The organism is Mycolicibacter icosiumassiliensis (assembly GCF_900078685.2).
Taxonomy (GTDB): domain Bacteria; phylum Actinomycetota; class Actinomycetes; order Mycobacteriales; family Mycobacteriaceae; genus Mycobacterium; species Mycobacterium icosiumassiliensis.
Map to the genome: position 1 here is coordinate 1134843 of NZ_LT546166.1, position 55173 is coordinate 1190015.

Annotated in this window: 60 protein-coding genes and 2 pseudogenes (2 of these 62 running past the window's edge); 28 read left to right on the forward strand and 34 right to left on the reverse strand. The window is 65.5% G+C overall.

Annotated features, from left to right (window positions below; all coding sequences use genetic code 11):
* Positions 1-2227, reverse strand: partial view of an isocitrate lyase ICL2 gene (gene aceA, locus BN4346_RS29105; RefSeq protein ID WP_067969480.1) — the 5' portion only. Its footprint begins 74 nt before the window's first position; the window shows 2227 of its 2301 coding nt (coding positions 1-2227); the start codon lies at positions 2225-2227; its stop codon lies beyond the left edge, outside the window.
* A 182-nt stretch (positions 2228-2409) separates the two neighbouring features.
* On the opposite strand from aceA, the gene BN4346_RS29110 reads away from it, so the two are divergent.
* Together BN4346_RS29110 and BN4346_RS29115 are read left to right on the forward strand one after the other, a co-directional pair.
* Entirely contained in the window at positions 2410-2775 is a 366-nt protein-coding gene (locus BN4346_RS29110) for a hypothetical protein (RefSeq protein WP_235653554.1), read from the forward strand.
* Positions 2776-2865: 90 nt separating this feature from the next.
* On the forward strand, positions 2866-4701 hold the full coding sequence (locus tag BN4346_RS29115; RefSeq protein ID WP_067969483.1) for a fatty acyl-AMP ligase: 1836 nt from the start codon (positions 2866-2868) through the stop codon (positions 4699-4701).
* Here BN4346_RS29115 and BN4346_RS29120 read toward each other — a convergent pair.
* Positions 4698-5705, reverse strand: coding sequence for an LLM class flavin-dependent oxidoreductase (locus tag BN4346_RS29120; protein ID WP_067969485.1), 1008 nt, complete (start codon positions 5703-5705; stop codon positions 4698-4700). The two genes, BN4346_RS29115 and BN4346_RS29120, sit on opposite strands and share 4 nt — an antisense overlap.
* A gap of 84 nt (positions 5706-5789) precedes the next feature.
* Positions 5790-6230 carry a nitroreductase family deazaflavin-dependent oxidoreductase gene (locus BN4346_RS29125; protein WP_067969487.1) on the reverse strand — a complete coding sequence of 147 codons (441 nt, stop codon included), beginning with the start codon at positions 6228-6230 and terminating at the stop codon, positions 5790-5792.
* Positions 6231-6425: 195 nt separating this feature from the next.
* Between BN4346_RS29125 and BN4346_RS29130 the strand changes: the two genes are divergently transcribed.
* Together BN4346_RS29130 and BN4346_RS29135 are read left to right on the forward strand one after the other, a co-directional pair.
* Positions 6426-6872, forward strand: coding sequence for a MarR family winged helix-turn-helix transcriptional regulator (locus tag BN4346_RS29130; RefSeq protein WP_235653555.1), 447 nt, complete (start codon positions 6426-6428; stop codon positions 6870-6872).
* A 112-nt stretch (positions 6873-6984) separates the two neighbouring features.
* A pseudogene (locus tag BN4346_RS29135) lies at positions 6985-8054 on the forward strand (PPE family protein).
* Here BN4346_RS29135 and BN4346_RS29140 read toward each other — a convergent pair.
* From BN4346_RS29140 to BN4346_RS29150, 3 genes are all read right to left on the reverse strand, one after another.
* Positions 8020-10893, reverse strand: a complete 2874-nt coding sequence (locus tag BN4346_RS29140; protein WP_067969493.1) for an MMPL/RND family transporter — start codon at positions 10891-10893, stop codon at positions 8020-8022. The pseudogene BN4346_RS29135 and the gene BN4346_RS29140 sit on opposite strands and share 35 nt — an antisense overlap.
* Positions 10890-11321: an MmpS family transport accessory protein gene (locus BN4346_RS29145; RefSeq protein ID WP_067969495.1), complete on the reverse strand. Its 432-nt coding sequence runs from the start codon at positions 11319-11321 to the stop codon at positions 10890-10892. Before BN4346_RS29145 ends, BN4346_RS29140 begins: the two co-directional genes overlap by 4 nt.
* A gap of 104 nt (positions 11322-11425) precedes the next feature.
* Positions 11426-12037, reverse strand: a complete 612-nt coding sequence (locus BN4346_RS29150; RefSeq protein ID WP_067969498.1) for a TetR/AcrR family transcriptional regulator — start codon at positions 12035-12037, stop codon at positions 11426-11428.
* A gap of 81 nt (positions 12038-12118) precedes the next feature.
* Between BN4346_RS29150 and BN4346_RS29155 the strand changes: the two genes are divergently transcribed.
* The 3 genes from BN4346_RS29155 to tpx are packed head-to-tail and all read left to right on the forward strand — an operon-like array spanning position 12119 to position 14661.
* A complete protein-coding gene (locus tag BN4346_RS29155) occupies positions 12119-13045 on the forward strand; it encodes a metal-dependent hydrolase (RefSeq protein ID WP_067969969.1) in 927 nt (308 codons plus the stop codon).
* Complete coding sequence (locus BN4346_RS29160) at positions 13045-14142, forward strand: hypothetical protein (protein WP_067969501.1); 1098 nt, start codon at positions 13045-13047, stop codon at positions 14140-14142. Before BN4346_RS29155 ends, BN4346_RS29160 begins: the two co-directional genes overlap by 1 nt.
* Before the next feature lie 21 nt (positions 14143-14163).
* A complete protein-coding gene (tpx, locus tag BN4346_RS29165) occupies positions 14164-14661 on the forward strand; it encodes a thiol peroxidase (protein WP_067969504.1) in 498 nt (165 codons plus the stop codon).
* Between the two features lie 15 nt (positions 14662-14676).
* Here the strand turns inward: tpx and BN4346_RS29170 are convergent, their stop codons facing one another.
* Entirely contained in the window at positions 14677-15450 is a 774-nt protein-coding gene (locus tag BN4346_RS29170; RefSeq protein ID WP_067969506.1) for an enoyl-CoA hydratase/isomerase family protein, read from the reverse strand.
* A gap of 32 nt (positions 15451-15482) precedes the next feature.
* Between BN4346_RS29170 and BN4346_RS29175 the strand changes: the two genes are divergently transcribed.
* Genes BN4346_RS29175 through BN4346_RS29185 form a run of 3 tightly spaced genes read left to right on the forward strand, consistent with a single transcriptional unit; the run spans position 15483 to position 17565 of the window.
* Entirely contained in the window at positions 15483-15857 is a 375-nt protein-coding gene (locus BN4346_RS29175; protein ID WP_067969508.1) for an NYN domain-containing protein, read from the forward strand.
* On the forward strand, positions 15854-16696 hold the full coding sequence (locus tag BN4346_RS29180) for a helix-turn-helix domain-containing protein (RefSeq protein WP_096867475.1): 843 nt from the start codon (positions 15854-15856) through the stop codon (positions 16694-16696). Before BN4346_RS29175 ends, BN4346_RS29180 begins: the two co-directional genes overlap by 4 nt.
* A 56-nt stretch (positions 16697-16752) precedes the next feature.
* Positions 16753-17565 (forward strand): SAM-dependent methyltransferase, encoded by an 813-nt coding sequence (locus tag BN4346_RS29185; protein ID WP_067969973.1) that lies wholly within the window; start codon positions 16753-16755, stop codon positions 17563-17565.
* On the opposite strand, the gene BN4346_RS29190 is transcribed toward BN4346_RS29185, so the two are convergent.
* A complete protein-coding gene (locus BN4346_RS29190; RefSeq protein ID WP_067969511.1) occupies positions 17562-19148 on the reverse strand; it encodes an FAD-binding protein in 1587 nt (528 codons plus the stop codon). The two genes, BN4346_RS29185 and BN4346_RS29190, sit on opposite strands and share 4 nt — an antisense overlap.
* A 189-nt stretch (positions 19149-19337) precedes the next feature.
* On the opposite strand from BN4346_RS29190, the gene BN4346_RS29195 reads away from it, so the two are divergent.
* The gene (locus BN4346_RS29195; protein WP_067969975.1) at positions 19338-20174 is read left to right on the forward strand and encodes a lytic transglycosylase domain-containing protein; all 837 of its coding nucleotides are present in this window, start codon (positions 19338-19340) and stop codon (positions 20172-20174) included.
* 4 nt (positions 20175-20178) lie between these two features.
* Here BN4346_RS29195 and BN4346_RS29200 read toward each other — a convergent pair whose 3' ends face one another.
* Positions 20179-20544: an RNA-binding S4 domain-containing protein gene (locus tag BN4346_RS29200; protein WP_067969513.1), complete on the reverse strand. Its 366-nt coding sequence runs from the start codon at positions 20542-20544 to the stop codon at positions 20179-20181.
* A 12-nt stretch (positions 20545-20556) separates the two neighbouring features.
* A pseudogene (locus BN4346_RS29205) lies at positions 20557-21128 on the reverse strand (FKBP-type peptidyl-prolyl cis-trans isomerase).
* 95 nt (positions 21129-21223) lie between these two features.
* On the opposite strand from BN4346_RS29205, the gene BN4346_RS29210 reads away from it, so the two are divergent.
* Together BN4346_RS29210 and BN4346_RS29215 are read left to right on the forward strand one after the other, a co-directional pair.
* Positions 21224-21613 (forward strand): TA system antitoxin ParD family protein, encoded by a 390-nt coding sequence (locus BN4346_RS29210; protein WP_067969517.1) that lies wholly within the window; start codon positions 21224-21226, stop codon positions 21611-21613.
* Positions 21610-22188: an AAA family ATPase gene (locus BN4346_RS29215; RefSeq protein WP_067969520.1), complete on the forward strand. Its 579-nt coding sequence runs from the start codon at positions 21610-21612 to the stop codon at positions 22186-22188. The genes BN4346_RS29210 and BN4346_RS29215 overlap by 4 nt, the downstream gene beginning before the upstream one ends.
* Here the strand turns inward: BN4346_RS29215 and BN4346_RS29220 are convergent.
* From BN4346_RS29220 to BN4346_RS29230, 3 genes are all read right to left on the reverse strand, one after another.
* A complete protein-coding gene (locus BN4346_RS29220) occupies positions 22185-23198 on the reverse strand; it encodes an NADP-dependent oxidoreductase (protein WP_067969523.1) in 1014 nt (337 codons plus the stop codon). The two genes, BN4346_RS29215 and BN4346_RS29220, sit on opposite strands and share 4 nt — an antisense overlap.
* A 73-nt stretch (positions 23199-23271) precedes the next feature.
* Positions 23272-23925 (reverse strand): maleylpyruvate isomerase family mycothiol-dependent enzyme, encoded by a 654-nt coding sequence (locus BN4346_RS29225; RefSeq protein WP_067969526.1) that lies wholly within the window; start codon positions 23923-23925, stop codon positions 23272-23274.
* 6 nt (positions 23926-23931) lie between these two features.
* On the reverse strand, positions 23932-24471 hold the full coding sequence (locus BN4346_RS29230) for an FKBP-type peptidyl-prolyl cis-trans isomerase (protein WP_067969977.1): 540 nt from the start codon (positions 24469-24471) through the stop codon (positions 23932-23934).
* Between the two features lie 138 nt (positions 24472-24609).
* Between BN4346_RS29230 and BN4346_RS29235 the strand changes: the two genes are divergently transcribed.
* Positions 24610-25506 carry a hypothetical protein gene (locus BN4346_RS29235; protein ID WP_067969531.1) on the forward strand — a complete coding sequence of 299 codons (897 nt, stop codon included), beginning with the start codon at positions 24610-24612 and terminating at the stop codon, positions 25504-25506.
* A gap of 58 nt (positions 25507-25564) precedes the next feature.
* Here BN4346_RS29235 and BN4346_RS29240 read toward each other — a convergent pair whose 3' ends face one another.
* Positions 25565-26488 carry an NAD(P)H-dependent flavin oxidoreductase gene (locus BN4346_RS29240; protein ID WP_067969533.1) on the reverse strand — a complete coding sequence of 308 codons (924 nt, stop codon included), beginning with the start codon at positions 26486-26488 and terminating at the stop codon, positions 25565-25567.
* 7 nt (positions 26489-26495) lie between these two features.
* On the reverse strand, positions 26496-27110 hold the full coding sequence (locus tag BN4346_RS29245; RefSeq protein WP_078058478.1) for a TetR/AcrR family transcriptional regulator: 615 nt from the start codon (positions 27108-27110) through the stop codon (positions 26496-26498).
* Between the two features lie 60 nt (positions 27111-27170).
* On the opposite strand from BN4346_RS29245, the gene BN4346_RS29250 reads away from it, so the two are divergent.
* Positions 27171-27809 (forward strand): O-methyltransferase, encoded by a 639-nt coding sequence (locus tag BN4346_RS29250; protein ID WP_067969542.1) that lies wholly within the window; start codon positions 27171-27173, stop codon positions 27807-27809.
* Between the two features lie 25 nt (positions 27810-27834).
* On the opposite strand, the gene BN4346_RS29255 is transcribed toward BN4346_RS29250, so the two are convergent.
* A complete protein-coding gene (locus BN4346_RS29255; RefSeq protein WP_067969546.1) occupies positions 27835-28635 on the reverse strand; it encodes an alpha/beta fold hydrolase in 801 nt (266 codons plus the stop codon).
* A 135-nt stretch (positions 28636-28770) separates the two neighbouring features.
* Here BN4346_RS29255 and BN4346_RS29260 point away from each other — a divergent pair, with 135 nt between their 5' ends.
* Positions 28771-29520, forward strand: a complete 750-nt coding sequence (locus BN4346_RS29260) for an MgtC/SapB family protein (protein ID WP_067969549.1) — start codon at positions 28771-28773, stop codon at positions 29518-29520.
* A gap of 91 nt (positions 29521-29611) precedes the next feature.
* Entirely contained in the window at positions 29612-30040 is a 429-nt protein-coding gene (locus tag BN4346_RS29265) for a cellulose-binding domain-containing protein (protein ID WP_067969552.1), read from the forward strand.
* Between the two features lie 29 nt (positions 30041-30069).
* Here BN4346_RS29265 and BN4346_RS29270 read toward each other — a convergent pair whose 3' ends face one another.
* From BN4346_RS29270 to BN4346_RS29290, 5 genes are read right to left on the reverse strand one after another with little or no spacing between them, the layout of a single operon-like run.
* Positions 30070-30675 carry a YbhB/YbcL family Raf kinase inhibitor-like protein gene (locus BN4346_RS29270; protein ID WP_078058479.1) on the reverse strand — a complete coding sequence of 202 codons (606 nt, stop codon included), beginning with the start codon at positions 30673-30675 and terminating at the stop codon, positions 30070-30072.
* Positions 30630-31220 (reverse strand): 3-isopropylmalate dehydratase small subunit, encoded by a 591-nt coding sequence (gene leuD / locus BN4346_RS29275; protein WP_235653556.1) that lies wholly within the window; start codon positions 31218-31220, stop codon positions 30630-30632. Before leuD ends, BN4346_RS29270 begins: the two co-directional genes overlap by 46 nt.
* Before the next feature lie 35 nt (positions 31221-31255).
* Positions 31256-32662, reverse strand: coding sequence for a 3-isopropylmalate dehydratase large subunit (locus BN4346_RS29280; protein ID WP_067969559.1), 1407 nt, complete (start codon positions 32660-32662; stop codon positions 31256-31258).
* Positions 32659-33525 carry an isocitrate lyase/PEP mutase family protein gene (locus tag BN4346_RS29285; RefSeq protein ID WP_067969560.1) on the reverse strand — a complete coding sequence of 289 codons (867 nt, stop codon included), beginning with the start codon at positions 33523-33525 and terminating at the stop codon, positions 32659-32661. The genes BN4346_RS29280 and BN4346_RS29285 overlap by 4 nt, the downstream gene beginning before the upstream one ends.
* A gap of 3 nt (positions 33526-33528) precedes the next feature.
* The gene (locus tag BN4346_RS29290) at positions 33529-34008 is read right to left on the reverse strand and encodes a MarR family winged helix-turn-helix transcriptional regulator (protein ID WP_067969562.1); all 480 of its coding nucleotides are present in this window, start codon (positions 34006-34008) and stop codon (positions 33529-33531) included.
* A gap of 105 nt (positions 34009-34113) precedes the next feature.
* Between BN4346_RS29290 and BN4346_RS29295 the strand changes: the two genes are divergently transcribed.
* Both BN4346_RS29295 and BN4346_RS29300 read left to right on the forward strand, forming a co-directional pair.
* Positions 34114-34347: a hypothetical protein gene (locus BN4346_RS29295; RefSeq protein WP_067969565.1), complete on the forward strand. Its 234-nt coding sequence runs from the start codon at positions 34114-34116 to the stop codon at positions 34345-34347.
* Positions 34329-34679 (forward strand): type II toxin-antitoxin system PemK/MazF family toxin, encoded by a 351-nt coding sequence (locus BN4346_RS29300; protein WP_235653557.1) that lies wholly within the window; start codon positions 34329-34331, stop codon positions 34677-34679. Before BN4346_RS29295 ends, BN4346_RS29300 begins: the two co-directional genes overlap by 19 nt.
* A gap of 148 nt (positions 34680-34827) precedes the next feature.
* Here BN4346_RS29300 and BN4346_RS29305 read toward each other — a convergent pair whose 3' ends face one another.
* On the reverse strand, positions 34828-35379 hold the full coding sequence (locus BN4346_RS29305; RefSeq protein WP_067969980.1) for a YaeQ family protein: 552 nt from the start codon (positions 35377-35379) through the stop codon (positions 34828-34830).
* 82 nt (positions 35380-35461) lie between these two features.
* Positions 35462-35671, reverse strand: coding sequence for a hypothetical protein (locus BN4346_RS29310; RefSeq protein WP_067969574.1), 210 nt, complete (start codon positions 35669-35671; stop codon positions 35462-35464).
* 532 nt (positions 35672-36203) lie between these two features.
* On the opposite strand from BN4346_RS29310, the gene BN4346_RS29315 reads away from it, so the two are divergent.
* The 3 genes from BN4346_RS29315 to BN4346_RS29325 all read left to right on the forward strand — a co-directional run bounded on the left by BN4346_RS29315 (position 36204) and on the right by BN4346_RS29325 (position 37544).
* Positions 36204-36587: a type II toxin-antitoxin system VapC family toxin gene (locus BN4346_RS29315; RefSeq protein WP_235653558.1), complete on the forward strand. Its 384-nt coding sequence runs from the start codon at positions 36204-36206 to the stop codon at positions 36585-36587.
* A 295-nt stretch (positions 36588-36882) separates the two neighbouring features.
* Positions 36883-37122: a type II toxin-antitoxin system Phd/YefM family antitoxin gene (locus BN4346_RS29320; protein ID WP_067969578.1), complete on the forward strand. Its 240-nt coding sequence runs from the start codon at positions 36883-36885 to the stop codon at positions 37120-37122.
* Positions 37119-37544 carry a type II toxin-antitoxin system VapC family toxin gene (locus tag BN4346_RS29325; RefSeq protein WP_235653559.1) on the forward strand — a complete coding sequence of 142 codons (426 nt, stop codon included), beginning with the start codon at positions 37119-37121 and terminating at the stop codon, positions 37542-37544. The genes BN4346_RS29320 and BN4346_RS29325 overlap by 4 nt, the downstream gene beginning before the upstream one ends.
* A 632-nt stretch (positions 37545-38176) precedes the next feature.
* Here the strand turns inward: BN4346_RS29325 and BN4346_RS47560 are convergent.
* The 8 genes from BN4346_RS47560 to BN4346_RS29365 form a co-directional block, all read right to left on the reverse strand.
* Positions 38177-38491 carry a hypothetical protein gene (locus BN4346_RS47560; protein WP_067969581.1) on the reverse strand — a complete coding sequence of 105 codons (315 nt, stop codon included), beginning with the start codon at positions 38489-38491 and terminating at the stop codon, positions 38177-38179.
* A gap of 47 nt (positions 38492-38538) precedes the next feature.
* A complete protein-coding gene (locus BN4346_RS49455) occupies positions 38539-39534 on the reverse strand; it encodes a PGRS repeat-containing protein (protein WP_154677551.1) in 996 nt (331 codons plus the stop codon).
* Positions 39524-40309, reverse strand: coding sequence for a hypothetical protein (locus tag BN4346_RS29340; RefSeq protein ID WP_154677552.1), 786 nt, complete (start codon positions 40307-40309; stop codon positions 39524-39526). The genes BN4346_RS49455 and BN4346_RS29340 overlap by 11 nt, the downstream gene beginning before the upstream one ends.
* Before the next feature lie 100 nt (positions 40310-40409).
* On the reverse strand, positions 40410-41438 hold the full coding sequence (locus BN4346_RS29345; RefSeq protein ID WP_067969589.1) for a TniB family NTP-binding protein: 1029 nt from the start codon (positions 41436-41438) through the stop codon (positions 40410-40412).
* The gene (locus BN4346_RS29350; protein WP_067969983.1) at positions 41426-43387 is read right to left on the reverse strand and encodes a Mu transposase C-terminal domain-containing protein; all 1962 of its coding nucleotides are present in this window, start codon (positions 43385-43387) and stop codon (positions 41426-41428) included. The genes BN4346_RS29345 and BN4346_RS29350 overlap by 13 nt, the downstream gene beginning before the upstream one ends.
* A gap of 126 nt (positions 43388-43513) precedes the next feature.
* Complete coding sequence (locus BN4346_RS29355; protein ID WP_067969595.1) at positions 43514-44254, reverse strand: TnsA-like heteromeric transposase endonuclease subunit; 741 nt, start codon at positions 44252-44254, stop codon at positions 43514-43516.
* Between the two features lie 210 nt (positions 44255-44464).
* Positions 44465-45316 carry an NmrA family NAD(P)-binding protein gene (locus BN4346_RS29360; RefSeq protein ID WP_067969597.1) on the reverse strand — a complete coding sequence of 284 codons (852 nt, stop codon included), beginning with the start codon at positions 45314-45316 and terminating at the stop codon, positions 44465-44467.
* Positions 45313-46119, reverse strand: coding sequence for an SGNH/GDSL hydrolase family protein (locus BN4346_RS29365; RefSeq protein WP_208863216.1), 807 nt, complete (start codon positions 46117-46119; stop codon positions 45313-45315). Before BN4346_RS29365 ends, BN4346_RS29360 begins: the two co-directional genes overlap by 4 nt.
* A 168-nt stretch (positions 46120-46287) precedes the next feature.
* On the opposite strand from BN4346_RS29365, the gene BN4346_RS29370 reads away from it, so the two are divergent.
* A complete protein-coding gene (locus BN4346_RS29370) occupies positions 46288-47127 on the forward strand; it encodes a LysR family transcriptional regulator (protein ID WP_067969987.1) in 840 nt (279 codons plus the stop codon).
* Positions 47128-47331: 204 nt separating this feature from the next.
* On the opposite strand, the gene BN4346_RS29375 is transcribed toward BN4346_RS29370, so the two are convergent.
* On the reverse strand, positions 47332-47676 hold the full coding sequence (locus BN4346_RS29375; RefSeq protein ID WP_067969604.1) for a type II toxin-antitoxin system PemK/MazF family toxin: 345 nt from the start codon (positions 47674-47676) through the stop codon (positions 47332-47334).
* A complete protein-coding gene (locus tag BN4346_RS29380) occupies positions 47670-47918 on the reverse strand; it encodes a ribbon-helix-helix protein, CopG family (RefSeq protein WP_067969606.1) in 249 nt (82 codons plus the stop codon). Before BN4346_RS29380 ends, BN4346_RS29375 begins: the two co-directional genes overlap by 7 nt.
* A 249-nt stretch (positions 47919-48167) precedes the next feature.
* Between BN4346_RS29380 and BN4346_RS29385 the strand changes: the two genes are divergently transcribed.
* From BN4346_RS29385 to BN4346_RS29395, 3 genes are all read left to right on the forward strand, one after another.
* Positions 48168-48788 carry an ATP-binding protein gene (locus BN4346_RS29385; RefSeq protein WP_078058480.1) on the forward strand — a complete coding sequence of 207 codons (621 nt, stop codon included), beginning with the start codon at positions 48168-48170 and terminating at the stop codon, positions 48786-48788.
* 223 nt (positions 48789-49011) lie between these two features.
* A complete protein-coding gene (locus BN4346_RS29390; protein ID WP_067969610.1) occupies positions 49012-49764 on the forward strand; it encodes a class I SAM-dependent methyltransferase in 753 nt (250 codons plus the stop codon).
* A 179-nt stretch (positions 49765-49943) separates the two neighbouring features.
* Positions 49944-50912 carry an acyl-ACP desaturase gene (locus BN4346_RS29395; RefSeq protein WP_067969612.1) on the forward strand — a complete coding sequence of 323 codons (969 nt, stop codon included), beginning with the start codon at positions 49944-49946 and terminating at the stop codon, positions 50910-50912.
* Positions 50913-51126: 214 nt separating this feature from the next.
* Here BN4346_RS29395 and BN4346_RS29405 read toward each other — a convergent pair whose 3' ends face one another.
* Entirely contained in the window at positions 51127-51762 is a 636-nt protein-coding gene (locus BN4346_RS29405; protein ID WP_096867476.1) for a glycoside hydrolase, read from the reverse strand.
* 198 nt (positions 51763-51960) lie between these two features.
* Here BN4346_RS29405 and BN4346_RS29410 point away from each other — a divergent pair, with 198 nt between their 5' ends.
* Positions 51961-52293 (forward strand): DUF732 domain-containing protein, encoded by a 333-nt coding sequence (locus tag BN4346_RS29410; protein ID WP_067969618.1) that lies wholly within the window; start codon positions 51961-51963, stop codon positions 52291-52293.
* 83 nt (positions 52294-52376) lie between these two features.
* Positions 52377-55173, forward strand: partial view of an aconitate hydratase AcnA gene (acnA, locus tag BN4346_RS29415; protein WP_067969621.1) — the 5' portion only. 2 nt of this gene lie beyond the right edge of the window; only the first 2797 of its 2799 coding nucleotides appear in the window; the start codon lies at positions 52377-52379; the stop codon is cut by the window's right edge — 1 of its three bases falls inside, at position 55173.

Sequence of the window (55173 nt, forward strand, 5' to 3'; positions counted from 1 at the left end):
TGACGTCGGCGACGATGATCTCGCCGACCTCCTGGTTGACGCTGCTGTAGATGCCGTGCTCCTTCATCTTCTCGGTCTGGTACAGGTTGTCCTGGGTGGGCGTGACGTAGTGCACCGCCGCAGCTTTGAACCGGTGGATCAGCCACAGGTGCGTCAGGTCCATCAGCCGCTTCTGGCGGAGCTTCTCGGCGAAGGTGTTCTGGTCGCGCACCGTCAAGATGCTGCGACCGTGCCGGTCCTTGATCGGGTCGACGATCACGTTGGCGAGCTTCTCGTCGCCCTCGCCAAAGATCCCCAGTTCCAGCACGTCGGATCCGGGACGGGTCGGCCGCAGTTGCACCCGCAGCTTCTCCCCGAGCTGATAGCGCTCGGCCCACAACGCCAGCCAATCCTCCAGCAGCTTCTTAGGCACCTCGGTCTGGACCAAATGCTGATGCTGGGTGGACCCGGCACCCATCGCCTTGGTGGTGGCGGTGCGGCCCGACGACGCGGCCAGCGCAGCGTCGCTGCGCGGACCGCCGACCAGCGTCTGCGGTGTGCGGTAGGGCGACTCCACCAGCCGCATCTTGCGCTGCAGGCGGGCCAGCGCCAGCATGCCGTCTTGCAACAGGGTGGCCGCGAACTCCTCGGAGGCCACACCGTCGACCTGGTGACCGCCGTAGGTGATGAAGTTGAAGACGAAGCCCATCTTGCCGAGTTCGACGGGGAAGGCCCGCATCTGCTCATCGGTCATGCCGGTGGTGTCCCAGTTGAACGAGGGGGACAGGTTGTAGGCCAGCATCTGGTCGGGGTATTGCGCGTGGATCGCCTCGGCGAACTCGCGGGCGTCGGCGAGGTCGGCGGTCTTGGTCTCCATCCACAACAAGTCGGCGAAGGGGGCGGCGGCCAGTGACTTGGCGATCGCGTAGGGAATGCCGCCGCGCACCTGGAAGTAGCCCTCGGGAGTCTTGGCCCGTTCGCAGTCCCAACCCGGGTCGGCGTTGAGCTCGGTGGCCTTCTCTCGGGCGGTGTAAAGCGGTGCCCGGGCGGCGAATTCGCGCCACTGCGCAGCGCTCATCTCCTTGGGCTCGCCTTCGCGTTCGGCGAATTCGAGCATCTCGGCTACGGCGTCCCCGAAGGTCATCAACCCGGCGTCGTTCTGCCACGCCTCGACGAACGTCGATTCGATGTCGTCGAAGAGACCATCCACCGAGGTGCGCCCGTCGCCGCGCCAGCCTTCGGCGGCCTTGGTGATCAACGCGGTGATGCCGTTGCGCTCCAGCCAGGCGTCGGCGGCGGCGTACTCGCCCTCGGGCAGGGCGTAGAGCAGGTGACCGTTGATCTCGGTGATCCCCGAGTTGTAGAACTGGCGCGTCATCGCCAGGAAACAGGACTTGTAGGACGGGATCTTCAAATTGGTGGTGCCCAGGATGAACGGCTGGTCACGTTCGTCGCCGCGGCTCTCGACCAGGTTGGCCGCCTCGGCATCGGTGCGCGCGACGATGATGCCGGGCACGCCCATCAGGTCGAGCTGGAACCGGGCGGTGTTCAGCCGCTTGATCTGCTCGTCGGAGGGCACCAGCACCTTGCCGCCCTGGTGACCGCACTTCTTGGTGCCCGGGCGTTGATCCTCGATGTGATAGCCGGGGACACCGGCTTCGACGAAGCGCCGGATCAGGTTGCGCACGTGCGGATCACCGCCGTGCCCGGTGTCGGCGTCGGCAATGATGAACGGCCGGTAGTCCACGGCCGGAGTGGCGGCACGCTGCTCCTCGGTCATCTGCAGGCGCAGGTACTGCTGATTGCGGTCGGCGGTGAGCAGGGCACGCACCAGCCCGGCCGCCTCGTCGGGAACCTGACTGAGCGGGTAGCTGGCCAGGTCGGGCCCCGGGTCCTCGGTGATGGACCCCTTCGCCGAGGTGGCCCAGCCGCCGAGGTAGATGCCCTCGATACCGACTCGCTTCATCACCACTGCCTGCCCCGGCGAATACGGGCCGAAGGTCGTGATGCTCTTCTTGGCGGCGAACAGCTCACGCAGTCGCGCGTAGAACGCGCCCGCCGCTTCGCGCGCCACGATGTAGTCGGCGGGGATGGTGCCGCGCTGCTCGACGACTTGGCGAGCGCTGTAGAGACGGGTGACGCCTTCGAAACGGGGGCTGTCGAAGTACTTCTGCACTGCTGCGACGTCGGCGTCGACATCGCGTTCAACCGGTGTGCTCGCCGTCGGGTTCGTCTCGATCGTCGTCATGGAAATTCGCTCCCTTTCACCGGGCAAATTCGGTGGTCCCAGCTTGCTTCCTCCCCGTATTGTGCCGCCGTACGCTGAGCGATAGTTCGGTTTTGCCTACATCTTCAGCACTGCACCGCTGATGCCGGAGAACTCACCCGAAGGCTCGGATTCGGGAGCCGAAGTGGCTAAGCTCAAGGTTTATGACGTACCGGTCGGGCCGGTGGGCAGAACACTGGGAGCAGTCGCCACAGCCCGTGGTGGTCGGCCGCTGGGCGGCCCGTCGGATGAGCCGGCGCTTCGCCGGAGTGGGTGTCCGCATTCCGCCCGCTCGGCTGCGCGAACTGGCGGTCGGTGCGCCGCTGGCATCGGCCGAGTCGGTCGACTATGCGTTCGCGCTTGCCGCTACGGAGATAAAGCATGAGCAGCGACTGGCCCGGGCGCGGCGCAACCGGCGACGCCTGATGAACGCACTGATCGTGGCCGGCCTGATGATCGCTGCCCTCAACCTGCTGATCTGCATGGGCTATCTCTTCATCAGCCTGGCCTTGCGCGAACCTGCTATGTGATGCGTCACTGGACCAACTCCATTGTGGTGGAGGTCCTTTGACATCCGAAGCAGGCGTCGCCGACGGAGCTGGGGACTTAGACTGCGGGGCATGACGCAGTCGCAGCGCTCGACGGCCCTCAAGGGACTGGTGCAGATCGAGGAGTGTCTGGACTCCGACGGCGGCATCGTGCTGCCACCGGATGACAACCTGATCTCGCTGATCGACCGCAACATCGCCAACGTGGGGGATGCGGTGGCGTTCCGTTACCTCGACTACGCGGGTCCGGTGGAGGGCCAGGCGCTGGAGCTGACCTGGACGCAACTCGGCGAGCGACTGCGCGCCATCGGCGCCCGGCTGCAGGGTCTCACCGTCCCCGGCGACCGGGTGGCGATCCTGGCACCACAGGGACTGGACTATGTCACCGGGTTCTATGCGGCGCTCAAGTGCGCAACTGTCGCGGTGCCGCTGTTCGCCCCCGAACTACCCGGCCACGCCGAACGACTCGACACGGCATTGCGCGACTCCACTCCGACGGTGGTCCTGACCACGGCCGCGGTGCGGCAGATCGTCGAGGAGTTCTTGGGCAGGCTGCCGGAGCCGTTGCGGCCCCGCGTGGTGGTGATGGACGAGATCCCGAACTCGGCCGGGGAGTCCTTCGTGCCGGTCGATATCGATATCGACGACGTGTCGCACCTGCAGTACACCTCGGGCACCACCCGGCCGCCGATCGGGGTCCAGGTGACACACCGTTCGGTTGCCACCAACCTGCTGCAGATGATCCTGTCGATCGACATGCTGGACCGAAACACGCACGGGCTCAGTTGGTTACCGCTCTATCACGACATGGGCCTGTCGATGATCGGATTTCCGGCGGTCTACGGGGGACACTCGACGCTGATCTCGCCGACGGCGTTCATCCGGCGGCCGCAGCGCTGGATCCACGCGTTGTCGGACGCCTCGCGACGTGGCCGAGTGGTCACCGCCGCACCGAATTTCGCCTATGAGCTGACGGCGGCGCGGGGCCTGCCCGCGCCGGATGCCGATATCGACCTCTCGAACGTGGTGATGATCATCGGATCCGAGCCGGTGAACATGGCGGCGATCGCCACGTTCAACGAGGCGTTCGCGCCGTACGGGCTGCCGTCCACCGCCATCAAGCCGTCCTACGGGATCGCCGAGGCAACCCTGTTCGTGGCCACCATCGCCCCCGACGCGAAGGCGAGCGTGCTGTACCTGGACCGCGATCAACTCGGTGCCGGCCGCGCGGCGCCGGTGGCCGCCGATGCCCCGGGCGCGGTGGCCCAGGTCTCGTGCGGACAGGTGGCCCGCAGCCTGTCGGCGGTGATCGTCGACGCCGGGGCGGAATTGCCCGACGGCAGGATCGGCGAGATCTGGCTGCACGGCGACAACGTCACCGCCGGGTACTGGGGCCGGCCCGAGGAGACCCGGCAGGCATTCGGCGCCCGCCTGCGGTCTCGGCTGGACCACGGCAGCCATGCCGGTCTGACGCCACCCGACAGCGCTTGGCTGCGCACCGGCGACCTGGGTTTCTATTCCGGCGGTGAGCTGTACGTGACCGGTCGGACCGTGGATCTGATCACCATTGACGGCCGTGGTCACTACCCGCAGGATGTGGAGGCCACGGTGGCGCACGCTTCGCCGATGGTGCGGGGCGGTTACGTGGTGGCGTTCGCGGTCCCAGCCGAGACGGCCGATCGGCTCGTGATCGTCGCGGAACGGGCGACCGGCACCGGCCGCAAGGATCCCGCGCGGGCGGTCGAGGCGATCAGATCAGAGGTTGCGCGGGTCCACGGGTTGGTCGCCACCGACGTCCGATTCGTGCGGGCCGGGTCGATCCCACGCACCACCAGCGGCAAGTTGGCCCGACGCGCCTGCCGTGACCAGTATCTCAGCGGCGCATCGGATTCCAGGACCACGATCTAATCGAGGTTGGGCATCACGTGTTCGGCGAAGAGCTTCATCGACTCGCGAACGTCTTCGGTGCGCATGCCGGCGTGCCGGAAGCTGATCATGAAGCCCGTGGTTCCCGGCATCGCTTGGATAGACTGCCGGAGCATTTCGGTGACCTCGTCAGGCGTACCGACTGCGGGGATGCCCATGGTGCTGGGTTTTCCACTGGCGATGTGTTCGCGGGTGACTTCGGCGGTTTGAGGGTCGGGCACGTTGCCCTTCAGGTCACGGCGGAGCGCATAGAAGTTGATCGCGTAATGCAGCCCGTCCAACGATGCTTCGACGGCTCGGCCGTGGGTGGCGGCGATGCACACGTTCTGCATGTTGATGGCTTTGAATTGCGAGGGATCTCGGCCGCAGGCGGTGAGGGCCTCGTCGTAGGCGGGCTGTCGAGGAGCGAGTAAGAAATAGCCATCGGCGGCGGCGCGGGCGATGCTTTTCGGTCCCATCGCCGACGCGTAGAACGGGATCTCGTGTTGCACGGGCGGGTGAGTGAACGTCACTTCATCGAACTGGTAGTAAGTGCCGTAGTGGCTGAAGGTGTCGGTTTCGGTGAAGCAGCGTCGGATGAAGCTCGCCGCCTCATAGGTCATGGGCAGCCGGTGGGCCGGATCAACGCCGAATGTGCGGAACTCTTCGTACTGAGATCCGACGCCGAAGCCCACGCTGACACGGCCATTGGAGATATTGTCCAGGACCGCGAAGTCTTCGGCTACCCGCAAAGGGTTGTGAAACGGAAGGCATAACACCCCGGTGCCGAGCCGAATGGTCGACGTGCGCGCGGCGATCGCGGCGAGGGTAACCAACGGCGATGGGGTCCACTGATCCTCGGTCATTCGATGTTCGCCTACCCATACGTGATCGAATCCGAGTTCCTCGGCGTAAACCGCGTCATCGAGGTAGTCGCGGTAGACCGCGGGAAGGGGTTCGGGCCGGCCGGGGTGGTTGCGGACGGCCATGCCCAGTCCAATATCCATTCTTCGGCGCCTCCTTTGGCAGGGCAATTCTCGCGACTCGTCGTCGCGAAGGGTGGCGTTGGTGCCGAGCCGGTCGGCGAGCGTTCAGTTTTCGGCTCGTCGTAATTCGAACAGGGGGATCGGCCGCGCTGTCTTCGACTGGTACTCGGCGTACACCGGCTCCATGGCCATGACCGTGGGAAACATGGCATCTCGTTCGGCGGGCGAGAGTTCGCGAGCGAAAACATCGTCGGCCTGCGTGCCGAGATCGATGTGCGCTCGCGGAGTGGCTCGTAGGTTGTGCACCCACGCTGGATCGCGATCGGCGCCGGCTAGGGAGCCGACCAGAATCATCTTCCCGTCGATGAGCAGATAGGACAGCGGGACCACTCGGGGCTGCCCCGTCTTGGCGCCGGTCGTGGTGAGCAAGAGCAGGTCCTGGCCTTCAAATGGACCCCCGACTTTGCCGTTGTTGGAGCGGAATTCGTCGATGACGGTCTTGTTGAAGGCCTGCATGGTTGCGGCATCAGGGATTTGGTCGGTCATGAAACTCCTTGCGCGTTCGTGGGTAATCCTCCCGAGACACCTTTATAATCGAGTAACTTTTGCATGAAGGTAGGCCCGCGGGGTTAGGTTGTCAAGAACGTGCGGCGCCGGCCGCGCCGTCAACGAGAAGGTAGGTCACCGATAGCCATGGAAGGTCGGGCTACCTCGGACATCGGCGAACAACACGCTCGCCTGATGGAAGAACTCAGAATCTACGGTTCCGTCTTCAACCAGTTCAGTCGATTGTTCGGGAGTTGGCTCGGGCTGTATTCCACTGACGCCGAGGCACTGTTGGAGATCGTCTACGAAGAAGAGCGCGGCGTTCCGCTCTCACCCGCGCGTCTGGCGAGCCGCATAGGGCTGTCGTCGGGGGCGACGACAGCCCTGCTCAATCGGCTCGAGGAAGCCGGACACATTGTGCGCAGCCGAGAAAGCGCTGATCGACGGGTGGTGACACTGCGCAGCAGTCCGCAGGTGCACGCGCGTGCCGACGAATTCTTTGCCACGCTGGCTCTCCAGCTCGACGGGGTGATGTCGCAGTACCGGCCCGAGGTACTGGGCGGCTTCGAGGGCCTGCTGGTGGACCTGCGCACCGCCATGAGCGCTCACCTGGCGGAGCGCCGATCTCCACAGCGCCCGTAGCCCGGCGCACAGCTGGCGCACAGCGCAGACCTGCCGGGCGCCAAAGATAGCTAGCTAGCCTTCCTAATGTATCTTGCCGGACCGATTGCCGGCGAAGAGATAAGGGGAGGCAATGGACTACGGAGCCCTGCCGCCGGAGATCAACTCGGCGCGCATGTACGCCGGTCCCGGCCCCGCTTCGTTACTGGCCTCTGCGACATCCTGGCAGGACTTGGCCGCCGAATTGAACTCCGCCGCCGCGTCCTATGGTTCGGTGGTTACGGGTCTGACCAGCGGTTCCTGGCAGGGCGCCTCCGCGGTGACAATGGCGGCCGCCGCCAGCCCCTACGTCACCTGGCTCAGCGCCACCGGGGCACAGGCCGAGCAGGCCGCCGCCCAACTGACCGCCGCCGTCACGGCCTACGAATCCGCCTACGCGGCTACCGTTCCGCCGCCGCTGATCGCCACCAACCGCACCCTGCAGGCGAGCCTGATCGCCACCAATATCCTCGGGCAGAACTCCGCGGCGATCGCCGCCACCGAGGCGCAATACCTGGAGATGTGGGCGCAGGACGCCGCAGCCATGTACGGCTACGCCGGGGCATCGGCGGTGGCCACCCAGGTCACGCCGTTCTCCTCGCCGCCGCAGACCACCGATCCGTCCGGCCAGGCCTTCTCGGTCGCGCAGTCGGCCGCCGCGACCACCGGTACCGACACCGAGGCGTTGATGTCGCAAGGGCCGCAACTGCTCTCGACGACTCCGACGGCCCTCCAGGCGCTGGCCGCGCCCACCGAGGAGGCGTCGACGGGCGGGTCGATGTCGTCGTCGATGTCGAGCCTGAATTCGCTGATGATGCCGATGCGGATGGCGATGATGCCGATGAGCATGCTGATGCGGATGCTGATGGGCGGCACCAACGGGGCCAAGGGTGCCGCGGCGGGTGCGGCGGCTGGGCCGCCTCGATCGGCGCGTTGTCGGTGCCGCCGGCCTGGACCGGTCTGGGCGTGGCCAGCGCTCCGGGGGCCGCGGCGCTGCCGTCGGTCGGTGGGGCAGCGGCCCCGGCAGCGGGGATGGGCAACGCGGCCGCGGTGCCGCCGATGGTGCCGTTCGGCAGCCTGGCCGCACGCGGTGGCGTAGGCGGCTCGCCCACCCACTACGACTTTCGGCCTACGGTGGTCCCGCGGTCACCGGCAGCGGGGTAGCGGCCGCGTCGGCTTTGACGGGGGCCGGACGGGTCGGCGCCGCCCGGACGCGCCGGATGTTTTGCGGCCACCAGAACCATCGGCCCAGCAGCGCCGCGATCGAGGGCGTCAAGAACGAGCGCACGATCAGGGTGTCGAACAGCAGGCCGAGCCCGATGGTGCTGCCGGCCTGACCGATCGAATACAGATCGCTGGCGGCCATCGACATCATCGTGAACGCGAACACCAGTCCCGCGGCGGTGACCACCGAGCCGGTGCCGCCGATCGAGCGGATGATCCCGGTCTTGATCCCGGCGCCGATCTCCTCCTGGAACCGGGAGACCAGCAACAAGTTGTAGTCCGAACCAACCGCCAGCAGGATGATCACCCCGAACACCGGTGCGATCCAGTTCAATTGGAGGCCGAGGATGTGCTGCCACACCACCACGGTCAGACCGAATGCCGCACTCAGCGATAGCAGCACCGTCCCCACGATCACCGCGGAAGCGACCAGTGCCCGGGTGATCAGCAGCATCACGATGAAGATCAGCGTCACCGCCGCCGTCCCGACGATCAGGATGTCGTAGGTCGAGCCCACTTGGATGTCCTTGTACACCGCCGCAGTTCCGGTGAGGTAGAACTTGGCACCGGTCAGCGGCGTTCCCTTCACCGCGTCGTGAGCGGCGGCCAGCATCGGTTCGACGAATGCTATGCCCTTCGGGGTCGCGGGATCGGCGTCGTAGGTGACGATGAACCGCGCCGCTTTGCCGTCCGGGGACAAGAACAGCTTGAGGCCCTTCTGGAAATCGGCATTGTCGAAGGCCTCTGGGGGAAGATAGAAGTAGTCGTCGGACTTGGAGGCGTCGAAGGCCCGGCCCATCTCGGTGGCGGTATCGGTCATCCTCGACATCTGGGTCACCAGGCCGGAGAAGCTCGAATGCATCGTGAGCAGGCTGCCCTGCATGGATTTCGCCACCGCGATCATCGGGTCGAACTGCCCGACCAGTTGCGGCATCAGCGTGTTGACCTCTGCCATGTCGGCCAGCAGTGGCCGCATGTCCTCGCTGAACTTGTCCATACCGTCGTAGGCGTCGAAGACCGAGCGGATCGCGTCGCATGCCGGGATGTTGAGGCAATGCTGCTCCCAGTAGAAGTAATTGCGAATCGGGCGCACGACATCGTCGAAATCTGCGATGTGGTCGCGGATCTCGTCGACGGTCGCGGTCACCGTGGCCATGTCGACGCTCATCTTGCCGGTGGTGCTGTTCATCTGGGTGACGAGGTCGCGCAGTCGCACCATGGCCTCGACGGTGGCGCCCAAGTCGTTGCTCATCTTGACCATGTCGGCCAGTCGGTCGGTCATGAACTGCAGGTTCTCCTGGATCGGAACGGCCTGCATGCTGACCTGGAACGGAATCGAGGTGTGGTCGATGGGGCTGCCCAATGGCCGGGTGATGCTCTGCACGCGTTCGACCCCGCGGCTGCGGAACATGTTCTTGGCGATCCGGTCCAAGATGATCATGTCGGCGGGATTGCGAAGATCATGGTCGCTTTCGACCATCAGGACATCCGGGTTCATCCGGGCGGCGCTGAAATGACGTTCGGCCGCGTCGTAGCCGACGTTCGCGGGCAGGCTCGCGGGGATGTAATAGCGGTCGTTGAAACTGATCTTCATGCTGGGCACCGCCAACATGCCCGCGAGGGTGACCAGCAGTGCCGCCACGAAAACCGCACCGGGCCAGCGGACATTGGCGGTTCCGATACGCCGCCAGCCGCGACCCTCAACCCGCTTGGGCTCCAGCAGGCCGTGTCGGGTGGCGATCGCGACGATGGCCGGCGCCACGGTGAGCGCACCGGCGATGACCACCAGCAGACCCAGCGCCGACGGGATTCCCAGGGCTTTGAAGTAGGACAGCCGGGCGAAATGCAGGCACAGTGACGCGCCCGCGATCGTCAGTCCCGAGCCCAAGATGACATGCCAGGTGCCGCGAAACATCGAGTACCAGGCGGTCTCGGGGTCTTCGCCGGCATTGCGCGCCTCGTGGTAGCGCCCGATCAAGAAGATCGCGTAGTCGGTCCCGGCTGCGATCGCCAGGGACGACAGCATCGCGACCACGAAGGTCGAAAAGCCCAGTAGGCCATGGTGTCCCAGTAGTGCGACGAGACCGCGTGCGCTGCCCATTTCGAAGCCCACCATCACCAGCGCGAGTGCCACGGTGGCCGCGGAGCGGTAGACGATGGCCAGCATGATGATGATGACCACACCGGTCACGGCCATCATCTTGAGCATGCTTTTGTCGGCGGCTTCGGTCATATCGGTGGTCAGGGCCGCCTGGCCGGTGACGTAGGCCCTGACGCCGGGTGGTGCGGGCACCGAGGCAACGATCGTGCGGACCGCGTCGACCGATTCGTTGCCCAGGGTGCTGCCCTGATCGCCCGCGGTGTTGATCTGCGCGTAGGCGGCTTTGCCATCGGTGCTTTGCACTCCGGCGGCGGTGATCGGGTCGCCCCACAGGTCCGCGATGTGCTGGACGTGCTCGTGATCGGCCGCCAGTTTGGCGATCACGGTGTCGTAGTAGCGGTGCGCTTCGGGGCCCAGTTCGGTCTCGCCTTCGAGCACCAGCATCACCATGGCGTCGGAGTCGAATTCGTCGAAGGTGGCACCGATGTGCTTGGCCGCGATCATCGACGGCGCATCGTGCGGCGACATCGTCACCGCGTTCTCGCGTGCCACCGACTCGATCGGGGGAACCAGCACATTGAGCCCGACGGTCAGCAGCAGCCAGAAGATCACCAGCGGCCAGGCCAGCCGGCGAACCGCCCGCATATACCCCGGGCGAGGGGTGCCGTGGCCGCTCATGCGCCTTTGACCAGACAGAACACTTGGGCGTGGTGCCCGGTGGCCAGCTGCTCGTCCTTGACGGCGCCGTTGACGGTGATGCGGCAGCCGATCTGGTCGCCGTCACCTTGGGCGACGATATTGCCGATGACGGAAGGACTCGTGGTGGTCATGGTGTGGCTCCAGGGCAGGCCGGTGAACGTCGCCTGCGCGGGCTGCGCCTCCCGGTTCAGATAGCTCACCGAGCCGGCGGCCGATCCGGACCCGAAAACCTCGTAGCGGATCTGCTTTTCGTTGATCGAGTTGATCACCTGCGAACCGCTGCCGTCCCAGTGAAAGATCTCGTCGGCGCCGAACGCGCCGCGCAAGTTCACGACTGCCAAGGTTCCGACGACTGCCGCCAACGCGACCACCACGGGCACCCAGGCTCGGCTCACGATCGCGCGCATACCCATCGCCTCTCGATTCCCTCCACTCGGACTCTGCGTGAATACTATACCCCGTAGGGTATACAAATATTCCGGAAGAACCCTCGGGGGTATGGGGAGGCGGGTCAGTCGGCGGAATGCCGCGACTGGGCGGTGACGGCTTCGCCGAGCCAGCGACGCAGGAACCGGCGCAGCTCATCGGGGGAGCGACCTGGATCGTTGGGCGCCACCACGAACGAGAGCATGATCCGTAGGGTGAACTCCACGAGTTCGCGCAGGGCTGCTTCGTCGTAGCCGTGCCGCGTCCAGTTGACGTCGAACCGCTCGATCATGCGCATCCCGAAGGCGCGGGCCTCTTCGGAGGCCATCTCGCGATTGTGTGCTGACGAGGACGACAGCATGGCGCCCAGGTGCGGGGAGCGGGCCACCGCATCCAGGGTGTAGACCGCACCTTCGGCGAGCGCGTCGGCGGGATCGTGGATGCCGTGTACGTGCTCGGTCAGCCGGTCGAGGAAGTCGTCGACCGAGGCGATGGCCACGGCGCGCATCAGCGCATCGGCGGTGGGGAAGTAGCGGTACACCGTCTGCCGGATCACCCCGAGTGACGTGGCGACGTCGGCCAGCGACACCGCCGAACCGGTCTCGGCGACCAGCTCGACGGCCGCGGCGATGATCCGCCGGCCGGCTTCCGCGTCGGTGTGCGGGGGGTTACCTCCCCAGCCGCGTCGACGGGCCATCAGTGACCTGCTTGACAAGCTTGGCGCATCGAACAATCATACGCGATGACGTCCAGTTGTATGTTCCGAGTTGAGGTAGCGATGACTGACCTGATCGTGCGCAAACTGCGGTTTGCGTTCGCCGAGTACCCCGTGCCGTTTTTGTGGAATGAAGCGAACCCAGCGTTCTCGTCGATGGCCAACGCAGTCTCGCTGCTGGCGATCGGCTTCGAGAAGATGATCGGCGGCATGATCGCCGAGGCAATGCCGCTGATCACCGACCCGGTGGTCGCCGAGGAGGCCGACGCCTTCGTGCGTCAGGAGGGCCAGCACTCGATGGCCCACCGCGGTCATGCGAAGGCGCTGGTCCGGGCCTACCCGGGGCTCAAGGAAACGGTCGACGCATGCAACGCCATGTTCGACAAGATGGCCGCGGAAAAGTCGCTGGACTACCGGCTGGCTTACACCGCCGACCTCGAGGCGACCTTCACCCCGGTCTTCAAGCTGATGCTCGACCACGACAACACCCTGTTCGCACCGGGCGACGACCGGGTGGCGTCACTGTTCTTGTGGCACTTCGTCGAGGAAGTCGAGCACCGCAGCTCGGCGCTGATCATCTACGACCACGTCATCAACGACCCGTGGTATCGGATGCGGATGGCGCCGTCGATCTTCAAACACGTGATGAGCGTGATCAAGGTGGCGTGCGAAGGCTTCAATCGGCACGTCCCCGTGGCGGACCGCAAGGTTGACGCGCTGTCACTGTTCAGTACCTACCGCGCCAAGCAGGCATGGCGGCGGCGGGTTCCCTTCGGCTGGCCTGCGGACGAGGGCCCGGTCTCCGATGCCTTCAAACATCTGCCAAAGCGCGAAATGGCCACCGCGGTAGCCGGTATCGTCCGCAGCCAGTTGCCCAATCACAAACCGGCTCACGAAAAGATCCCGGTCCTGGCCAACGAGTGGTTCGCCCGTTACGACGACGGCTACGACGTGACCAAGTGGTACACCGCGGAAGAGAAGAGCGCCTGATGTCCGACTTGTGTGCCCCGACATTCGAGCGCCTGGCCGAGTCGCTGGGCTTCTCCTGCAGCGAGGCCGGGGGACTACTGGAATTCCGCAACCCCTTGCAGCTGGAGAATTGGACGCTGCCGGTCCTGGAGATCACCGTGATCACCGGGGCCGTGCTGGCACTGATCTACGCGATCATCCGGTACCGCCGCGGCGATGCCACCAACTTGGCACTGTGGTTCGGGGCGATCGCCTATCTGCTGATCATCGAGCCGCCGCTGTACTTCCCGGGCGCGTTCGGCATCGCCGATCACGTCGACACGATGTTCGCGCACAACGTGTTCACCGTCGACTTCCTGTGGGGGCGGCTCCCGCTGTACATCGTCGCGATCTATCCGATGATGGCCACCATCTCCTTCGAGATCGTTCGGATCCTGGGCGTGTTCCGCCGCTACGGTGCGATCGTCGGGGCCATCTGCGTGGGGTTTGTCCACCACGCGTTCTACGAGATCTTCGATCACCTGGGCCCACAGCTGCGCTGGTGGGAATGGTCGGTGGACAACCCGCTGAACCAACCCATGTTCACCTCGGTGCCGATGGGCAGTGTCGTGGTGTTCGCGGCGCTGTGGCCGGCCTCGCTGGCGCTCTGCGTTCAACTGTTGGTCGGTCGTCAGGTGGATCACGGCCGGAGATTCGGCGGGCTGCAGGTGTTGTGGCGCACGATCGTGATCGGCGTCTTGGCCTCGCTCGGCACCGACGGCAAGCTACTCGGGATCGCCTATGCCGTAGAACTTCTCATCATCGCCGCGGTGGCCATACCGGTCCTGATCATCCAATGGCGGCGTCTGCGGCTCAATCTTTTTGCCGCCGGCCGCTACGACAACCCGCTGATGGTCCGCTACGCCGCGGGGTATCTGTCGGTCATGACCGTGCTGTGGCTGACGGCCTTGCCGGCCTACCTGGACGCGTCCGGTGGGCTGACCGCCAACGGTGACCCGGTGGGATGCCTGTGGTACGTGGTGCTGTGTTTCGTGGTGGCTTACTTAAGTGTGGTGGCCGCGGCAACGGTCCCACCGATCCTCCCGGCACAACGGCGGCCCGCCGTGGACGTTGGTTGACGCGCTTGGCAGACTGTTGCCATGGCGCAGATCACGTTAAAGGGAAACCAGATCAACACCGTAGGCGAGTTGCCGGCTGTCGGTTCGGCAGCACCGGCGTTCAGCTTGACCGGAACCGACCTGAGTGTGGTGGACAGCGGGCAGTTCGCCGGTAAACCGGTCCTGCTGAACATCTTCCCGTCGGTCGACACCCCCGTCTGTGCGACCAGCGTGCGGACCTTCAACGAGCGGGCGGCCGCCGGTGGGGCGGTGCTGTGCGTCTCCAACGACCTGCCGTTCGCCCAGAAGCGGTTCTGCGGTGCCGAAGGCATCGAGAACGTCACCAGTGCCTCGGCTTTCCGGGACAGCTTCGGTGCCGACTACGGGATCACCATCGCCGATGGTCCGCTGGCCGGGCTGCTGGGCCGGGCGATCGTGGTGATCGGCGCGGACGGCAACGTCGCCTACACCGAGCTGGTGCCGGAGATCGGCCAGGAGCCGAACTACGACGCGGCCCTGGCGGCGCTGACCGGGGCCTAGGCCCCGCCAGGGAGGTCAGCGGCCCCGCCACTGCGGTGGCCGCTGCTCCCGCCAGGCTTGTAGTCCCTCGGCCACGTCCTCGGTCGCCGCGGCGACCTTGCGCATCGTTTCGCCGAACCGGACGGCATCGATCCAACCCATGTCGGCGCTGCGCCACGCCACTTCTTTGGTGGCCCGCTGGGCCAGGGGAGCGGCCTCGGCGAGGGTGCGTGCCCAAGCCTGGGCCGTGTCCTGCAGGGCGTCGGGCTCGACGAGTTTCCACACCAGGCCGATGTCCTTGGCGCGTTGCGCGCTCATCGGCTCGCCGGTCAACAGCAGCTCCATCGCGTTGGCCCAGCCCACCCGCTGCGGCAGCCGGATCGCGCCGACGATGGTGGGCACCCCGAGGGTTACCTCCGGAAAGCGGAACGTCGCATCGGTGCTGGCGATGATGAAGTCGCAGAACAACAATCCGGTGAGGCCGTAGCCCACGCACGGGCCGTGTACCGCGGCAATAGTCGGCTTGAAAAGCTCCATGCCGCTCTCGAACGAGTTGATCGTGGGCTTCTCCCAGAACGTGCCGGGAAACGTGCCGACCGCCCCCTCCGAGTCCTTGAGGTCGGCACCGGCGCAGAACACGTCGCCTTCGGCCGTGAGAATCCCGACCCAGGCGTCCTCCTCGGCGCGGAACCGGTCCCAAGCGGCGTTGAGGTCCTGGCGCATCGCCCCATTGATGGCGTTGCGGGCCTCGGGCCGGTTCAGCGTGATGGTCGCGACGTGGTCGTGGCACGCATAGGTGACCAGGTTCATGGCGCTCATTTCTGCACCGTACCGTCGGAATCATGCGGTGGATCGTGGACGCCATGAACGTGATCGGTGCGCGTCCGGACGGCTGGTGGAAGGACCGCCACGCCGCGATGGTCCGGCTGACCCGACAGCTCGAAGCCTGGGCAGCGGCGCATGACGGGCACGTCACCGTGGTCTTCGAAAAGCCGCCGTCGCCGCCCATCGAATCCGAGGTCGTCACGATCGCGGCGGCGCCGCGGCCCGGCACCAACTCCGCCGACGACGAGATCGTGCGCCTGGTTAGGGCCGACGACCAACCGCGGGGCATCACCGTGGTGACCTCTGATCTTGCCCTGTTGGAGCGGGTCAGCTCCGCGGGCGCAGCCACCTACCCGGCGGCACGGTTCCGCAGGCTCATCGAGGAGGGGTGATGGAGCCGCAACTGTTTCGGCCCCGCCCGCCGTTGTCGGAACGCATCGCTTACTTCGGGTACTGGGACCGTCGCGCGGGAGGGCCACACCGCAGTAGAGCCCTGCCGCGCGGAGCGGCGACCATCGTCATCGATATCGGCGACCGGCCGGAAGTGGATTTCTTCGGCGCCGATGCGCACACCCGGCTGACGGTGCCACCCGCGTTCTTCATCGGTGCCGGCACCGCGTCCTACCTAACGCAGATCGATACGGCGCAGACCGTCATCACGGTCCACTTTCGCCCGGGCGGGGCATGGGCGTTCCTGGGCATCGCGCAGGGGGAGTTGACGGATGCCTGCGTCGGTTTGGGCGAGTTATGGGGGCGTGCGGCGGTGACGCTGCGCCAGCGACTGGCGGAGGGCTCGTCGGCTGCCGCCCGGGTAAGGCTGCTTGAAGAATTCCTGCTGAACCGCTTGCAGCCCAAGCAATTCACGCCACACCCCGACGTGACCACGGTGCTGGAGGGCGCCGAACGCAATCCGTCGATGCGCGTCGCTGATGCGGTTGCGCTCACCGGCTCATCGCCGCGACGGCTGATCAACATGTTTCGCGGGCAGGTCGGTCTAACGCCCAAGGCGTATTTGCGGGTCCGGCGACTGCAGGCCGCCCTCACGCGCCTCGACGAAGGAACGTCGGGAGGTGCCGCCATTGCCGCTGAGCTTGGGTACTTCGATCAAGCACACTTCGTGCGGGAGTTTCGATCCTTCACCGAGATCACCCCCACCCAGTACCTGCGGCGCCGTTCGTGGTTGGCGGGGCACGTTGATCTCATCGAGGATTCGTCGATGCCGCTGAGGTGAGCGGATGGCAAAAATATCCAAGCCAACCACCGACGGCATCGCCGATGATGGGCGTCATGTACCGCACCCGAGAAGCCGTGGCCAGCACCGGAATCCTCGTCGCCGCGATCCGCGCCAAGGAATCCGCCCGCGAGGACGCCCTGTTCTGCGATCCGTTCGCGGACAAGCTGGCGGGGGAGGACGGCCGACGGATGCTGGCCGCGGCTATCGCGCACTCCGGTGAGCAGTCGACCTGGCAGATCGTCGTCCGTACCCGATTCTGGGATGAGGCCCTGCTGCGGGCCGAACTCACCCAGGTGGTCATTCTGGCGGCCGGCATGGACGCCCGCGCATATCGGCTGCCCTGGCCGGAACGCACCACCGTCTACGAAATCGATCAACCCGCGGTCATCGCAGCCAAGGCCGAGCTGCTCGCCGACGATGCACCGCGATGCCAGCTGGTACCGCTCGGGATCGATCTCGCCGAGGACTGGCCGGCCGCCTTGGAGGCCGTGGGTTTTGACGCGAACGTTCCCAGCGTCTGGCTCATCGAAGGGCTGCTGCAGTACCTCGATGAGCCCGCGGTACGCGCCCTGTTCGCCCGTGTCGATGCGTTGTCGGCGCCCGGTTCGGTGCTGCTGTACGACGTGGTCGGCAAGACGCTGCTGGAAGCGCCGTCGATGGCGCCGTTGCTGCAGTCCATGGCGCAGCAGGGCTCACCGTGGCTGTTCGGCACGGACGAACCCGGAGAGCTCGCTGAACGCCTCGGTTGGTCGGCTGTGGTGACTGATGTGGCCGAGCCGGGAAACCGGTGGAACCGCTGGTTCGCACCAGTGGCCGCGGCTGGACCGGACGTGCCGCGTGGCTACTTCGTCGAAGCGCGGCGTTAGACGGCCGCGCTGGCACCCGCGCGGCGTCCGGCGAACACGCAGTCGGCGATCGACAACCCGCTGACGTAAGACTGCGAGGCAATACCGATGGCGGTGCGCCCGGCGCTGTAGAGCCCCGGAATCGGATTACCGTCCACGTCGACCACCGCGCCGGTGTCCTCGCAGACCCGGACCCCACCCAGGGTCAGCATCGGGGTGGGGCGTAAGACGTTGGGCTGCACCGAGATATCCATCAGAGTGAAAGGCCCCTGATCGATTCGCCGGCAGAAGTCGGCGGGCTTACCGGCCGGGTCGACGGTCCCGGAATCGATGGCGTCGTTGTGCGCGGTGACGGTAGCTTCTAGGCCTTCGGCATCGATGCCGGCGGCCCGCGCCGCCTCGGCCAGCGTGGCACCGCGCACCGCACCGCCGAAGATCAGCGCGGCGCCCTGGGCGCGCTGGAACCACAGCGTCTGGGTGAGCAGTTGGCGCCGGGCCTCTGACATGAGGCGCGCGTCGGCCAGGATCCAGCCCCGGCTGCCGTGGTTCTTCACCATGGCCTGTCCGACCGCGGCGCCGTAGCGGGACTCGTCGATCACCCGTCGGCCGTCGGCGTCGACGATGATCGCGGAGATGAATGCGCTTGGGGGCGTGATGAACTTCCACACCGAGACGTTGTCCATGCGATCGGGTACCGCGCCGACGCTCTGGGCCAGCGCGATGCCGCTGCCGTCGTCGCCGCTGGTGCCCAGGGGCAGACCGCCGTTGAATTCCGGTGCGTAGCGCTTGCGCCACTGCGTGTTGGCGATGAAACCGCCGGCGCTGATGATCACCCCGCGCCGCGCGATGATTTCGATCGTCTGGCCGTAGCGCTGTTGCAGCTTCGCCAATCGCCGGTCCATCGCGGCGCGCAGCGGCGGGTAGTAAACACCGGGTTTCGATGAGAGCGCGGCCAGGCGGGCGTAGCGGCGCTGGATACGCCGCGGCGCTTGGCCCATGGTCGTGGCCCGCACCCCGGTCACCCGGCCCGACGGGTCCTGCAGCAGTTCGGTGACGGTGGTGTGCGGGCGGAAGTCCACGCCGAGTTTGCGGGCCGATTCGGCCAGCGGTGCATAGATCTGCTTGCCGGACGTGCCCTTGCCGTAGGCGCGGTGGCCGCGCTGCACCGGCGGGGTGTGGGCGCGGAACGCTCCGGCGTTCTCACTGCCCGAGTGGTACAGGTAGTAGCGGTTGTTGGGAAAGGACGTCTTGTAGGGGCACAGGCCGGAGTTGAATGGCACCCCACGGGCCTGCAGCCAGTCGATCATTTCCGGGCTGCCGTCGACGAACCGCTGCAGTGTTTCGGGCCGGACCGCGTCGCCGACCTCCAGGCGCAAGTAGTCCAGCATCTGCTCGGCGGTGTCGTGCACGCCGGCGTCCTTTTGAACCGAGGTGCCGCCGCCGGCGTAGATGATCCCCCCGGAGATGGCGGTGGCACCGCCGCCGTTGGCCCGGTCCACCGCGATGACCTCGGCGCCCAGTTCGCGGGCGGTGATCGCCGCAGAGGTACCGGCCGCGCCGTACCCGACGATGACGACGTCGGTCGTCAGGCTGGTGGTGGTCATGCGTTCTCCCTTGACGACGTGAGCTGAACGGCCCTCAAATGTAACAGCCGATAGTTCGGTGCTTGTAGAGGTGACCAGTGATGATGTGCCAGCGATGGCATAAAGCGAAACATGTTCTAGCGGACCGGGGACGCTCCGAACCGGCCGCCCTGCGCGGTTCGCGACGGCGCACAGGCGAAGATGAACGGCATGGCTGCTCGGTTACTGCGCATTGTCGCCACCCTGATCTTCGCCCTGGCCGCCGCGGTGACGCCCGCCGGTGCTGCACCGGGCGTGGATCCCGCGGCGCTGGCTGCCGACCTGGTCGCGGCCGATCAGGCGTTGCGCAATACATCGTCGCCCGACCAGGTGCTGGCCGCCGCGGCCCGCCGCCAACAGGTCGCCTACCGCACCCTCGGCGCGCACCCCGAGTGGGATGCGATCGCCCGCCCGCAGATCCCGGCGGCGCTGCTCGCGGTCTACGACCGCAACATCGACGCCCGCCGGCAACTCATGGCGCTCACCGACCCCAAGGACACCATGCCGCCCTGGCGGGTGGTGCCGCCGGTACCGGCCAACGAGCTGATGGCCAGCTACCGGGCGGCCGAGGCCGCGTCCGGAGTGCCGTGGAACTACCTGGCGGCGATCAACTTCGTCGAGACCGGCTTCGGCCGCATCAATGGCGTCAGCGACGACGCCGCTCAGGGGCCCATGCAGTTCCTGCCGTCGACGTTCGCGGCCTACGGCAACGGCGGAGACATCCATTCGCCACGCGATGCCATCATGGCGGCCGGTCGGCTGTTGGCCGCCAACGGTTTTGCCACCAATCGCGACAAGGCGATCTGGGGATACAACCATTCCGACTACTACGTGCGGGCGGTCAATGACTACGCCGCGGTCATGGGCGGCGACCCGGCCGGGTTCTCCAGCTACTACCGCTGGGACACCTATTACCGGACCACCGCCGGCGATCTGCTGTTGCCGATCGGCTATGTCTCGTCGTCGCGGATCCCGGTGGGGGAATATCTGGCCACGCACCCGCAGTGACCCCTCAGCGCTGTTGGGCCCGCCACTTGTCCAGCACCCGTCGATCCCGCTTGGTCGGCCGTCCGGCGCCGCGGTCACGAGCGGCGATCGCCGTGGCGGATGCCGTTGGGGGCGGCGGGGTTCGATCCAGGTAGCAGGTCACCGCGTCAGCCGCACCGACCCGCTTCTGAATCACCCGCAGCACCTCGACGATTCGGGTGCGATCACCCACCAGAGCACTGACCGTGTCACCGGGTGAAACCGTTGTCGCCGGCTTGGCCGGGCGGTTGTTGACCCGCACATGTCCACCGCGACATGCGGCGGCGGCGTCCGGCCGGGTTTTGGTGATCCGCACCGCCCACAACCACCGATCCACCCGGCTCGATTCCATGGCGGCCCGGGCTCAGCGTGAGGCGTTGAGGATCTTGATTGCGAACACCAGCGTGTCACCCGGCAGGATGCCGGCGGCCGGCTGACCCTGCGGATAGCCGTCGGCGGGGACCATCGCGACCGCCACCGTCGACCCGATTTTCTGGCCCGCAATGGCCTTCTGGAATCCGGGGACGACGCGGTCCAGTCCGAAGTCGACCGGTGTGCCGCGTTGGTAGCTGCTGTCGAACACCGATCCGTCACGTCCGTTGACACCCATGTAGCAGACCGAGACGGTTGCGTGGTCCCCGACGACGCGCCCGTCGCCGGCGTGCAACGTTTGTACCTCGGTCTGGGTCACCTTGAACGGCTTGGTGACGACGACGCTCGGCGCGGCCGAACTCGTGGAGCCGGTCACTGCGACGCTGCCGGTGGCACCCTTTAATGTCCAGTCGGCCGCAACACCTTCCGCCGGTGGCGTGGCGGGGCAGGCGGGGCGGTGACCGACGACGTCTTCGACGACGAGGTGTTGTCCGAACCGCCACAACCGGCGAGCACCGCCGCCAGCGAGGTGACAGCGGCGGCGAGAGCAACGAACCGAGGCATACGCGAATTCACCTTGGTCACGCTACAGCCCCACTTAGCGCGTAGCATTCTGCTATACGTCGTAACATGATGCTACAAGGCTTGGAGGTTCGCGCATGGCTGACGTCGGCGATCGGGTCACCAGGTTCGCCGCGGACCTGGTGGACAGCGCCGCCGCCGAAGGCGCGCGCCAGAGCAGATCGGCCAAGCAGCAGCTCGACCACTGGGTGCGGGTCGGCCGCGCGGTGTCGGCGCAGCAGAGCGCGGCGCGGCAACGGGTCGAGGCGGCCCTGGCCGGTCACCTCGACACCGGTGCGTTGACCGCCGAAGAGGGCGTGGTCTTCAACGCCGAGATCTCCGCAGCGATCGAGGAGAACCTGGCGCACACCCACTACGGTGACATCCTCGCCGAGCACGGCATCACCACGGTCGCCCTCGATGACGACGGTCGCATCGTTGAGTACCGGCCCGACGGCACCTCGGTGATCGCGGAGACCTCCCGCTGAGGCGGCTTGACCTCGTCGTCGGCCCGAACGGGGCAGGGAAGTCGACGTTCGTCGCCCTCACGTTGGCCCCGCTGCTACCGGGAGCACCGTTCGTCAACGCCGACGAGATCGCAAAGAACCGCTGGCCCGATGATGCAGCTGCGCGCGCATACGACGCAGCGCGGGTGGCCGCGCAGACCCGGACGAAACTCGTCGAGCAGGGACGTTCGTTCATCGCCGAGACAGTGTTCTCGCACGAGTCGAAGCTCGACGTCATCCGCCATGCACACACCCACGGCTACACGGTGGTGCTGCATGCGGTGCTTATCCCCGAGGCGTTGGCGGTGCAGCGGGTGCAGTATCGCGTGGCCGCCGGCGGGCATTCGGTTCCCGAAGAGAAGATTCGAGATCGGTATCACCGGCTGTGGCCGCTGGTCGCTGCAGCGATCGGAATGGCCGATATCGCAACGGCTTACGACAACTCGAGTGCGACCGGGCCGAAGATTGTGGCGCAGTTCGCCGGCGGCGCGCCGATCGGTGACCTGAGCTGGCCGGCCTGGGCGCCTGACGCGCTGGTGACGCGCTGGCGCGCTTAAGCGGAGATCTTCACCACGAGCTTGCCGACGTTCTTGCCGTCGAACAGCATGTTGATCGCGGTCGGCAGCTGCTCGAAGCCCTCGACGACGGTCTCGAGCGGGGTGAGCTTGCCGGCGGCAATCAGCTCGGAGATCTCGCTGTTGGCCTCCGGTGCTCGAAGGAAGTGGTCGAGGATGATGAAGCCCTTCAGGGTGGCGCGCTGGATCAACAGGTTGCCGAACGCGCGCGGCCCGGGCGGGGGGTTGGTGTCGTTGTAACCCGAGATCAGTCCGCAGAGCGCGATCCGCGCGCCGACGTTCACGCGGGCAAAGATCGCGTCCATGATGTCGCCGCCGACGTTCTCGAAGTCGACGTCGATGCCGTTGGGGGTTGCGGCGGCAAGCTGGCGGGCCCAGTCGTCGGCGCGGTAGTCCACTGCCGCGTCGAAACCGAGTTGATCGGTCAGCAGGGCACATTTCTCCGGTCCGCCGGCGATCCCGACGACCCGTGCGCCGCTGGCCTTGGCGAGCTGGCCGGCGACCGAACCGACCGCTCCGGCCGCCGCCGAGACGACGACGGTCTCGCCCGGCTGCGGCTTGCCGATGTCGCGGATCCCGATCCACGCGGTGAGCCCGGTCATGCCGAGCGCGCCCAGGTAGGTGCTGGGCGAGACGCCATCCGCGACGTCCACCGGGAACAGCGGCATGGCGTCGGAGACGACCACGTAGTCCTGCCAGCCGGTCAGGCCCTGCACAGTCTGGCCGACGGCGTAGTTCGGGTTGTTCGACGCGACCACCACGCCAAGACCGGCCGCGCGCATGACCTCGCCGATGCCGACCGGGGGCAGGTACGACGGCGTCTCGTTGATCCACATTCGGTTGGTCGGGTCCAGGGAGATCCAGTCGACCCGCACCAGCGCCTCGCCGTCGCCGATCTGCGGCACCGCCTGCTCGCTGAGTTCGAACGTGTCCGGGCCAATGCGGCCAGCTGGGCGTTCGCGGAGAAGGAAGCGGCGATTGCGATCGGTCATGAGCGCACGCTACCGGATGCGGCTGACCATGGCAATGGTCGTTAAATCAGTTGTGGGACAACGCAACAGAGCATTATATGTGGCCGTCGAACGCGCGCAGCGCCTGTACGTCGATTGCGGGGCCGGTCAGCTCGACGTCGGCACGCGTGTGGCGCCCGGCCAACCAGCGAACCAGGTTTGCCGGCGACGCTTGCACCAGCACCGCAGGTCCCGCTTGCGGGCCCTCGGACGCCAGGACGCGGCCGTCTTCGGCGCTGATGATGGTTAGCGCAGTACCGGCGGGCAACTTCGCGCGTTGATAACGCAGCAATGGAGGAATGGCCGCTACGAGTGATGGTGGTGCGGCATGGGCAGCCGAGTTGGCGGCGACGAGGTCGTCGTGATGGGTCCAATACTCGAACAGAGTGAGTGGTGCTACTCGCGACCGGATGAGCAGTTGCGGTACCGGACGCCGCAGCCGGTCGACCAACTCGGTGAAGCTACGGCGGTGCTCACGTCGAATCGCGAACTCCACCAACCTCGGTGGAGCCGGCACAGCGACACCGCGCGCCACTAGTGATCGTGCGATGAAGGTCGAGATGCCCCCAAAGCGCTCCTCGGCCGCCAGGTGGGCCGCGAGATCGCGCGCGGTCCACGAACCACAGCCGGCGTGTGCCGAGGCGCCGGCGGCGCTCAACGAGTTCGCGAGGGCCGCCCGCTCGGCCGCGATGTCCTCGGTGAGCGCCACCGCGGATCAGCCTGAGGCGCCCAGGATCTTGATCGCGAAGATGAGGGTGTCGCCCTGCCGGATGCCGGCGCTGGGCTGGCCGTCGGGGTAGCCGTCGGCGGAGGTCATGGCCACCGCGACCGTGGATCCGACCGTTTGGCCGGCGATCGCCTTCTGGAATCCGGGGATGACGCCGTCCAGCGGGAAGTCCACCGGGGCGCCGCGCTTGTAACTGCTGTCGAACACCGACCCGTCGCGTCCGTTGACGCCCATGTAGCAGACGGACACCTTCGCCGTGCCCGGAACCACCGGGCCACTGCCGGCCTGCAACGTGTGTACCTGGGTCGACGTCACGCTGAACGGCGTCGAAACCTCCACCCGGGGCGCGGCCGTTTCGGTCGATCCGGTGACCGCGACGCTGCCGGTGGCCCCGGTCAGCGTCCACTCCGGCGTGCCGCCGGCCGGTGCGACGGTGGGGCAGGTGTCGGCGGCCACGGCCGTACCTGCCGCCGCAAAGGGCAGAACGATTGCCGCGAGACTGGCAGTGACAGCAACGAATGAATGCATCCGAGTGGGTTTCACGTCCGCCACGTTACAGGCGGCGTCGGGGATGATTTGCGGCCCATGACAGACGCAAAGTAACCCCGTCAGCGGGGACTCGGCCCGTAGTCTCACCCAGGTGCATATTGACGTTCTGGCCGTGACGTGTTGATCGGTGTGGCCGCAGCGCTACTGGCCTGTTTCGGCTACGGGGTGGCCTCGGTCCTGCAGGCCTACGGTGCACGTAGTTCTGCAGCCGCGGACCAGGGGCAGGAAGCGCTGATCACCGCGGACGGCGGCCCGACCCTGCGCTCGACCGCCAACGCGGTGCTCACCTCAGCGTTCATTGCCGGAATGGCCCTCGACGTCATCGGTTTCGCCGGAAGCGTCGTCGCGGCACGGCTGATCCCGCTGTTTCTGTCGCAGACCATCATCAGCGCCAATCTCGTTGTCACCGCGGTGCTCGGCATCGCTGTGCTCGGGATTCGTTTACGCCGCCGCGATTGGGCGGCGATCGGGACGGTGCTTGTGTCCCTGTGCGTGTTGGGGTTCAGCGCTGGACGGGCCGGTACGGACACGTCGGGATCGGGGCTGCACTGGGCGCTGATGGTGGTGGCGATGCTGATTGCGGCGCTCGGAGTTGGCCTCATTCGCCTTCTGGGAGCCCGGGCCGCCGTCGCCGCCGGATTGGTCTCCGGTGTCCTCTACGGAGTGATGGCGATCGCGGTACGGGTGGTCGACGGCATCGATCCGTTGCAGCTGGCGGTTCTGCTGAAGGATCCGGCGTTCTGGGCGATCACCATTGCCGGAGCCGGCGGCTTCTACCTGTTTACGGTTGCGTTGCAGCTGGGTTCGGTGAACGGCGCCGTCGCTGCCTTGGTCGTCGGCGAGACGGTGGTGCCCGGCGTCGTCGGCGTAACGCTGCTCGGAGACACCGCGCAACCCGGGCTGAGCTGGCTGGTGGCATTGGGATTCTGCAGCGCGGTCGGGGGTGCGGTGGCCGTTGCCATGTTCGGTGCGGCCGACCATGCGGATGCGGCGACGCCGGCCGCACCCCACTAAGGCGTGGCGGCCTTCCAGGGCTGGTTATGGACGTTCAAAGTTCACCTCAGGGCGAGGTTCACAAGGTTTCGGATCGCGATCGTGCGCCGTCCAACACCGCTTCGATCTCGCCCCACGTGCGACGAATGATCTCGGCCACCGGCAGAAGATCAACGATCCGGGACGACACTTGGCCGGTGTTGGCGACGCTGGCTTCCATATCGCCGTCGAAGTACAGCTCGGTGATCTTTCCCAGCAGCCGCGAATCCGGGTCATGTGCAGCGATCCGGGCGGCCAACCCGGTCCGCAGGACTCGCATGGTCGGGTTGCCGGGAACGTCGAGAAGCACTGTGCCGGAATCGTTTGCGGCCACGATCGCATCCTTGAAGTTCGCGTGCACTGCGGATTCGTGGCTGGCCAGCATCCGGGTGCCCATCTGCACGCCCTCGGCGCCCAAGACCAGCGACGCCGCCGCCGACCGCGCATCGCAGATGCCACCGGCGGCGATGATCGGCAGGTCCACATTTTCGGCGACCAGGGGCAGCAGCACCATGGTGGAGGCGCCCAGCAGCGACTTGAACCCGCCGCCTTCCACGCCCTCGACCACCAGCGCATCGACACCGGCGTCGGCGGCTTTGAGCGCGCCTTTGAGTGAGCCGACAACGTGGACCACGATCATGCCGGCGTCGTGCAGCAGTTTGGTGAACAAGGCGGGGTCACCGGCGGAGGTGAAGACATGGCGCACACCGGCTTCGGCCAGTGTCTCGACGATCGACGGATCGTTCTTCCAGCCCTGGATCATCAGGTTGGCCGCCACCGGTTTGTCGGTGAGCTCGCGCACTCGCTGCAGGTCGGCACGCCCTTCGGGGGTGAGGGTCTCGATCACGCCGAGCCCGCCTGCCTCGGACACCGCGGCAGCGAGTTCGGCGCGCGCGATGTAGGTCATCGGGGCCTGGATGACGGGGTAGGGAACTCCGAGCAGGGATTGGATGCGGTTGGCCACGGCTTATTCAAGCATTCGGCTGGGTTGACCAGCGACGACACAGGGACAGCGTGCCGTCGACGACCGCGTCGATGAAGCTGTCATCGACGGATTCACCGGTTGCAATGACGCGGTAGTGCATTCGGCCGACGAGCCACTCGGCCAGCGCGGCCACGTCGGCATCGGCCGTCAGCTCGCCTCGGGCGATCGCCCGGACAAACGGCTTCTGGTCGCGTACCTGCTGAGCGTGCAGGTAGCGGGCCCGAAATGTCTGGGCGAGCTGCGGATCGTGCTGCGCCTGTCCCACGAGTGCGCGGTAGACCGCACCTGCATCGTCGGCCGTGAGGAAGTGGGCCGTGGTGCGCAGATGAGCGCGCAGGTCCGACTCCAGGGCACCGGTGTCGGGGGGTTCGAGTTCAGCGGCCGCGTCTTCGAGGAAGGCGTCCATCAGGACATCCGTTTTGGAACTCCACCAGCGGTAGACCGTCTGCTTTGCCACGCCCGCCGCCTTAGCGATTCCTTCGACGGTGACGCCGGCGAAACCCTTTTCGACAAGTAGATCGTCGGCCGCATGCAGGATGGCCTCGCGAGCCGCCTCGCTGCGTCCGTGCCGATTGCCGCGATGCGGCTGTGCCTCTGCCACAGCTCGATCTAACACCACTCCATTCTAGACAAGACGCAACGGCTCGTCTAGGGTAGAGACATGACTGCAACTCTGAACCGACCGGAATACGCCTCGATCATCGATCGACTCTTCACCGACGCGCAGCAGGATGCTGGACGTCGTCAAGGGATCTCGCCACGCGACTACGCCGTTGAGGAACGCGCGGATGTGTTTGCGAACGTTTACCTCTCCGTGGCGCCCGAGTCAGGCCGGCTGCTGTACAACCTGGTTCGTGCGATCAAGCCGACGACCATCGTGGAATACGGCATGTCCTATGGAATCTCGACCTTGCACCTGGCCGCGGCCGTGCGCGACAACGGCACCGGGCACATCATCACCACGGAGATGAGCGCCCAGAAGCTGGCCACCGCCCGAGCGACGTTCGCCGAGGCGGGGGTCAGTGACTTGATCACGATCCTCGAAGGCGATGCCCGCACCACGCTCAAGGCAATCAATGAACCCGTGCAATTCGTGCTTCTCGATGGCTGGCCCGACCTCGATCTGACGGTGATCAAGATCCTTGAGCCGGTGTTGGCAAGTGGCGCAATCATTGTCGGCGACAACGTGAACCTGGACCCGGCTCACGCCTACCTCGACTATGTGCGCGCACCGGAGAACGGCTACGTCAGCTGCCCGCTGGCACTGGACAAGGGATTGGAACTAGCTGTCCGCGTGTAGCTTTGGCGACTGGGTGCGGTGCTTGCTACGAGGCCTCGGCCTGCGTGTGCGGCGCGCTGCCCTCCAGTAGGACTCGTGCGACAAGCTCGGGATCGTCGGCCATGGGGACGTGGCCGCACCCGGGCAGTCGGATGTGACGGGCCTGGGGGAGTCGCTGTTCGGCAATCGCCGCCTGGTAGGGCCGCAGGATCCGATCATGTGCGGCCCAGGCGATGGTCACCGGGATGTCGGCCGGGATCTCGCGGGCGAACACTTCGGCGGCCGGGAAGATCTTCTTCATCGCGGGAATGGCGCGCCGCATGCCGTTGAGGTCGGCCACGAACTCCTTGACCGGAATCCGTTCGGGGTGAGCCGAGACCACCGAGCCCATCATCCGCCGTGCGCGAGGAGAACGAGCAAGCCTGGGCACCACCGGCGCCATCAGTTGGGCGCCGGTGGTGAGCAACCGGAAGATCAGCCGAACGTAGGCGAAATCCAGAGAGTTGTGCCAGTACGCGGCGGGGGATAGCACGGTTGCGCTCGCAACTAGGTTGTCGGCGGCGGCCTCCATCGCGACCCGGCCGCCCAGCGAGTTTCCACCGATGTGGGGACGTTCAAGTCCGAGCTGATCCAAGAGCCCCACCAGCTCGTCACGCAGGGTGCCCTGTACGTCGCCGTCGCGGACCACGAAGTCATGGGACTCGCCGTGCCCGGGCAGATCGAACAGAACCACGGTGCGGTGATCGGTCAGGTGCTCAAGGACCGGGTACCAGGCCTGCCGGCGGTGAGTGATCCCGTGGACAAGCACCAAGGGCTCGCCAGTTCCATGGATCTCGTACTTCAGCATGTCGGTGCTCCTTGTCGCGGAGGACGATCTCGCCCTAGGGCAACGGTAGCTCTGCTGGTGATTCTGTGAGGGTCGCGGGGTGGACTGAATGGCCACTTAGGTGTAGCCCTTCTCGATTAGTGGTAACCCACCGCGATGACTACATGGCTGGCGCAGGAATTTTTCAGCGGCACGGGCCAGGGGACGCGCGAGGTCGCCGAGCTGGTGGCGGCGTTCGGGTTAACCGCGCTGATCGGTCTGGAACGCGAAATCCGGGGCAAGAGCGCCGGGCTCTGTACCCAGACGATCGTCGGCACATCGGCGGGTTTGATTCTGCTGGTCAGCAAGTACGGGTTCGGCGACGTGATCGCCGCGGGCACGGTGATCCTGGACCCGTCCCGGGTTGCGGCCCAGATTGTTTCCGGCATCGGCTTTCTCGGCGCGGGCCTGATCATCACGCGCCGCGGCGCGGTGATCGGGCTGACTACCGCGGCCGCGATCTGGGAATCTGCGGCGATTGGGATGGCCGCCGCCGCGGGGCTGCTGCTGCTAGCCGTCGTGGTGACCATGCTGCACTTTGTGATCGTGATCGGTATCGCACCATCGGTGCGGCGAATGGCGACCCGATTGCCGGGCTCGGTACGCGTGCATGTCATCTACCAGGACGGCCGGGGGATCTTGCGGAAGTTGTTGGAGTCCTGCGATCTGCACGGCTGGCATCTGACCTCGCTGGTCACCGATTCACCGGCAACGGTGGCATTGCCACTCGGACAGCACACCCAGACCGTCGATCACGTCGGTGTCACCATGACCTTGTCGGGCCCGCGCGTTGTCGAGGCCACCCGGCTCCTCGCCGATATCGAGGGTGTCAGCCGGATCGATCAGCTCCACGACGACGCCGATTGACGTCACGTGACGGTTTCAGTTGGGCAAAGGTCCTGCAGCCTACCCGTGGTCGCAGGGCCGATATCGCCAATCGGCTTTAGTGTTGGCTGCCATGGGGGCCATTCACAGTCGCATGAAACGCTGGTGCACAGCGCTTCACGTTGCCGTGGCGGCAGCGATGGTCGTTATTCTCGGATTCGCTTCCACCGCGGTCGCCCATGCGGCCGCGGCCACCGCGACGTTGTCGGTGACCTCGACATGGCAGACCGGCTTCATCGCCCGCTTCGTCATCACCAACCGGAGCGCGGTGCCGATGACCGATTGGCGCCTTGAATTCGACCTACCGGTGAATGAATCCATTTCGCACGCGTGGAACAGCAGCGTTGGCCGATCGGGCACGCACTATGTTCTTGCCCCGGCGAACTGGAATCGCATCATCGCGCCGGGCGGTACGGCCACGGGTGGTTTCCGCGGCGTGCTGTCCGGGACGTACACGCCGCCGGTGAATTGCATGCTCAACAGGCAGGTTCGCTGCAGCTGACGGTCGGGCGCCATCTCAGAGCTGCGGGTTCAGCGTTCGTAGGTGCCGGTGAGTCTGCCGCGCGCGATGACATGTCCGTGGATTGCGGCGAGTGTGGTTTTGATGGTCGCGGTGGTGTCGAGTCCACTGGGCTGGTTGAGTGCGAAGAGTTGAAAGATGTAGCGGTGCGGGCCGTGCCCGGGGATCGGTCGGGGGCCGGCATAGCCATGTCGTTTGAATGAGCCGCGTCCGATGCATATCCGTGCGCTGCCGGTATCGGGGTTCAGTTCGGACTCAGTCAGTGATCGCGCTGAGGGCGTGATGGCGGTGGCGAGGGCATGGACGATGGGTCGGGGTAATGGAGCGTCGGGGTCCTCGACGATGAGGACGAGTTCTGCTGCGTTGGCTGGCACACCGCTCCATGAGAGTGGCGGGGAGATATTGTCGCCCAGCCCGTTACCCGCATGGCGCAGCGGTATTTGGTGGCCGTCGCCGAATGCGGCGCTGGTCACGGTGATGATGTCAGGGACGTTGGAGGTGGCAGGATGATGCCACGCGGTCTTGCTGTCGTGTCCGCTGAATGGTTGGAGAAGGCGGCCTAGAACGGCAATCACGGTGTTTCCGATCCGGTAGTTATCGGGCAGTGGTAAATCCATGGCCGCTGCTGCTGATCACGGCGGCGGAAATCGTCAATGCGGTTGCGCAGCAGCAGGGTCTGACCGATGGCATCAAGGCCGCTGATGAGCTGGTTTCGAGATCGCTCGTCGATGGCGAAGGGATGGCGTGGTCCGTCGACGGCGCCGACCTCGCCGGCCACTAGGTCGATGCGGATGCGGGGTTCGTGTCTGGTGTCGAAGGTTTCGGCCGCGAGTTGTTGATGGATCTCGGGTGGCAGCACGAGGGGGAGTAGGCCGTTGCGGATGCAGTTCGTTTCGAAGATCGAGGCGAATCCCGGTGCGATGACGGCGCGAAAGCCTGCATCGCGTAGGGCCCAGACGGCGGTCTCGCGGGAGCTGCCGCACCCGAAGTTCGGGCCGACGACCAGGATACTGGCCTGGTCGTAGGGTGCTTTGTTGAGCACGAATTCGGGGTTGCGGCGCCAATCCATAAAGAGCGCGTCCTTGAATCCGTGCTTGGAGAGCTCCGTGGGTTGGAAGTGGCTGGGGCTGAGCGCGTCGGTATCGATGTTGGCGCGCTGCAAGGGTGCGGCGATAGCGGTGAATTGGGTAAACGGTTTCATGATTGGGCCTTGCGAGGATCGGTGATGTGGCCGGCGATGGCTGACGCGGCCACGGTTGCCGGACTGGCGAGGTGGGTGCGCACTCCGGGGCCCTGCCGATTTTCGAAGTTGCGGTTGGTGGAGGAGATGACCCGCGCCCCCGGCGCGAAGGTGTCGCCGCCCGCGTAGAAGCAGAGGCCGCAACCGGATTCTCGCCACTGGAAGCCTGCATTACGGAACACGCGGTCGATGCCTTCGGCCTCGGCGGCCAGGCGCACCGGGGTGGAACCGGGCACACAGATTGCGGTCAGGCCATCGGCGACGGTGTGCCCGTCGAGGATTTCTGCGGCGGCGCGTAGGTCAGTGAGTCGGGCGTTGGTGCACGAGCCGATGAAGGCCGCGTCGATCGGCAGCCCTCGCAGTGCGGTGCCGGGAGCAAGCCCCATGTAGTCCAGTGCGTGTTGCACGGTGCCGGGGTCGTCGCTGTTGACGGGGTCGGGTACCGTGCCGTCGATCCCGGTGGCGTGCTGGGGACTGGTGCCCCAAGTCACCTGCGGGGCCAGGGTTTCGGTGTCGATGTCGACGACCCGGTCGTAGGCGGCGCCGGGATCGGTTCGCAGCTGATCCCAGGCTTGCACGGCGAGGTCCCAATCTTCGCCGACCGGGGCGTAGGGCCGCCCGTTGAGGTAATCGAAGATCGTGGCGTCGGGAGCGACAATGCCGGTTCGGGCGCCAGCTTCAAAGGCCATGTTGCACAGAGTGAATCGCCCTTCGAAACTCATTTCGTCGATCGCGGAGCCGCTGAATTCGATGGCGTATCCCGCCGCGCCGCCAGCGCCGATCGCCGCGATGAGGGCCAACACCATGTCCTTGGCGTAGATGCCACGACCCGGTGTGCCGTGCAATCGGACGTTCATCGTTTTAGGGCGCCGCACGGCCAGGGTCTGGGTGGCCAGCGCGTGTTCGCATTCGGTGATGCCCACACCCCAGGCCAGCGCGCCCACAGCTCCCAGGGTGGGGGTGTGGGAGTCGGCGCAGATCATGGTGGCCCCGGGCAGCGCGACTCCTTGTTCGGGGAACACGACGTGCGAGATGCCTTGGCGGTCATCGCCGATATCGAACAGGGTGATGTGTTCACGGCGGGCTTCGTCTCGGAACGCGTCGATGAACATCGACCCCATCGGGATCGGCGTGGAGGAGTTGCGGCCGGGCCGGGTATCGACGACGTGGTCCATGGTGCCGAACACCAGAGACCGGTCGAATACTTCGTGGCCCTCATCGCGCAGCGACCTTAGCGACAGTCCGCCGCTGCGGTCGTGCAACAGGATACGGTCGATGTGCAGCAGTGAGGTGCCGTCGGGTAGTTCGTCGACAACGTGCAGGTCCCAGATTTTGTCGATGATGGTGCGTCGTTGAGAGGTCATGCGAGGTAGGTTCTTTCGAGTTCTTCGACTTCACGCATGCCGATAAGGTCGTGCGCCTCGCGGAACGGTACGAACAGGTCGAGCAGATTGGCGGTGCCGTCGTCGGTGCGGATGCGCTGCAACGCGGCGCGCATGCCGCCCAGCGAGGCCATCGCCAGAGCTCCGGGCAGGCTGACGCGGGCTACACCGAGGTTCTGCAGTTCGGTGAATGTCAGGTTTTTCGGGGACTTTCCACCTTCGATGACATTGACGGCTACCGGGCCGTTGATCGCCTGGGTGGCTTGGCGGATCTCCTCGCGTGAGGTCACGCCTTCGACGAAGACCATGGTGGCACCGGCCTGCAAATAGGCGTTACCCCGGCGGATCACGCCCTCGATGCCTTCGATAGCCAGGGCGTCGGTGCGGGCGTTGATGACGAAATCGGGATCCGTACGGGCGTCCGCAGCGGCGCGGATCTTCGTCGCCGCCTCGTGTAGGTCCACGATGCGTTTCCCGTCGAGATGTCCACAGCGCTTCGGGGTCTCCTGGTCCTCGATGTTGATGCCCGCCGCGCCGGCCTCTTCGAAGGCCTTCACGGTGTAGTAGGCATTGACCGCGTTGCCGAATCCGTTGTCCCCGTCGGCCATGACGGGCACCTGCACCGATCGGGCGATCTTGGCGGTCACCGCGGCCATGTCTTCCATCGAGATCAGCGAGTAATCTGGGCGCCCGTAATGCACCCCCGAGATGCTCGCGCCGCTGCATTGCAGAGCGGCAAATCCGGCTTGCTCAGCTAAACGGGCGCTCAGCGGGTCGAAGACGCCTGGCATGACCAAGATCTCCGGTGCGTGAATCAACGCGTTCAGAGTCGTTGCGCGGTTCATACTCTATTCCTTTACAAGAGAGGCGCTTCCAGTGATTTCGGGCATCCGAGCTAGCAGGGTCAGCGCTTCGTCGATGACACCAAGCTCGCGTTGGGAGAAGTTGCGCTGCAAGGCATCGGCCAGCCAGGAATCGCGCAGCTGACGACTGCCTTCCAACTCCTCGACGGTCGCAGCGGTCAGCACGATCAGCTGCCGTCGCCCGTCGTGCGGATCAGGCTCACGACGCACCAGTCCGCGTTCTTCGAGAACGGACACCACCACCGCCATGGACTGCCGTCGCACCTGCTCGGCGACCGCGAGATCACTCGTCGTCGCCGGGCCCTCATGCGAGAGCCGGCTGATCACCGAGATCTGTGACGGCGTCAGGTCGTGACTCTCGTAGGTCTCCTTCAGCCGGCGTCGTAACCGACTGACCAGAAGCCGCAACTGATACGCCGACCGGCTCGCGATGATCGACGGTTGTTCCACATCCACCGTTGCCATATCGACAGGCTAAACTGCGCAGTTTATTCTGTCAATACTGTCGTCCCGCTGAGCGCCTGGAACGATCCGCCATGCCAATGTCTACAATTCGTCTACACTGGCTCTATGGCAGCAGAAACCACAACGGTTCGAGTCCGCCGCCCCGATTCTGAGCGGCTGCAATCTCTGGCCAAGGCTCGTCAATCCGCCGTCATCGACGTCGTGCACGCAGCGATCGACGCCTTGGAACGGCAGGAATTCCTGCGTGGGCTCAACGGGGATTATCAGCGCTTGCGTAACGCCCCAGAACTGTGGGAGCGCTACCTGGCCGAGCGTCGCGAATGGGACGCGTTGGCGTGATTTGGCGAGGGGAGGTCTACTACGTCGACCTCGGCCAACCGGTAGGACGCGAGCCGGCCTTCCGCCGCCCGGCGGTGGTGGTGTCGGTCGATATTCTCAACAACGGACCGGGTGGTCTGGTAGTCGTCGTCCCGATCACGACCGCTGGTTACGGCCTGCGAAGCCATATCGAACTGGATCCTGAGGCCAGCGGGCTGGACCACACCTCATACGCGCGCTGCGACCAACTGCGAGTCGTCTCGGTCGAACGGCTGTCGTCTCGCCAGGGAATGATCGGCCCAGATCAAATGCCGGCCATTGACCAGGCTCTACGCTTTGTCCTCGATTTGTGATGCTCAGCTATGGGTATCGCATCATCGGACGATGTGGCAGGGGAGAGGCGCTGACTGCTGGCTAGATCGCCACCGGCGGCCGGACCAGATCATGTATCGATCTGCCGTCAGCGTCCATGGCGCTAACGCCATCGACTAGCTCAGACGTTCACGCCAATGGCTCGGGCGTGAAGGTGACGTCGACACTGCCCACGGTCATCGTCACCTGCCCTTCCATCACCATCACCTGCGCCGAGACCCGTCGATCGACAGTCTGGGCCAGTTGCTGCACCGGTGCGTGCGGTATCTGCACCACCGACAGGTTCGGCAGCCCAGCCACTTTGGGGCCGACGGTGCGCCACCAGGTGGCCACGCCGGCGGCGAACGGGAACAGCAGCACCTGGTCAGCCTGGCTGGCCGCCTTGCCCAGGGCGCGTTCGTCGGGCTGGCCGACGTTGATCCACTCCAGGATGCGGCCGGTGTAGTCGGCGAGCCGCAAGTCCGGTGCGCCAGGGGTGGACAGGCCCGCCCCGAACGCCAACTCACCGTCAACGTCGCTGAGTCGGTATGCGCGTAGACCAAATGCCAACAACCGCACCACCATCCGCTCATCGGTCTCACTGGGATGACGGGCCACGGTCAGCGTGTGATCGGCGTAATAACCGTGATCGACATCTGAGACGCCGAGTTCGACTTTGAATACTGTTGCAGAAAGGGCCACGCCATAGTGTCCACCCAGGTGGCTGTCCATCGAGCAGCGAGGCCGCATCGAGTGGTCAGGCCGTCGCGCTAGCCGTCGGAGTTCACGCAATGCTGCTGAAAACTGCCGCAACTAGCCCACCCAGGGTCAGCACGCCAACCATGACCGCGGCGTAGATCGCGCGGCGGCGTCGGTGTCGGCGCGCGCTGTCGATCGCCACAGCGATGATGACGAGGATCAACGCTGGATAGACCGACAGTCCGACTGTCAGCATCGCCGCTTCACCGGTGCTGGCCAGAGTCACTTCGTGCATGCGGTGAGCCTACGGGTGGAACGGAAACATCTCGCCGTTGCTCGGAGCGGAAGGATCACCGCCCGGGCGCCGGAAGGCCAGAGTCATGATCTGCGCCGAACGCAGCTATTACTCATACGGCCCGCGCACGGAAAGGGCTGGCTGACTCCGGGACAGGATGGTCGGAGGTCAGCCCGGCGTCGGGGTTGCGGAGCGCTCTCGGGTGCGCTGCATCGCGGATAGTATGACGACGCGTAGGTGTACCACCGTATTGCAAGTGGTACACTTTTGCCATGCCAACAATCCGTCACCGTTTTCAAGTGACAGAGACCCCTCAGGTCGCCCGAGCGTTGGACCGGGCCGCTCAGCGCTGGCCGGGAGAGTCTCGCTCTAAGCTGCTGGTTCGCCTAGTGGAGGTCGGGGGCGCCATCCTTGAGCGCGAAACACATTCGGAAGATCTGGCTCACCGGGAAGCTGTGCTGGCTAGCGCTGGCCGCTACGCCGAGGCGTTCGGACCTGATTATTTGGCAGACCTGCGAGCGGATTGGCCCGCGTGATCGCGGTGGACGCGAGCGTCCTCATTGCCCATTTGAATCCGGCCGACGCACACCATCATGCGGCTACCGAAATTCTGCTGGCCGGTACCCCCGGGGACATGCTTGTACACACGCTCACGCTCGCTGAAGTCCTGGTCGGCGGCGTCCGTATCGGTCGCGGAACCTCGATGCGAAACGATCTGCAGGCGGCCGGCATCACGGTCGCGTCGCACGATGATGACGAGCCGCTCCGCCTTGCCGAACTTCGAGCGACTACCGGGCTGAAGTTGCCTGACTGCTGCGTTCTCGATGTCGCAATTCACCACCGGGCAAGCCTTGCAACCTTCGACCGCGCCCTTGCCGACGTGGCTAGAAAACGTGGCGTTCCGGTCGCAGTGTGATCCGACCGACGGGCAGCGGCAGTGCCTGGGCGGCGACGGCGGCAGAGGAGTGCAGCCTAAAGCCGTTGAGGCGCAGCAGAAAACGGCGAGGTTTACCGGTAGCCCGCCGTATTCGATTCCGCCGTATTCCCGACGTGTTCGACAAGGCCAGCGCTGCCCCGGGGCGGCACGCGAACCGGTGGTTGCTGCGGTCTATGCGGTATCTGGCCGATGGATGCATGCCCGGCGACGACGCCTCGGAGGGGGTTCGCTGCTGATCCGCCGCGAAATGTCTCACCGGTGATACGATGAACTCATGGCCGAGGTGGTGACTGTTCGCGACCTGCGCAACCACGGTGGGGAAGTGCTGCGCAGGGTGGAGCGGGGTGAGCGGATCGTGGTGACGCGCGATGGCGCAGCGGTGGCCGAACTGAACCCGCTGCCGCGTCGTAGCGCCGGTCCGGCTGAGCTGATTCGTCGTCGCCGGAACCTGCCGCATGTGGACGTAGACGTGCTGCGATCGGATGTGGACAGCGTGATGGATTCATCGCTGTGACGGGATCGGTCGATCAGTCAAGAGGGATGCTCGATACGTCAACGGTGATGATGCTTGGCCGGCTGACGGATCCGAGCGAGCTGCCAAATGAGTCCGTGATCAGTGCGATAACCCTCGCTGAGCTGTCCGTGGGGCCGCATGTCGCCCAGACCGACGCCGAACGTAGCGCGCGTCAACAACACCTGCAGCAAGCAGAGGCGGATTTCGAAATCCTTCCGTTCGACGCCGAGAGCGCCCGGGCGTTTGGGGGCGTCGCTGCTGCGCTGCGCACATCGGGTCGCAAGTCGGCAGCGCGAGCCTACGATGCGCTCATCGCCGCTAGTGCTGTCGCGCACGATGTGCCCTTGTACACGTGCAACCCTGGTGATTTTTCTGGGATACCCCAGCTGGACCTGCGTGTGGTCACGCACCCGGATCACTGATCAGTGCGCCATCTCGGAGTTGGCGCACCGTCGATCGTCTTACGAAAATCTGCTGAAAGCTGTTGGGCGGCAGCATAAAACGTCGTACTTGAATTGACATAATGTACGTTATCGGTAAAAAATCGGGCCTGGTGGGTCTGGGTGTTCCGGTGCACTGCCGCAATCTTCGCTCTGCGCCCGAATCGCCGCCAGCAGCATCCGACGGCCGTTCATCGCACCCGTCGCGTTCGTGGCGCGGTCGTGGCGCCGGCTGAGCGGTGAATACGCTGGCCGGCGCCATCCGGCACCGGTTCGGTTGTCCATTCTCATTGAATCTGGGGCACAATATGACCGTTGACCTGCGGTGCCCCGGATACAACGAGAATTCTGGGCGGGGTATTTCTCATTGAAACCGGGGCAAGTGCATCTCCGTCTCGGTTGTCTGGGGTCCGTCTTATGTTCCGGGCTTGAGTTGACTCGACGGTGAGCTGAGCGACAATCGTGGAGCTGCGCGGTTTGTTTTGAAGCCGGCTGTTATGCGCCTTTGCCGCTGACCCCGCCGATGCCATTGCCCATTGCCACCAGAGGGCGCACAGCGCGGTTAGCGCGGGCTCCGGAGCCGTGGCGGCGGAGGGCCCGTTAGCGGCGGGTGTTTACGGGCTGGCAGGGTTAGTCGGGGCGGCTGGTATGGGGAGTGTCAGCTGTGTTCCTGGGGTTCCGGGGGTTCCGGGCGTGCCGTCAGCGGCACCGTCGCCACCCGTGCCGCCGATTCCTTGTGTGTCGAAGCCGGTGCCGCCGTTGCCCCCGGTACCACCGGCACCGTCGCCGTTCGGGCCGACCTGACCGCCGTCACCACCGTTGCCGCCCGAGCCGCCGATGCCGCCGTTCCCGCCGTTTCCACCGACCCCGCCGGTGCCGCCGTCAGCGGCCCCGCCGGTGCCGCCGTCACCACCGGCACCGCTCTGCAAGGTGCCGGGAGGAGGCGGGGTGGGCAGGTTGCCATTGCCGCTGCCGGTTACAGACGTGGTGGGCAGTGTGGTGTTTCCGAAACCGGTGCCACCGGTGCCCCCGTTACCGCCGGCTCCTCCGGTGCCGCCGTCACCAGCACCGCCGCCACCGCCGCCCCGCCCGCGGCAGCACCGCCAGTGGCATCGACACCTGTGCCCCCATTGCCGCCGGCGCCGCCGATGCCGAACAATCTGCCACCGTGACCACCGGCGCCGCCGTCTCCACCAGTTCCACCGTGCGTTCCGGCGACACCAGCACCACCGACACCGCCAGCGCCACCGTCACCGAAGGTATCGGCATCGCCGCCGGCGCCGCCGTCGGCACCAGCCCCGCCGACCCCGCCAGCACCACCATTGCCGAACAATCCGGCCGCGCCACCGTCACCGCCAGCGACACCGGCCTGCGTTGAGGCCCACCCGCTGCCGCCGTCGCCGAACAACCATCCACCAGCCCCGCCAGTGGGATCAGCCGCGGTGCCGTCAGTGCCGTTGCCGATCATCATGCCCAGCCCCAGCGACTCGCTGAACTTGTTCAACGAGTCGTCAACACTCAGGCCGGTGGGACTGGCCATCCACCCCTCAAGCGATTGGTGCAACGGCAGGTACACGTCGTGTTGGAGCGCCTCGGCGGTCGGCACCGCCGTCACCGAATCACCCAGCCCGCCCGAGGAGTCCTCGGCGGCCAGTGCTGCCGCCGGATCAGCGGTGCTGCTGGCCGCAAGCGCGCCGGCTATCGTGTCGTCGTTGCCGGTCGGGTCGAAGCTCAGCCCGTCCCAGTTGCTCGGATCGAAGGCCGTGCCCCAGTCAGCGGGATTGAACAGGTCAACAAGCAGGTCATCGAAGTCCGCGCGTGCCACCGGTGCACCAGCCAACGGGGACACGCCGAACGCCAAAAACGCCCCCACCGCCGTAGCGGCACCAACCACCCGTGGGCGATACTGGCGGCGCTCCCCGGCGCGGTAGTACCCGAATCGATTACCGGTGTACCCAGCATCACGTGACATAACCAGACCTCCCGGAGGCAAGCGGCGAACATCCCGTCAACGACAGCGCACCACGAACGTTTGGCATAGTATCAGCGTTGACCGATAGCGAAACCGCCGTAAACGGGTGCACCCACTGTTCGACAGGGGTGCTGTCGGTGTGTTGGGTGGCGGTGCGTTCGTTGATCCGATTGATCAATAAAGCCACGGTTTCCGATCGCATTGGGCTGCGGGGTTCAAGCTGGGCACCAACGGTTAGCAATGTGGCAGCGATCGCGACCACCTCGGGGTAGGTCGACACGTGTGCGCGTATCCCATCCTGAAGAATCGCGGCTGCCGTGCGGTGCTCGGCATGCGCCCAGTAGGCCAGCATGTGTCGTGCGGCTCCGAACGCGGCGTGCAGGTCGGCGGCGGCGTGGCGATGTGCTAGACGGTGATGCGTGCGGGCCGCGCGAAGTACCGACGGCCGGTCCTGCAGGTCGACGTGATCGTCAACAGCGTGCGCGGGTGGCCCGATCCAGCGTTGATGTCGGTGGCAGACGGTGACGTGTGCCGGCAGGTAGCAGTAGACGACGTCACGTATTCCTTTGCGTGCCATGCATCGTTGGCATAGCGGTCGGTGCAGATTCTGTTTGAGTGCGGCAGGGTCTCCAGCGAGGCCGCGTATACGGGCTTGGATCACCTGCTCAGCCTGGCCGCTGACGGTGGCCAACCAGTCGGAACGCGGCCGCTCACCGCATGATTCAGCAACATGGCCCCGAAGCGTGTGCAGGCCGATGTGGTTGGCGCGGGCCAACCTGGCGGTGTAGGACGACGCGGCTTCCCACGCGAAGGGCGCAATCGTGCGCGGCAGTCGCTGGTGTGGTGCACGTGGCCAGGCTGAGGTAGCTGGCATGTCAGCTGGCGGTGCGGGCCGCGGCGGTGTGCGCGGCGTAGTCGATCAACACCTCGTCCATCCCGTCGCGGGTGATGTGTTCGGTGCCGTCGAGCATGGCCTGAATCGCTGATGCCCGGATCAGATGAGCCAGACTGCCAATCATCCCTCCGGTGCGTCGGTGCAGGTAACGGGCCTGACCGATGAGGGTTCCCGGCTCGTGACGGTGCAGTCGCAGGGTTCCTTCCATCGCGGCGATGAGCTGCCGCCACTCCGTAGCGTCGGGAAACGCGTTGGTGTGGATCACCCCACAGCGCCCGGCCAGCTGCCGGCCCCGGGTGCCAGTGAACAACCCGGAGCGTTCCACGTCGATTCCGGCGTAGACGAACGTCGCCGGCAGGTGTTCGGTGAAGTACTTCAGATGATCGGATAGTTCTTCGCCGGCGCGGGTATCCAGATTCAGGTTGTGGATCTCGTCGACCACCACGATGTCGGTGCGAGCGTCGATGAGCACCTGGCAGACCGCGTCGGAAATGTCGGTCACGTTCATCCGCTGGTTGGGCAAGGGAAGCCCGAGGAACCGGGCGAATTCCATCGCGAGCTTCCGCGGTGACCCTTTCGGCGGGGCCGTCACATACACCACCGGAATGCGACTCTCGTCGCCGGGAAACCGTGTGTGGGTGCGTAGTTCGTGAAACCGGCCCAGTTGCTTGATGGCCGTGGTCTTTCCGGTCGCCGCGCCGCCGGAAATGATCAAGCCGCGCCGCGCCCCGATCTCACGCTGGTTGAGCAGCGTCAGCAACCGGCCCTGGTGGGTGATCGCCTCGATCGCCGAGGTAGTGACCACCACCAGCTCAGAATGATGCGCCACACGGGCCTCGTTGTAGGCCGTGCGCTCATCATCGCCGAGGCTGGCCCATGCGTCTTCGTCGAGCAAAGCGAATTCCGGTGGGTCCGCATCAACAAAACGCCGCCAGCCTTCCAGCGTCGTGGTCGGCTGGCGGCGATCTTCGAGCTGACCGACCAGGGCAACCTCGGTCACAGCCGCCACGTCTGGGCCTCCTTACGCGCATCGAACACCGGCAGGGGTATGACCTCAGCTATCTCATCGTCATCGTCGGCAGGCTCGGGGCGTGCGGCATGTTGCGCTGGCAACGGTGCGGCGCAGCCCGGTGACTGCGGTGGGATCAGCCAGTTGCGGCCGGCGCTTGCGGCGCTGGTCCGCCCAGTCACTCGCCGGTCGGCTTTCGATTGATCTGCAGGCCCGGCCGCGGCCCGATCCAGCAAGTCCTCAGCTATTGCTGCGATCTCGGCTTCCTGAGCTTTCTGGGTGCCTCTACGGTCGGCCACCGTGCAGGCATGGCGCCACAGCGTTTCACCGAACGGCACCGGGGCGCTGCGCAGGTGCGCCCACGTCGCCGCCAGCCAGCCGTCCTCATGGTGATTACGCACCCAGATCCGTGATACATCGTAGGGGTCGTAGTGCACCTCCCACTTCCCGTTGTGGGCATCGACACCGGAATGCTGGCGCCGGTAGGGGTTGAGCGCCTTGGCGTCATAAGTGCGGTGGTTGATCCGGATCCCGTAGCTATTGACCGTGCGCCACTGCACCGGAAGCAACTCGATGTAATCGTCGGCGTCCAGGGGCACCGGCACATAGCCGGCCACCTCGACCAGCGCGGCGTACTTCTCATTGGGGGTCAACGCCTTACCCGGCGTCACCGGGTCCCGCAGCCCGTCATGGGGACGGTTCTGCCACACCGCGATGATCCATTCGTCCAACAGCGCCTGCAGCTCGACCATCGACCACACCGCGTCCTGCTCCGCGTTCTTGCCGCGACGCTCCACCGACGACCCCACATACCCGGCGACGTACTGCGCAAACAAGGTGCCCACCGACTGCAATGTCCGTTCGATCTTCGGCTTATCGGTCGGGCAGTCCGGGTGAGCCGGCTGCAGATTGATGCCCAGCGTGCAGCACGCCTGGCGAAACGTCTGGGACAGATACGCTTTGCCATGATCGCAGACGATCGTCTCCGGGGCGATCACAGGCCGCGCCGCAGCACCGGCCAAACGTTGATCAACATCAGTCATGCTGTGGTGCGGCAGCACCGACCGTGACATCCGCAGCGCGTCAGCCCAGCCCGGACGCATCGGCTCGGGCGTCAGCGCCCGCGCCAGGAGCAAAGATGCATCGACCGCCTTGGTCGTTGGCCGCAACACCGCCGCCGGGATCGAGCGCGTCGCATTGTCGACCAGCCCGGTCAACTCGACCCGATCGACCAGGCCGTCATCGAGGACCACCCGAATATCCAACGGGGTGGAATCAATCTCCACCATCTCACCTGGGCGCACCACGGTGATCGAACCGAACGGGCCGTCGGGCTGCTTGGACAGCGACCGGCGCGTGCGTGCCGACCCGAAGGTGTGCCGCCCCTCGGCGAGCCGCTTGACCAGCCGATAAAACGTCGGCCGCGACGGCATCGCGGGCGCATCATCGGCGCCATAGGTGACCACCAGCGCCTTAGCGACCTGTCGCTGCAAACGCTGCACCGTTCCCGTCGACAAGTCGGTCTCGCTGTCGATGGCGTCCCGCACCGCCGCAACGACGCGCTCGTCGACCCGGCCGAACACCGGCTGGCGTCGATTGTGCCGCCCGTCCACCACTCCCAGAAGTCCGTCGCGTTCGTAGGCAAACCTACGCCGTTGCAACGCATTCCGACTCACCTTGTGCCCGGTGGCACGTAACTCTTCGAGCTTGGCCAGCTCCCGTTGGCGCAGTGAACGCTTCGCTGTGTTGAACTGCGGGCGCGGCCGCGTGCCAGGGGCCGCCCCGGGCTGGCGACCAGTCAGAACTTCCACGATGTGGCGCTCCCACCAGCGAGCCCGCTCGACAGCCGCCTCCGGGATACCGGCGAGCATTTCCTCCGAACACAACGGCGGCCGCGAGCCCGACACCAACTCCAGGGTCGGATCAGTCAACAGTTGCGATAGCGGCATCACCATCCGTTGGCCGACTGCATCGACCAGCCGAGCCGAGCCAGACGACAACGTGACGACAGTGAAAACGTCAGCAGCCAAACGGATCTCGTCTCCCACGCGGACGACACCCGTTCTCACGTCAGATCACCAGCCTGTCCCGAGGACTATCAGCGTGTCATCAGCCAGCGTCGCACCACGCAAGTCGGCAACCAAACGGCCATGCCAGAGCAGATGGTAAAGGACGGGCAGCACCACCAGGGGAGTCCCTACTGCCAGCACGCCCGCCATCAACGGACCCGACCGGGCGAAGACCTCGGCCAGGCGGTCAGCCAGACGCACTCGCAATACCCGTGGATGCCGATAACCCGACAGCCAACGCAAGTTCGCCCTCAACACCGGGTCAAGGGCGCCGACACGGCGATAATTCCAGCCCACGGTTCCACACGTCGCCGCTGATCGATCAAACACCTCACGATCGGCGTCAGAGATCCGATCCTCCTCCCGAACGTCGACCACGACAACAGATCCGTCACGTCGACGCACGAAGTAGTCAGGAGCATGCCGAGTGCCGTCCGGCCAATGAATCCAAAACGGTTGAGACAGAACACCAATCACGTCCGGATCAGCGTCGAGTGCCATCAATTGGTCACGTTCAACCCACGATTCATGACCAACATGAATCCCCGTAGTGGCGAACCACCACAGCCCGGGAAAGTTGCGCTGACCACGAAACGACGGGAAGTTGCGTACCGGCGAGCAATCCAGCTCGAACTGCGATGCGGCACACCGGTCGAGTCGTTCACGCACGAAGCCTTCGCGGGTGTTGAACTCCAAGTCCACAACACTCGCCACGATCTGCCCAGCCGACACCGCCGCCGTCAGCACACGTAGACACTAAGCCCGGTGCCCCAGATTCAATGAGAAAGACACGCACTTACCACAGATTCGATGAGAATGCCCCAACTGCCGTGAGAACGGACAACGGTTAGTCCTCGCAGTGGGCCTCGGAACGTCTGTCACCCCCGACTTCCCTTCCGTCCCGCCCGGCTACATTACGTCACAGTGACGGATTGGCGGGCGGCAGCCCCCGCGGTACTACTGGAATGACGCGGCGTTCTCAGTAGCCCACTGAGCGAACGTGATTGGTTCTCGCCCGATTGTTTGTCGGACCCCGTCGGTCACCGTCTCGAGCCGGCCTTGGCGCACGGCCCGCCAGATGTCCACGAGGGCATCGACATATGGTCCTTCCCCGGCCCAGTCGACGGCATCTGCATGCGCCTGTTCGTCGGATATGTGATCAAAGCCGACGGGCTTGCCGATGACTGTGCCGATCCTTGCCGCCATCGCTCCGTATGACAGCGCCTCGGGGCCGGTGATCACCAGCGCGTGGCCGTCGTAGTTGCCGGTGGTGAGAGCGGTCGTGGCGACGGCGGCGATGTCGTCTGGATGAATGAATGCGATCTTGCCCTCGCCGGCGGAAGACCGCAGCGTGCCCTTGTTGCGGATGGAGTGCGACCAGCCCAGTGCGTTGGACATGAATCCGGCCGCTCGGATGAACGTGAACGCAACCCCGCTTCCACGCACAGCGTCCTCGCCGCGTGCATGCCACGGGCCGGTGCCGATCCCGGTGAGCACGTCCAACGTCGACAATTTGACGATGTGCCGCACACCGGCGCGTAGCGCAGCGGCCGAGATCGCCTGATCTTGCTTGTCGAGATCGGGGCCATCGGTCAGAAGAAATGCTCCGTCCACGCCCTCCAGCGCGGTCACGAGCGAAGAGTCCGGCCTTTCCAGATCCCCAGCATGGACATCGGCCTGGTTGCCGAACAGGGCTCTGGCCTTCTTCGCATCGCGCACGAACACCGACGGCCGCGCCCCGGCCTCGATGAGACGCTGAGTGACCCGGGAGCCGACGTTTCCGGTCGCGCCGAAGACAAGGTATTTCACGCGAGGTTGCTCCAGCCGCGGATCACCTGCAGCGCGATGCTCTTCTGACCCGTCACGGTGAAATGGAGCCCATCACTCATGAGCAGGTCAGGAGCGGGTGGAGTTCCCAGTGCGGAGAACGCGTCAATGATCGGTCCGTCGCTCCCGCGGATGATCGTCGCGACTCGCTCCAGATCCCGATTGCGGAACCGGACTCCGAACCTTGCCAAGCCCCAGTGGGCGGCGACCATCGTCTCATCGACGGCGGGCGGGGTGATCCAGATGGAGGTCGCCGCCGTCTCCTTCGAGACACGCTGACGCAGCTCTGCGATGTTGCGTTGGGTCTCCTCATGGTGGACGAGCGTCTTCGTCGGGTGTGGTCCCTGGGTGCGAGCATCGTTGGTGCCGAACAAGAAGATGACCCAGTCCGGTTGGGAGTCGATGGTGTCGGCGATCCGCGCGAGGCCCTGAGTGGTCGCCTCGCCGGCGACGGCGTCAATGGTCAATGAAATCTGGTCGCCGCCGCGCCGCCTGGCCAGCATCTCCCCCAGGATCACCGCCCACGACTGGGGGTCGGAGGTCAGGCTGTCCCCGAACACCACCACCTTGGCCCCTTCCCGGAGGGGAAGGCGATCGATCATCGACGCCACCGATTGGTCCGCGAGCAGGTCGTTGGCCGCCTCCGAGGCCTCCTGCTGCATGCGATCAAGTTCGGTCGAGTAGACATCGTCCGGGATGCCGAGGAGGTCGGCGTGAACGCTCGGGCCGAGGCTGGAGCCTCCCGGCAGGGAGGCGAGGGTCCGCTCGGGTTGGATGACCTTCATGAGCCAGCACACTTGGTCATTCGACATGGATGATCGACGTCCTCACTCTTCTCGAATACTTTTCCCTTGATCCTGAGGCTGGTCCGTGCCAGCCGTCCAAGACCGATCGGGTTGGCAGCGATACTGAACAGGTATTGGTCCAGGTCAAGCGGCAGATATCATGTGCTGGTGGAGACACGGGAGTTGCGATACTTCGTCGCCGTCGCAGAAGAGTTGCACTTCGGGCGGGCGGCGAAGCGGCTCGCGATGGCACAGCCACCGCTATCGCGGGCGATCCAGCAATTCGAACGGCGGCTCGGTGTCGTCCTGCTGCACCGTACCGCTCGGGCCGTGACGTTAACCGAGGCCGGGACGGTGTTGCTGCGAGAGGCCCGCCTCGTTCTGGAAGCGGTCGAAGCCGCCGAACACCGCACGCTGCGCGTCGCCGCCAACGGACCCACGTTGGTCCTCGCTGCCAAAGCCGGCGCATCGAGCCAACTGCTGTCGAAGCTCCTCGACGCCTACGCTGTCGAACCGGGCGCAGTCACCGTCGAAGTGATCCTTAGTGGACCAGGACAGCCGGAGAATCTGCTGCGCACCGGGCGTGCCGACGTCGCCCTGCTGCACCGGCCCTACGACGAGACCAGCGGATTCGACACCGAGGATCTGCGCACCGAACCACAGGTCGTGGTCCTGCCGCGATCGCACCTCCTCGCCAGCCGATCCCACCTCTCCATGGCCGAAGTCGAGGCCCTGGCCAGTCTGCCGCTGCCGCGGTGGCCGCAGCCTGACGGCAGCTACCCAGACGGCCCCGGCCCGCAGATCCGCGACCATACGCAACTGCTCCAACTGATCGCCCTGGGACTGGCCTGTGCCGTTGTCCCCGAATCGCTGCAGACCCAACTCCGCGACGATCACGCCGCGGTCCCTGTACCAGACGCACCAGCCGTCACGACCGTCATCGCCTGGCCACCGCACAGCAAATCCAAGGCCGTCGCCCACCTTGTCCGTGCTGCCACACGCCTCTAACCGCCTCTAACCGGCATCCACCTTCCAAGGGGACTTCGTATTTTTCGCTCAAACTGTCACACGGCACGCCAACACCACACCCGTGCGTCAGATCAGATGAAAACTGTCAGGTGGACCCGGCCGGCCGGAAATCGTTGTGCGACGCGGAGTTTCTGGCTGTCTGGTCTCGATTCCTTGGTGCGAGTTCGATTTTGGCAACAGCGATCAAACGCCCAACACGCGCCGGAGTCCCCGGTCGACCTCATGCATGATGTTCGACGACACCTCGCCAATCCGATCCCAGAGGTCCGTTTTGTCAAGCGTGACGAGTGCAGTGATATTGACGACGGAATCGCGTGGAAGTCCAGTCGCCACGGCGGGAAGGAACACATTGCCGGGCATCGCCGCCATTGCAGTGCTGGAGGTGATCACCGCGACGAGCACTGTCGCAAGACGACTGGCGTTGTATGGATCGGACTGGATAATCAGTACCGGCCGGCGTTTCGCAGGTCGACTGCCGGACGGTGCGCCCAGGTCGGCCCAGTAGAGCCCGGCTCGGCTGATCACCACTCGTCGTCCACCGCGTCCAACACACGGCGTCCGGCGGCAACCGCGGCGCCCTCTGCCTGGTCGGTGCGATCAAGGTGCTCCATGGCGCTGTTGATCTGACCGGTCAGCGATTGGGCATCCAACTCGTCCAAGTAGCGCTGCGCAGCCCGGGCGAAGAATTCAGATCGGCTCATGCCCAGTTCAGACGCGGTTCGGGAAACGCGATCGAACGTCTCGTCGGAAACGGATATGGCGGTCTTCATAACGAAAGTATAACCCGGTATAACCAATGAGGTGGTCCGGCGTCGTGCTGGGCCCTAACAACTTGTCCCGCACCAACGTGCATGATCGGCTCCCCTGGCAACAGAGCTACCAGCCAGTCTCGGCGTGTGATCGTCACCGGGTGCGCCAGTCTCAGCAACCTCAGCCAGGAGCACGTCGAACGGCGACGAGCGTTAAATTGCAGGTTAAATGGCACACCCGCCAAAAGATGCGACTTAGCATGATCAACCGTGGAGCGATGGCCGTTGACAGGCCGGGCAGAGGAACTCGACGTTCTTCGAACGGTGCTCGGCGGGAGTGACGACGCGGCCGCCGGAGTCGTGATCGCGGGACGTCCAGGTGTCGGTAAGACCCGATTGGCGCGCGAAGCGGTAGCCGAGGCCTCGAGCCGCGGCTGGGCCGTCCGTTGGGTGGTGGGGACGGCAGCGGCCCAAGCACTTCCGCTGAGGCCGTTTGGGCAGTGGACCAGCGAGCTTGACGCGAATCCAGTCAGACTCGTCAGCGACGTCATTGCCGCGATAACGGCATCAGCGCAGGGCGAACCAGTACTGATCGCAGTGGATGACGCACATCTGCTTGATGATCTATCGGCGTTCGCGCTTTACCAGCTCATCTTTCGCCGAGCAGCCACCGTGATCGCGACGCTGCGCAGTGGTGAGCGGGCATCGGACGCGGTCACCGCGCTATGGAAGGACGCCGACCTCCGCCAGCTGGATCTTCAGCCGCTATCACGCCAACAATCCGAAACACTGCTCGAAAGTGTTCTTGGTGGCCCGCTCGACACCCGGTCGGCGGATCGGATGTGGCGTCTGACATCGGGGAATGTGTTGTTCCTGCAGCGACTGTGGTGACCCAGGAGCTTGACGCTCGGCGATTGTCCCCCAGATGGTGATACGTGTCGCGGCCGCCACCCTACGTCGCCGCATGGGCAGCACGGGTGGCAGCGACAGTCGGTCGAGCCCACCTGACCGGCACGAGCTCTCGAGAAGGCGTCTGAGTTCGTACTGAGCCTGGCGTAGGCTTGGCTCCGAGTGAATGGCCTAACGCAGTCCGACTGGCCGAGTTGGCTTCCCCATGAGCAGTTACGACCAAACTGGCGCTACCTATTCCGTAACCCGCCGGCCCGATCCGCGCGTCGCTGCGGTCATCAACCGAGCCCTCAAGGGCATGGCATTGGTAGCCAACATCGGTGCCGGCACCGGTTCCTATGAGAACGCGCATACCGTAGTCGCCGTCGAACCCAGTCGGGTGATGATCAAACAACGGCCCTCGCGTAGTGCTCCGGCGGTTCAGGCAGCTGCCGAAAACCTACCTATCCGGACGGCCGCCGTCGATGCTGCCATGGCTCTGCTGACGGTTCATCACTGGACCGACCTCGCGGCCGGCCTGGCAGAAATGATTCGTATCGCGCGTCGACGCGTAGTCGTATTCACGTGGGATCCTGCCATCTTTCGTCAATTCTGGCTGTTGCGCGAATACCTTCCGGCTGCCGCGGAGACCGACGCCCGGCTGGCTGTCCCGATCGACATTTTGATCGAACTCCTTGGTGAAGAACGAGTCTCAGTCGTGCCCGTACTCGTCCCGCGCGACTGTCGGGACGGGTTCGGAGGCGCGTACTGGTGCCGCCCGCAGTTATACCTCGAAGCTGCGGTGCAGACAGGAATGTCGTTGTTTACCTTGACGCCGAAAAGCGAAATGCAGGAAGGCTTGTCTCGCTTGCGCGCCGATGTCGCAACTGGCTCCTGGCAACGGCGACACGCCGATCTCCTCCGATCGACACAAATCGACCTTGGATACCGACTCCTAGTGGCCGACGTCGCCACATGACATTGCGGCGCCTCCCCCGTGGGTAATTTCACGTGACGTGTTGATGGTACTGTGTGTCCCATTGATGTTCTGCCTGTGAGTTCTCCCAACTGGTCTGTCGGCAGCGGCCGGCAGTGTCCGGGCAGTGTATGGTTCGTCGGGCTGGGGGGCCATCCCGAGAGCCGTAGAGGGGGGATGCGATGTCGAGGCAGTTGACCGATCTGGAGTTACTTCGCGAGTTGGAGCCCGTTGCGGCAACCAATGTGAATCGGCACGAGTTGGCGGCAACCGCGTGGAATCCCCATGACTATGTGCCCTGGGATCGTGGCCGTGATTTTGCGCGGATGGGCGGTCTCGACTGGTCACCGGAGCAGTCGCAACTCAGCGACGTCGCGAAGGCGGCGATGATCACCAACCTGCTTACCGAGGACAATTTGCCGTCCTATCACCGTCAGGCGGCGAAGTACTTTTCCGACGATGGGGCCTGGGCGGCGTGGGTGGGCCGGTGGACCGCCGAGGAAAACCGCCATGGCATCGTGATCCGCGACTATCTCCTGGTGACCCGCGGGGTCGACCCGGTGGCGCTGGAACAGGCACGAATGCAGCACGTAACCAACGGGTTCGGGGCCACCGCTGAGGAGGAGGCGCGACACAAGACCGACTTCCTGCTGTCGGTCGCCTATGTGACGTTCCAGGAACTGGCCACTCGCGTCAGTCACCGCAACACCGGCAAGATCTGCAATGACCCGGTTGCCGACCGAATGCTGCAGCGCGTTGCTGCCGACGAGAACCTGCACATGATCTTCTACCGCAACGTATGCGGTGCAGCATTGGATCTTGCGCCTGACCAGGCGCTGGAAGCAGTCTCCGACGTTGTGGAGAATTTCCGGATGCCCGGCCAGGGCATGCCGAATTTTCGTCGTAACGGGGTGCTGATGGCCAAACACGGGATCTACGACCCGCGGCAGCATCTGGACGAAGTCGTGCGGCCAAACTTACGTAAGTGGCGGATCTTCGAGCGCGATGATTTCACTTCGCGCGGCGAACAGCGCCGGGAACAGCTTGCAACGTACCTCGAAAGTCTTGAGCGCCATGTGATCAGGTTCGAGGAGCAACGCGACCGCCGTCTGGCCCGGGACGCACGCAATCAGGAAGCGATAGCCGGTTAGGCTTGCGAACTCGGACCTAGTCGCAGGCGCGGTGAGTCAACTGCTCCAGCGGGGGGGTCAGAACAATCGCGCGAACCGCGTCGTCAGCGTCGCAATCGCGGTAGGCCCGGCTCAGCAGCTGTCCCATCGACGCGGTGTAGGCGTTGCGGGCTGGTGGCCGATTCAGCCGTGAGCAGCGCGACGCCGTCGGTGACGCTGACCGTCAGGCCGGTCGTCAGCGCAGGTAAACCTCGCTGCCGCTCGGGTATCCGCCGCCGGTGGTGGTGACGTGGACGTGGTCGTAGTGGCCGTAGCCGCCGCGTTGGGCCCCGCCGCCGGGCGTGTAGTAGACGCCGCGCCAGATGGCGTCCTGCAAGCCGAACCGGCCGGCGTTCTCCATCACGTAGGCCACGATCGAATCCCCGAGCGCGATGCCCTCGGCGCTGCCCGGGTTGGGGACCATCACATCGAGCGCGAGTCCGTTGGGGTGCCAGCGCAGCGCATCAGCCCGTACGCCACCGATCTGCATGATCTCGGGGAAGGCGTCGCTGATGCTGCGCGCGGCCTGGATCGTTCGGACCTGCAGGCCCCGCTCCGGGGCGACTCCCGCGGGCAGGAATCGCGGTACGGTCCGCGTTCGCGACGCCACGGCAAATCGCGCGGGTGGTCCCGTCTCCGGCGACGCTGCCGGTGCGGCCACCAGCTGCAAACCGCCTGGTGAATTGTCTTCAGCAACCACCGCAATGGATTCTTTCGACATCGCAGGATTGGCGCTGCCGCCCACAGCAAAGAACAATGCCGCTGGTGCGAGGACTGCAGCCATCAATACCGATGACCGTTTGCGCTGGCTGGCTAACTCGTGTCGGCCCACGGAGAGACACAATACGAGAAATTTGGCTAATAGTCACAAATTTATAAACCTCATAAATTCCTTATGACTGTTGCGTCACATCCGCATTCGCGACGCGCGCCACATTTCCCGCAGTTTGCGCAGGTAATGGGGCATCGCTCCCGGCCGCCCCGCCCGCAAAGGAAGACCACCTAAGCAGATGGGTCTACACTGCATCTCATGAAATCGACGACCCTCGCCGCAGCGGTCATGGGCTTGGCCGTGACCCTGGCAGCACCCGCTCACGCCGACCCCGACACCGATTTCGCTCGGGAACTGCACACCTACGGCATCTACGGCCCGCGGGACTACAACGCCTGGCTGGGCAAGATCGTGTGCGAACGGTTGGACAAGGGGGTCGACGGCGACGCGGCCAAGTCGGTCCGCTTCATCACCCCCAACCTGCAGAAGGGCACCAACCAGGCGCAGGCCTGGCAGTTCCTTGGCGCCTCGGTCAACACCTACTGCCCGGACAAGCGTCCGGTGCTGGAGCGGGCAGCGCAGCACAGCTGATTGAGGGCCTTCTCCCCCTGGTCCCGGCTGTAATGCCGACCTAGGGTCGGTAATAACCGAACCGACCGGTGGGAGGGCCCGCGATGGCCGCAGACAGCAACCTCGACAGCTTCGGAACCCGCGGTCAACTGACCGTCGACGACACCACGTATCAGATCCGACGGCTCGATCGCGTCGACGGTTCGGCACGGTTGCCCTACAGCCTCAAGGTTCTGCTGGAGAACCTGCTGCGCAACGAAGACGGCCGGCTGGTCACCGCCGAGCAGGTCAGCGCGATGGCCTCCTGGGACCCGGCCGCCGCGCACGGCCGGGAAATCGCCTACACCCCGGCGCGGGTGCTGATGCAGGACTTCACCGGGGTGCCGTGCGTCGTTGACTTGGTCGCGATGCGCGACGCGATCGCCGACCTTGGCGGCAAGACCACCCGCATCAACCCGCTGTGCCCCACTGAGCTGGTGATCGACCACTCGGTGATCGCCGACGTCTTCGGCCGCACCGATGCGTTTGCGATCAACGCCGAGCTGGAGTTCGAGCGCAATGCCGAGCGCTATCAGCTGCTGCGCTGGGGCCAGCAGGCGTTCGATGACTTCTCCGTGGTTCCGCCCGACACCGGTATCTGCCACCAGGTCAACCTGGAATACCTGGCTCGGGTGGTCTTTACTCGCGACAGTGCGACCGGGCCGTTGGCCTACCCGGACACCCTCGTCGGTACTGACTCGCACACCCCGATGGTCAACGGCCTCGGTGTCCTGGGCTGGGGTGTCGGCGGGATCGAGGCCGAAGCGGCCATGCTCGGGCAACCGATGAGCATGCTGATCCCCCCGGTGGTCGGCCTGAAACTGACCGGGGAACTGCAGCCCGGCACCACCGCCACCGACCTGGTCCTGACCGTCGCCGAACTGCTGCGCGCCACCGGGGTGGTCGGCAAGTTCGTCGAGTTCTTCGGCCCCGGCGTGGCCAACGTCCCGCTGGCGAACCGGGCCACGATCGGCAACATGAGCCCGGAGTACGGGGCCACCTGCGCGATCTTCCCGATCGACCGTGTCACCTGCGACTATCTGCGGCTGACCGGCCGCTCCGAGCATCAGATCAAGCTGGTGGAGGCCTACGCCAAAGAACAAGGCATGGGGCACGACCCGGATCGCGAGCCGGCCTATTCGCAAACGCTCGAACTGGACCTGAGCAGTGTCGAGCCCTCGATCGCCGGCCCCAAACGCCCACAGGACCGCATCCCGCTGCGGTTGGCACCGCACACCGTCGCCGCGCTGCTCGACGGCGCCGAAACCACCGCGCAGGCACTGTCCGACCTGGACAAAGCATCGGCGGATTCGTTTCCGGCCAGCGACCCGATCGCGTTCGGCCAATCCCAAGTGGAAGGCAAGCCACGGCAGCAGTGGGCCGGCGGAGACAAGCTCCCCTGGCGGACCGATGCCCAGTCGATCGAACTCGCCGACGGCACCCGCACCGAGATCGACAACGGCGACGTGGTGATCGCCGCAATCACCTCCTGCACCAACACCTCCAACCCCTCGGTGATGGTCGGCGCGGCACTGCTGGCGCGCAACGCCGTCGACAAGGGGCTGTCGCGTAAGCCGTGGGTGAAGACCACCCTGGCGCCCGGGTCGCGGGTGGTCACCGACTACTACGAGCGGGCGGGCCTGACCCCCTACCTGGACAAGCTCGGCTTCAACCTGGTCGGCTACGGCTGCACCACCTGCATCGGCAACTCGGGCCCCCTGATTCCCGAGGTGAGCAAGGCCGTCATCGACAACGACCTGACCGTGTGCTCGGTGCTGTCGGGCAACCGCAACTTCGAGGGCCGCATCCACCCCGAAGTCCGAATGAATTTCCTGGCCTCCCCGCCGCTGGTGGTCGCCTACGCACTGGCCGGAACACTGCGCGTCAACCTGCTCACGGATCCGTTGGGCACCGGAAGCGACGGCGAACCGGTTTACCTGCGCGATATCTGGCCCACCACCGACGAGATCGCCGCCGTGGTCGACGACAACCTGCAAGCCGAGATGTTCACCACCAGCTACGCCGACGTCTTCACCGGCGACGACCGCTGGCGTTCCCTGCAAGTCCCCGACACCGACACCTTCTCCTGGGCACCGGATTCCACCTACGTGCGCCAGCCGCCGTACTTCGAGGGCATGACCCGCGACCCGGCGCCGCTCGCCGACATCACCGGCGCCCGGGTGCTGGCCAAGCTCGGCGACTCGGTCACCACCGACCACATCAGCCCGGCCGGGTCCATCCGGTATGACTCGCCCGCCGGAAAGTACCTGTCGGAGCACGGGATTGAGCGCAAGGACTTCAACTCCTACGGCTCGCGGCGCGGCAACCATGAGGTGATGATTCGCGGCACCTTCGCCAACGTGCGGCTGCGCAACCAATTGGCCCCGGGAACTGAGGGCGGCTTCACCCGCGACTTCACCCAGCCGGACGGACCGGTCAGCACCATCTACGACGCGTCGGTGAACTACCTCGCCGCCGGCACGCCACTGGTGATTCTGGCCGGTAAGGAATACGGGTCCGGCTCCTCGCGCGACTGGGCCGCCAAGGGCACCATGCTGCTCGGTGTGCGGGCGGTGCTGGCGGTGTCCTACGAGCGCATCCACCGGTCCAACTTGATCGGCATGGGGGTCCTCCCCCTGCAGTTCCCAGACGGCGCCGACGCGGACTCGCTGGGCCTGACCGGTGAAGAGACCTTCGACATCACTGGGGTGACCGCACTGGGCGACGCCATCCCCGACACCGTTCACGTACGGGCCGGCGACATCGAATTCGATGCGACGGTGCGCATCGACACGCCCGGCGAAGCCGACTACTACCGGCACGGCGGCATCATGCAATACGTTTTGCGGCAATTGCTCGACT

Excerpts from the sequence above, each read along its gene's own strand:
- BN4346_RS29295 (WP_067969565.1), top strand. The coding sequence starts at position 34,114 with ATGGCAGCAGAAACCACAACGGTTCGAGTCCGCCGCCCCGATTCTGAG.
- BN4346_RS29270 (WP_078058479.1), bottom strand. The coding sequence starts at position 30,675 with ATGGATTTACCACTGCCCGATAACTACCGGATCGGAAACACCGTGATT.
- BN4346_RS29125 (WP_067969487.1), bottom strand. The coding sequence starts at position 6,230 with ATGACCGACCAAATCCCTGATGCCGCAACCATGCAGGCCTTCAACAAG.
- BN4346_RS29115 (WP_067969483.1), top strand. The coding sequence starts at position 2,866 with ATGACGCAGTCGCAGCGCTCGACGGCCCTCAAGGGACTGGTGCAGATC.
- BN4346_RS29200 (WP_067969513.1), bottom strand. The coding sequence starts at position 20,544 with ATGGAATCGAGCCGGGTGGATCGGTGGTTGTGGGCGGTGCGGATCACC.
- BN4346_RS29350 (WP_067969983.1), bottom strand. The coding sequence starts at position 43,387 with ATGCCGCTATCGCAACTGTTGACTGATCCGACCCTGGAGTTGGTGTCG.
- BN4346_RS29150 (WP_067969498.1), bottom strand. The coding sequence starts at position 12,037 with ATGGCCCGTCGACGCGGCTGGGGAGGTAACCCCCCGCACACCGACGCG.
- BN4346_RS29265 (WP_067969552.1), top strand. The coding sequence starts at position 29,612 with ATGGGGGCCATTCACAGTCGCATGAAACGCTGGTGCACAGCGCTTCAC.
- BN4346_RS29210 (WP_067969517.1), top strand. The coding sequence starts at position 21,224 with ATGGCTGACGTCGGCGATCGGGTCACCAGGTTCGCCGCGGACCTGGTG.
- BN4346_RS29280 (WP_067969559.1), bottom strand. The coding sequence starts at position 32,662 with ATGACCTCTCAACGACGCACCATCATCGACAAAATCTGGGACCTGCAC.
- BN4346_RS29365 (WP_208863216.1), bottom strand. The coding sequence starts at position 46,119 with ATGAAGGTCATCCAACCCGAGCGGACCCTCGCCTCCCTGCCGGGAGGC.
- BN4346_RS29300 (WP_235653557.1), top strand. The coding sequence starts at position 34,329 with ATGGGACGCGTTGGCGTGATTTGGCGAGGGGAGGTCTACTACGTCGAC.
- BN4346_RS49455 (WP_154677551.1), bottom strand. The coding sequence starts at position 39,534 with ATGTCACGTGATGCTGGGTACACCGGTAATCGATTCGGGTACTACCGC.
- BN4346_RS29185 (WP_067969973.1), top strand. The coding sequence starts at position 16,753 with ATGTACCGCACCCGAGAAGCCGTGGCCAGCACCGGAATCCTCGTCGCC.
- BN4346_RS29145 (WP_067969495.1), bottom strand. The coding sequence starts at position 11,321 with ATGCGCGCGATCGTGAGCCGAGCCTGGGTGCCCGTGGTGGTCGCGTTG.
- BN4346_RS29250 (WP_067969542.1), top strand. The coding sequence starts at position 27,171 with ATGACTGCAACTCTGAACCGACCGGAATACGCCTCGATCATCGATCGA.
- BN4346_RS29285 (WP_067969560.1), bottom strand. The coding sequence starts at position 33,525 with ATGAACCGCGCAACGACTCTGAACGCGTTGATTCACGCACCGGAGATC.
- BN4346_RS29220 (WP_067969523.1), bottom strand. The coding sequence starts at position 23,198 with ATGACCGATCGCAATCGCCGCTTCCTTCTCCGCGAACGCCCAGCTGGC.
- BN4346_RS29175 (WP_067969508.1), top strand. The coding sequence starts at position 15,483 with ATGCGGTGGATCGTGGACGCCATGAACGTGATCGGTGCGCGTCCGGAC.
- BN4346_RS29260 (WP_067969549.1), top strand. The coding sequence starts at position 28,771 with ATGACTACATGGCTGGCGCAGGAATTTTTCAGCGGCACGGGCCAGGGG.
- BN4346_RS29120 (WP_067969485.1), bottom strand. The coding sequence starts at position 5,705 with ATGGATATTGGACTGGGCATGGCCGTCCGCAACCACCCCGGCCGGCCC.
- BN4346_RS29395 (WP_067969612.1), top strand. The coding sequence starts at position 49,944 with ATGTCGAGGCAGTTGACCGATCTGGAGTTACTTCGCGAGTTGGAGCCC.
- BN4346_RS29195 (WP_067969975.1), top strand. The coding sequence starts at position 19,338 with ATGGCTGCTCGGTTACTGCGCATTGTCGCCACCCTGATCTTCGCCCTG.
- BN4346_RS29130 (WP_235653555.1), top strand. The coding sequence starts at position 6,426 with ATGGAAGAACTCAGAATCTACGGTTCCGTCTTCAACCAGTTCAGTCGA.
- tpx (WP_067969504.1), top strand. The coding sequence starts at position 14,164 with ATGGCGCAGATCACGTTAAAGGGAAACCAGATCAACACCGTAGGCGAG.
- BN4346_RS29390 (WP_067969610.1), top strand. The coding sequence starts at position 49,012 with ATGAGCAGTTACGACCAAACTGGCGCTACCTATTCCGTAACCCGCCGG.
- BN4346_RS29190 (WP_067969511.1), bottom strand. The coding sequence starts at position 19,148 with ATGACCACCACCAGCCTGACGACCGACGTCGTCATCGTCGGGTACGGC.
- BN4346_RS29140 (WP_067969493.1), bottom strand. The coding sequence starts at position 10,893 with ATGAGCGGCCACGGCACCCCTCGCCCGGGGTATATGCGGGCGGTTCGC.
- BN4346_RS29170 (WP_067969506.1), bottom strand. The coding sequence starts at position 15,450 with ATGAACCTGGTCACCTATGCGTGCCACGACCACGTCGCGACCATCACG.
- BN4346_RS29255 (WP_067969546.1), bottom strand. The coding sequence starts at position 28,635 with ATGCTGAAGTACGAGATCCATGGAACTGGCGAGCCCTTGGTGCTTGTC.
- BN4346_RS29155 (WP_067969969.1), top strand. The coding sequence starts at position 12,119 with ATGACTGACCTGATCGTGCGCAAACTGCGGTTTGCGTTCGCCGAGTAC.
- BN4346_RS29380 (WP_067969606.1), bottom strand. The coding sequence starts at position 47,918 with ATGAAGACCGCCATATCCGTTTCCGACGAGACGTTCGATCGCGTTTCC.
- BN4346_RS29160 (WP_067969501.1), top strand. The coding sequence starts at position 13,045 with ATGTCCGACTTGTGTGCCCCGACATTCGAGCGCCTGGCCGAGTCGCTG.
- BN4346_RS29320 (WP_067969578.1), top strand. The coding sequence starts at position 36,883 with ATGGCCGAGGTGGTGACTGTTCGCGACCTGCGCAACCACGGTGGGGAA.
- BN4346_RS29410 (WP_067969618.1), top strand. The coding sequence starts at position 51,961 with ATGAAATCGACGACCCTCGCCGCAGCGGTCATGGGCTTGGCCGTGACC.
- BN4346_RS29110 (WP_235653554.1), top strand. The coding sequence starts at position 2,410 with ATGACGTACCGGTCGGGCCGGTGGGCAGAACACTGGGAGCAGTCGCCA.
- BN4346_RS29290 (WP_067969562.1), bottom strand. The coding sequence starts at position 34,008 with ATGGCAACGGTGGATGTGGAACAACCGTCGATCATCGCGAGCCGGTCG.
- BN4346_RS29310 (WP_067969574.1), bottom strand. The coding sequence starts at position 35,671 with ATGCACGAAGTGACTCTGGCCAGCACCGGTGAAGCGGCGATGCTGACA.
- BN4346_RS29230 (WP_067969977.1), bottom strand. The coding sequence starts at position 24,471 with ATGCATTCATTCGTTGCTGTCACTGCCAGTCTCGCGGCAATCGTTCTG.